This is a genomic window from Pseudomonas sp. FH1, from assembly GCF_000510895.2.
Lineage (GTDB): Bacteria > Pseudomonadota > Gammaproteobacteria > Pseudomonadales > Pseudomonadaceae > Aquipseudomonas > Aquipseudomonas azotoformans_A.
On sequence record NZ_AOHM01000002.1, the window covers coordinates 1 to 54,803 of the forward strand.

The 54,803-nt window shown below is 60.9% G+C and carries 59 protein-coding genes (1 of these 59 running past the window's edge); 27 read left to right on the plus strand and 32 right to left on the minus strand.

Annotated features, from left to right (window positions below; genetic code table 11):
• Positions 1-43: 43 nt before the first annotated feature.
• Positions 44-964, minus strand: a complete 921-nt coding sequence (locus H096_RS00575) for a hypothetical protein (protein ID WP_033896255.1) — start codon at positions 962-964, stop codon at positions 44-46.
• Between the two features lie 376 nt (positions 965-1,340).
• Here H096_RS00575 and H096_RS00580 point away from each other — a divergent pair, with 376 nt between their 5' ends.
• Complete coding sequence (locus tag H096_RS00580; protein ID WP_033896256.1) at positions 1,341-1,688, plus strand: barstar family protein; 348 nt, start codon at positions 1,341-1,343, stop codon at positions 1,686-1,688.
• 143 nt (positions 1,689-1,831) lie between these two features.
• Here the strand turns inward: H096_RS00580 and H096_RS00585 are convergent, their stop codons facing one another.
• From H096_RS00585 to H096_RS00595, 3 genes are all read right to left on the minus strand, one after another.
• On the minus strand, positions 1,832-2,143 hold the full coding sequence (locus tag H096_RS00585) for a hypothetical protein (protein WP_033896257.1): 312 nt from the start codon (positions 2,141-2,143) through the stop codon (positions 1,832-1,834).
• Between the two features lie 239 nt (positions 2,144-2,382).
• A complete protein-coding gene (locus tag H096_RS34160) occupies positions 2,383-2,943 on the minus strand; it encodes a hypothetical protein (RefSeq protein ID WP_191982985.1) in 561 nt (186 codons plus the stop codon).
• A gap of 107 nt (positions 2,944-3,050) precedes the next feature.
• Positions 3,051-4,100: an MBL fold metallo-hydrolase gene (locus H096_RS00595; RefSeq protein ID WP_033896258.1), complete on the minus strand. Its 1,050-nt coding sequence runs from the start codon at positions 4,098-4,100 to the stop codon at positions 3,051-3,053.
• Between the two features lie 123 nt (positions 4,101-4,223).
• Between H096_RS00595 and H096_RS00600 the strand changes: the two genes are divergently transcribed.
• The 4 genes from H096_RS00600 to H096_RS00615 all read left to right on the plus strand — a co-directional run bounded on the left by H096_RS00600 (position 4,224) and on the right by H096_RS00615 (position 8,278).
• On the plus strand, positions 4,224-4,850 hold the full coding sequence (locus H096_RS00600) for a TetR/AcrR family transcriptional regulator (RefSeq protein ID WP_033896259.1): 627 nt from the start codon (positions 4,224-4,226) through the stop codon (positions 4,848-4,850).
• A gap of 192 nt (positions 4,851-5,042) precedes the next feature.
• Positions 5,043-6,101 carry a diguanylate cyclase gene (locus H096_RS00605; protein ID WP_033896260.1) on the plus strand — a complete coding sequence of 353 codons (1,059 nt, stop codon included), beginning with the start codon at positions 5,043-5,045 and terminating at the stop codon, positions 6,099-6,101.
• 262 nt (positions 6,102-6,363) lie between these two features.
• Complete coding sequence (locus H096_RS00610; protein WP_033896261.1) at positions 6,364-7,683, plus strand: PAS domain-containing methyl-accepting chemotaxis protein; 1,320 nt, start codon at positions 6,364-6,366, stop codon at positions 7,681-7,683.
• 76 nt (positions 7,684-7,759) lie between these two features.
• Positions 7,760-8,278 carry a DUF1003 domain-containing protein gene (locus tag H096_RS00615; RefSeq protein ID WP_033896262.1) on the plus strand — a complete coding sequence of 173 codons (519 nt, stop codon included), beginning with the start codon at positions 7,760-7,762 and terminating at the stop codon, positions 8,276-8,278.
• Here H096_RS00615 and H096_RS00620 read toward each other — a convergent pair.
• Positions 8,275-9,153, minus strand: coding sequence for a LysR family transcriptional regulator (locus tag H096_RS00620; protein WP_033896263.1), 879 nt, complete (start codon positions 9,151-9,153; stop codon positions 8,275-8,277). The two genes, H096_RS00615 and H096_RS00620, sit on opposite strands and share 4 nt — an antisense overlap.
• 80 nt (positions 9,154-9,233) lie before the next feature.
• On the opposite strand from H096_RS00620, the gene H096_RS00625 reads away from it, so the two are divergent.
• Together H096_RS00625 and H096_RS00630 are read left to right on the plus strand one after the other, a co-directional pair.
• Complete coding sequence (locus H096_RS00625; RefSeq protein ID WP_191982986.1) at positions 9,234-9,935, plus strand: CTP synthase; 702 nt, start codon at positions 9,234-9,236, stop codon at positions 9,933-9,935.
• Positions 9,932-10,255 (plus strand): antibiotic biosynthesis monooxygenase, encoded by a 324-nt coding sequence (locus H096_RS00630; RefSeq protein WP_033896265.1) that lies wholly within the window; start codon positions 9,932-9,934, stop codon positions 10,253-10,255. Before H096_RS00625 ends, H096_RS00630 begins: the two co-directional genes overlap by 4 nt.
• Positions 10,256-10,312: 57 nt before the next feature.
• On the opposite strand, the gene H096_RS00635 is transcribed toward H096_RS00630, so the two are convergent.
• Positions 10,313-10,636, minus strand: coding sequence for a DUF2025 family protein (locus H096_RS00635; RefSeq protein ID WP_033896266.1), 324 nt, complete (start codon positions 10,634-10,636; stop codon positions 10,313-10,315).
• Positions 10,637-10,868: 232 nt separating this feature from the next.
• Between H096_RS00635 and H096_RS00640 the strand changes: the two genes are divergently transcribed.
• Positions 10,869-11,996 carry a glycerophosphodiester phosphodiesterase family protein gene (locus H096_RS00640; RefSeq protein ID WP_033896267.1) on the plus strand — a complete coding sequence of 376 codons (1,128 nt, stop codon included), beginning with the start codon at positions 10,869-10,871 and terminating at the stop codon, positions 11,994-11,996.
• Positions 11,997-12,650 (plus strand): AraC family transcriptional regulator, encoded by a 654-nt coding sequence (locus tag H096_RS00645; protein ID WP_033896268.1) that lies wholly within the window; start codon positions 11,997-11,999, stop codon positions 12,648-12,650.
• On the opposite strand, the gene H096_RS00650 is transcribed toward H096_RS00645, so the two are convergent.
• Positions 12,642-13,505 (minus strand): sterol desaturase family protein, encoded by an 864-nt coding sequence (locus H096_RS00650; protein ID WP_033896269.1) that lies wholly within the window; start codon positions 13,503-13,505, stop codon positions 12,642-12,644. The genes H096_RS00645 and H096_RS00650 overlap by 9 nt on opposite strands.
• A gap of 152 nt (positions 13,506-13,657) precedes the next feature.
• Between H096_RS00650 and H096_RS00655 the strand changes: the two genes are divergently transcribed.
• Positions 13,658-13,963: a PepSY domain-containing protein gene (locus tag H096_RS00655; RefSeq protein WP_033896270.1), complete on the plus strand. Its 306-nt coding sequence runs from the start codon at positions 13,658-13,660 to the stop codon at positions 13,961-13,963.
• A gap of 183 nt (positions 13,964-14,146) precedes the next feature.
• Complete coding sequence (locus H096_RS00660) at positions 14,147-15,319, plus strand: GAF domain-containing sensor histidine kinase (protein WP_033896271.1); 1,173 nt, start codon at positions 14,147-14,149, stop codon at positions 15,317-15,319.
• Here the strand turns inward: H096_RS00660 and H096_RS00665 are convergent, their stop codons facing one another.
• Complete coding sequence (locus H096_RS00665; RefSeq protein ID WP_033896272.1) at positions 15,320-16,948, minus strand: methyl-accepting chemotaxis protein; 1,629 nt, start codon at positions 16,946-16,948, stop codon at positions 15,320-15,322.
• A gap of 263 nt (positions 16,949-17,211) precedes the next feature.
• On the opposite strand from H096_RS00665, the gene H096_RS00670 reads away from it, so the two are divergent.
• Together H096_RS00670 and H096_RS00675 are read left to right on the plus strand one after the other, a co-directional pair.
• Positions 17,212-18,234 carry a transporter gene (locus tag H096_RS00670; RefSeq protein WP_016978332.1) on the plus strand — a complete coding sequence of 341 codons (1,023 nt, stop codon included), beginning with the start codon at positions 17,212-17,214 and terminating at the stop codon, positions 18,232-18,234.
• A gap of 101 nt (positions 18,235-18,335) precedes the next feature.
• Positions 18,336-19,952, plus strand: coding sequence for an inorganic phosphate transporter (locus tag H096_RS00675; protein ID WP_033896273.1), 1,617 nt, complete (start codon positions 18,336-18,338; stop codon positions 19,950-19,952).
• A gap of 49 nt (positions 19,953-20,001) precedes the next feature.
• Here the strand turns inward: H096_RS00675 and H096_RS00680 are convergent, their stop codons facing one another.
• The 3 genes from H096_RS00680 to H096_RS00690 are packed head-to-tail and all read right to left on the minus strand — an operon-like array spanning position 20,002 to position 22,667.
• Positions 20,002-20,976, minus strand: coding sequence for a biotin-dependent carboxyltransferase family protein (locus tag H096_RS00680; RefSeq protein ID WP_033896274.1), 975 nt, complete (start codon positions 20,974-20,976; stop codon positions 20,002-20,004).
• Positions 20,973-21,851 carry an allophanate hydrolase subunit 1 gene (locus tag H096_RS00685; RefSeq protein WP_033896275.1) on the minus strand — a complete coding sequence of 293 codons (879 nt, stop codon included), beginning with the start codon at positions 21,849-21,851 and terminating at the stop codon, positions 20,973-20,975. The genes H096_RS00680 and H096_RS00685 overlap by 4 nt, the downstream gene beginning before the upstream one ends.
• A 57-nt stretch (positions 21,852-21,908) precedes the next feature.
• Entirely contained in the window at positions 21,909-22,667 is a 759-nt protein-coding gene (locus tag H096_RS00690) for a 5-oxoprolinase subunit PxpA (protein WP_033896276.1), read from the minus strand.
• 120 nt (positions 22,668-22,787) lie between these two features.
• Between H096_RS00690 and H096_RS00695 the strand changes: the two genes are divergently transcribed.
• Positions 22,788-23,705, plus strand: a complete 918-nt coding sequence (locus H096_RS00695; RefSeq protein WP_016978327.1) for a LysR family transcriptional regulator — start codon at positions 22,788-22,790, stop codon at positions 23,703-23,705.
• On the opposite strand, the gene H096_RS00700 is transcribed toward H096_RS00695, so the two are convergent.
• A complete protein-coding gene (locus tag H096_RS00700; protein ID WP_033896277.1) occupies positions 23,702-24,598 on the minus strand; it encodes a LysR family transcriptional regulator in 897 nt (298 codons plus the stop codon). The two genes, H096_RS00695 and H096_RS00700, sit on opposite strands and share 4 nt — an antisense overlap.
• 106 nt (positions 24,599-24,704) lie before the next feature.
• Here H096_RS00700 and H096_RS00705 point away from each other — a divergent pair, with 106 nt between their 5' ends.
• Positions 24,705-25,463 carry an SDR family oxidoreductase gene (locus H096_RS00705; RefSeq protein ID WP_033896278.1) on the plus strand — a complete coding sequence of 253 codons (759 nt, stop codon included), beginning with the start codon at positions 24,705-24,707 and terminating at the stop codon, positions 25,461-25,463.
• A gap of 50 nt (positions 25,464-25,513) precedes the next feature.
• The gene (locus H096_RS00710) at positions 25,514-26,419 is read left to right on the plus strand and encodes a LysR family transcriptional regulator (RefSeq protein ID WP_033896279.1); all 906 of its coding nucleotides are present in this window, start codon (positions 25,514-25,516) and stop codon (positions 26,417-26,419) included.
• Here H096_RS00710 and H096_RS00715 read toward each other — a convergent pair.
• Positions 26,406-26,846 carry a multidrug/biocide efflux PACE transporter gene (locus H096_RS00715; protein ID WP_033896280.1) on the minus strand — a complete coding sequence of 147 codons (441 nt, stop codon included), beginning with the start codon at positions 26,844-26,846 and terminating at the stop codon, positions 26,406-26,408. The genes H096_RS00710 and H096_RS00715 overlap by 14 nt on opposite strands.
• Positions 26,847-26,934: 88 nt before the next feature.
• On the opposite strand from H096_RS00715, the gene H096_RS00720 reads away from it, so the two are divergent.
• Positions 26,935-27,789: a LysR family transcriptional regulator gene (locus H096_RS00720; RefSeq protein ID WP_033896281.1), complete on the plus strand. Its 855-nt coding sequence runs from the start codon at positions 26,935-26,937 to the stop codon at positions 27,787-27,789.
• Between the two features lie 10 nt (positions 27,790-27,799).
• Here the strand turns inward: H096_RS00720 and H096_RS00725 are convergent, their stop codons facing one another.
• A complete protein-coding gene (locus H096_RS00725) occupies positions 27,800-28,642 on the minus strand; it encodes a LysR family transcriptional regulator (protein WP_033896282.1) in 843 nt (280 codons plus the stop codon).
• 111 nt (positions 28,643-28,753) lie between these two features.
• Here H096_RS00725 and H096_RS00730 point away from each other — a divergent pair, with 111 nt between their 5' ends.
• A complete protein-coding gene (locus tag H096_RS00730; RefSeq protein ID WP_033896283.1) occupies positions 28,754-29,479 on the plus strand; it encodes an SDR family oxidoreductase in 726 nt (241 codons plus the stop codon).
• A 1-nt stretch (position 29,480) separates the two neighbouring features.
• Here H096_RS00730 and H096_RS00735 read toward each other — a convergent pair whose 3' ends face one another.
• From H096_RS00735 to H096_RS00750, 4 genes are read right to left on the minus strand one after another with little or no spacing between them, the layout of a single operon-like run.
• A complete protein-coding gene (locus H096_RS00735; protein ID WP_033896284.1) occupies positions 29,481-30,689 on the minus strand; it encodes an RNA polymerase sigma factor in 1,209 nt (402 codons plus the stop codon).
• Positions 30,686-31,165: an SRPBCC family protein gene (locus tag H096_RS00740; RefSeq protein ID WP_033896285.1), complete on the minus strand. Its 480-nt coding sequence runs from the start codon at positions 31,163-31,165 to the stop codon at positions 30,686-30,688. The genes H096_RS00735 and H096_RS00740 overlap by 4 nt, the downstream gene beginning before the upstream one ends.
• A 34-nt stretch (positions 31,166-31,199) precedes the next feature.
• The gene (locus H096_RS00745; protein ID WP_033896286.1) at positions 31,200-31,544 is read right to left on the minus strand and encodes a YciI family protein; all 345 of its coding nucleotides are present in this window, start codon (positions 31,542-31,544) and stop codon (positions 31,200-31,202) included.
• Positions 31,545-31,586: 42 nt separating this feature from the next.
• Positions 31,587-32,006: a nuclear transport factor 2 family protein gene (locus tag H096_RS00750; RefSeq protein WP_033896287.1), complete on the minus strand. Its 420-nt coding sequence runs from the start codon at positions 32,004-32,006 to the stop codon at positions 31,587-31,589.
• A 148-nt stretch (positions 32,007-32,154) separates the two neighbouring features.
• Between H096_RS00750 and H096_RS00755 the strand changes: the two genes are divergently transcribed.
• Positions 32,155-32,655: a GNAT family N-acetyltransferase gene (locus H096_RS00755; RefSeq protein ID WP_033896288.1), complete on the plus strand. Its 501-nt coding sequence runs from the start codon at positions 32,155-32,157 to the stop codon at positions 32,653-32,655.
• 60 nt (positions 32,656-32,715) lie between these two features.
• On the opposite strand, the gene H096_RS00760 is transcribed toward H096_RS00755, so the two are convergent.
• On the minus strand, positions 32,716-33,198 hold the full coding sequence (locus tag H096_RS00760) for a GyrI-like domain-containing protein (protein ID WP_033896289.1): 483 nt from the start codon (positions 33,196-33,198) through the stop codon (positions 32,716-32,718).
• Between the two features lie 195 nt (positions 33,199-33,393).
• Here H096_RS00760 and alaC point away from each other — a divergent pair, with 195 nt between their 5' ends.
• Positions 33,394-34,611 carry an alanine transaminase gene (gene alaC / locus H096_RS00765; protein ID WP_033896290.1) on the plus strand — a complete coding sequence of 406 codons (1,218 nt, stop codon included), beginning with the start codon at positions 33,394-33,396 and terminating at the stop codon, positions 34,609-34,611.
• 45 nt (positions 34,612-34,656) lie between these two features.
• Here alaC and H096_RS00770 read toward each other — a convergent pair whose 3' ends face one another.
• The gene (locus tag H096_RS00770; protein ID WP_033896291.1) at positions 34,657-36,009 is read right to left on the minus strand and encodes a GntP family permease; all 1,353 of its coding nucleotides are present in this window, start codon (positions 36,007-36,009) and stop codon (positions 34,657-34,659) included.
• An 84-nt stretch (positions 36,010-36,093) separates the two neighbouring features.
• Complete coding sequence (locus H096_RS00775; protein ID WP_033896292.1) at positions 36,094-36,627, minus strand: gluconokinase; 534 nt, start codon at positions 36,625-36,627, stop codon at positions 36,094-36,096.
• Positions 36,628-36,839: 212 nt separating this feature from the next.
• On the opposite strand from H096_RS00775, the gene H096_RS00780 reads away from it, so the two are divergent.
• The 6 genes from H096_RS00780 to H096_RS00805 all read left to right on the plus strand — a co-directional run bounded on the left by H096_RS00780 (position 36,840) and on the right by H096_RS00805 (position 42,051).
• Positions 36,840-37,871 carry a LacI family DNA-binding transcriptional regulator gene (locus H096_RS00780; RefSeq protein ID WP_162240104.1) on the plus strand — a complete coding sequence of 344 codons (1,032 nt, stop codon included), beginning with the start codon at positions 36,840-36,842 and terminating at the stop codon, positions 37,869-37,871.
• A gap of 154 nt (positions 37,872-38,025) precedes the next feature.
• Positions 38,026-38,451 carry a DUF6252 family protein gene (locus H096_RS00785; RefSeq protein ID WP_033896294.1) on the plus strand — a complete coding sequence of 142 codons (426 nt, stop codon included), beginning with the start codon at positions 38,026-38,028 and terminating at the stop codon, positions 38,449-38,451.
• 141 nt (positions 38,452-38,592) lie between these two features.
• Positions 38,593-39,225, plus strand: coding sequence for a glutathione S-transferase (locus H096_RS00790; protein WP_033896295.1), 633 nt, complete (start codon positions 38,593-38,595; stop codon positions 39,223-39,225).
• 15 nt (positions 39,226-39,240) lie between these two features.
• Positions 39,241-39,978, plus strand: a complete 738-nt coding sequence (locus H096_RS00795) for an NAD(P)-dependent oxidoreductase (protein WP_033896296.1) — start codon at positions 39,241-39,243, stop codon at positions 39,976-39,978.
• 8 nt (positions 39,979-39,986) lie between these two features.
• Positions 39,987-41,396, plus strand: a complete 1,410-nt coding sequence (locus H096_RS00800; protein WP_033896297.1) for an MFS transporter — start codon at positions 39,987-39,989, stop codon at positions 41,394-41,396.
• Between the two features lie 133 nt (positions 41,397-41,529).
• The gene (locus H096_RS00805) at positions 41,530-42,051 is read left to right on the plus strand and encodes a hypothetical protein (RefSeq protein WP_033896298.1); all 522 of its coding nucleotides are present in this window, start codon (positions 41,530-41,532) and stop codon (positions 42,049-42,051) included.
• A 126-nt stretch (positions 42,052-42,177) separates the two neighbouring features.
• Here the strand turns inward: H096_RS00805 and H096_RS00810 are convergent, their stop codons facing one another.
• Positions 42,178-43,497, minus strand: a complete 1,320-nt coding sequence (locus H096_RS00810) for a PAS domain-containing methyl-accepting chemotaxis protein (RefSeq protein ID WP_033896299.1) — start codon at positions 43,495-43,497, stop codon at positions 42,178-42,180.
• 167 nt (positions 43,498-43,664) lie between these two features.
• Positions 43,665-44,534, minus strand: a complete 870-nt coding sequence (locus H096_RS00815; protein WP_033896300.1) for a LysR family transcriptional regulator — start codon at positions 44,532-44,534, stop codon at positions 43,665-43,667.
• Positions 44,535-44,630: 96 nt separating this feature from the next.
• On the opposite strand from H096_RS00815, the gene gstA reads away from it, so the two are divergent.
• Positions 44,631-45,233, plus strand: coding sequence for a glutathione transferase GstA (gstA, locus tag H096_RS00820; protein WP_033896301.1), 603 nt, complete (start codon positions 44,631-44,633; stop codon positions 45,231-45,233).
• Here the strand turns inward: gstA and H096_RS00825 are convergent.
• The 9 genes from H096_RS00825 to H096_RS00865 all read right to left on the minus strand — a co-directional run.
• Positions 45,173-46,603: an aromatic amino acid lyase gene (locus H096_RS00825; RefSeq protein WP_033896302.1), complete on the minus strand. Its 1,431-nt coding sequence runs from the start codon at positions 46,601-46,603 to the stop codon at positions 45,173-45,175. The two genes, gstA and H096_RS00825, sit on opposite strands and share 61 nt — an antisense overlap.
• Positions 46,600-47,604, minus strand: a complete 1,005-nt coding sequence (locus H096_RS00830) for an ornithine cyclodeaminase family protein (protein ID WP_033896303.1) — start codon at positions 47,602-47,604, stop codon at positions 46,600-46,602. Before H096_RS00830 ends, H096_RS00825 begins: the two co-directional genes overlap by 4 nt.
• 2 nt (positions 47,605-47,606) lie before the next feature.
• Positions 47,607-48,533 carry an aliphatic sulfonate ABC transporter substrate-binding protein gene (locus H096_RS00835; RefSeq protein ID WP_033896304.1) on the minus strand — a complete coding sequence of 309 codons (927 nt, stop codon included), beginning with the start codon at positions 48,531-48,533 and terminating at the stop codon, positions 47,607-47,609.
• Positions 48,533-49,546, minus strand: coding sequence for an ABC transporter substrate-binding protein (locus tag H096_RS00840; RefSeq protein ID WP_033896305.1), 1,014 nt, complete (start codon positions 49,544-49,546; stop codon positions 48,533-48,535). Before H096_RS00840 ends, H096_RS00835 begins: the two co-directional genes overlap by 1 nt.
• A 31-nt stretch (positions 49,547-49,577) precedes the next feature.
• Positions 49,578-52,214, minus strand: coding sequence for a TonB-dependent receptor (locus H096_RS00845; protein ID WP_033896306.1), 2,637 nt, complete (start codon positions 52,212-52,214; stop codon positions 49,578-49,580).
• Positions 52,215-52,329: 115 nt separating this feature from the next.
• On the minus strand, positions 52,330-53,274 hold the full coding sequence (locus H096_RS00850; protein WP_033896307.1) for a FecR domain-containing protein: 945 nt from the start codon (positions 53,272-53,274) through the stop codon (positions 52,330-52,332).
• On the minus strand, positions 53,271-53,780 hold the full coding sequence (locus H096_RS00855; protein ID WP_033896308.1) for a sigma-70 family RNA polymerase sigma factor: 510 nt from the start codon (positions 53,778-53,780) through the stop codon (positions 53,271-53,273). Before H096_RS00855 ends, H096_RS00850 begins: the two co-directional genes overlap by 4 nt.
• A gap of 108 nt (positions 53,781-53,888) precedes the next feature.
• Positions 53,889-54,680: a PhnD/SsuA/transferrin family substrate-binding protein gene (locus tag H096_RS00860; protein ID WP_033896309.1), complete on the minus strand. Its 792-nt coding sequence runs from the start codon at positions 54,678-54,680 to the stop codon at positions 53,889-53,891.
• Between the two features lie 9 nt (positions 54,681-54,689).
• Positions 54,690-54,803: the final stretch of a fatty acid desaturase gene (locus H096_RS00865; protein WP_033896310.1), read on the minus strand. The gene runs 816 nt beyond the window's last position; the window shows 114 of its 930 coding nt (coding positions 817-930); its start codon lies beyond the right edge, outside the window; it ends in the stop codon at positions 54,690-54,692.

The following is a 54,803-nucleotide window of genomic DNA, read 5'->3' on the forward strand; positions in this document are numbered from 1 at the left end:
CCTCATTTTAAGGCTTGGAGGTGTCTACGAAACTAGGGGCGATTCAAAGCGTAACTAATCGATCACATAAAAAATCGGCTACTTTCGCGTACCAGTCTGCTTTGAGAGGTTCAATGGTGTCGGATGTAAATTCGGTGCCGCCTTCATGGAAAATCTCACAGCGGTATCTAAACATATCGTCGATTACTCCCTTCCAGCTCTCCGCATGCGGATTAGAAGAGGCGGCCAGAAACTCTCTCAAGTTTTCATTTTCGTTTATTTTTTTTGAGTAGTACTTACTAGGCGCCCCAACGAGGATTGAAAAGCGCTTGCCTGCGCCGGGACCATCCTTTTCTCCTGGAGGCAGCATTGATTCCAACCCAATCCATGAGAAAGCAAACCTGTGCGAAATATTGGCTGTCTGCTGCGACTCCCTATCCCAAGACATACACTTACTTAAGGCTTTACCAAGAGGTGTAAGTTTTCCCAGAATATGATCGTGAAGGAATTTGTCCCAGTAGCTCGTACCTGGATCCCACCGTAGGCCAGGGCCCATGGCCGTGTTACGGTTTTTTATTGCTGTCCACTTACCTTTTTCAAAAATCGCACCAATAGCAATCCCATCTCTTCGATGCCAATTAATAAGTCGTGCTCGCGCCATAGCGATCTTCTTATTAAAGACAGAGAGCGCCAGGTCGGCGACCATCAAACCTACTTTTATACCGTAATCCGTGACGTCTTTCATCGGGATTAACAGTACTTTCATATAGCCTAAAGTCAGCGGGATATGATCAGTAACTCCAAACTGCTGAAAAGATTCTTCGACTGCCGTAAAAAGCTGAGAGGTGCCGGAATTTGATTCCTTTTGATCTTGGATTAGGTACATGTCAGGGCCTAGTCCAAGGCCAATGGGTGGTATGGAGAGCACACCTGTGACAGCAAATGCAACCCATTTTTCGGACCTGTTTATGTCAATTGCTAGCATGTGCCGATCTTCCTTGGTGTTAAGGATTATTGCCTCCAATTTACTCATAGCGTATCCGCTTCGCTAGATCTGTCGCGCTAAGCCCAAGCATTAGCTCATCCCCCTCAGGCACCGGACGCACTCCTTAAACATTCAAGACTTGTAGCTATACGTGGCGGGGGAAGGATTGAAGCATGGCTTGACCGTCCGCTAGGGATCGGAAACAGTCGGTCATGAGCGTCCGCTTCTGGCCGAAAGCGGTCGTCCTTGAGCTGCAGCTTTCGGCCAAAAGCGGCCACTGCAATGTCGTTTGTAGCGGATTGAGGCCTGGATTGCGCAAATATGCATCCAGCAATTGACTTCATCTTGCGAGACCGCCATACCTGTTTTTTCCAACATGGCGAAGGTTGATCTGACGATGGTGCAAGTGGATGCAAACCTGATTTCCGACTGGCAAACATTCCACAGTGTTTTCGCAGAAAAATTCGGATTCCCTGGCTTTTACGGTCGCAATATGGATGCCTGGGTTGATTGTCTTTCATACCTCGATGACCCCAGCGCAGGAATGTCGTCTATCCACGTTCAAAGCGGACAAACGCTTTCATTAGTCATCGACAATGCCCAGAGCTTCAAGCGCCGCTGTCCTGAACAATTTGAAGCGCTTGTGGAATGTGCAGCTTTTGTAAACTGGCGAATCGTGGTTGCTGGCGGCACGCCACTCCTGGCACTTGCTTTCAATGTTTAAATGCTCGCTCACGTCAATCGATCAACGATTGCGATCGGGCGAAAATTGACCGTCAGGACAGGCTAGTATTGGCCATTTTCAGCGGGTCACGACCGGCAGAAAAAGACCCGGAGCTGCCTCTCAGAGCGCTAAAACTGAGATTGTCACTCGTCAAACAGAGTCCAACCATGGCAAATGCCGTCAAAGTCTTTTGCCGTAAAAAATAATACAAGTTCCTCTGGGTCAAATTTTGTGTACAGCCAGTGCCCAGAAACAGGGCCTCTCGTTATCACGTATTCCAAGCGGTACTTTTGAACAACTGCAGAACTGAGAGAAGCTGAATTCAACTCAAATCTGTCACCTTGATTGAGCGCCCATAGCTTTCCAACAAGGCTATCATCAAGAACCACCTCTTCAGCTGTCTCCATCAGATGCCGTGTATGCAGTTTTTTTTGAAGCCTAACGCTTCTGGCCATGGATCAAGCTACCTATAAACAGTCCGAAGGTCGGCATAATAATACTGGAACGCGGAGATGACCGCTTTGTAGCTACTTCAGCCGATTCCGACAGGCAGCTTCTGGCCGATTTCTGCCCTTCGTGAACGGCAGCTTCGGGTTGATTTACACCGGTCAGGCTCGGCCAGCGGACTGGTCAAATCCGATGCAAACGACTGGTCAAGTCGAATGCAAATGGGTGGTCAAGTCCATGCAATTACTTAGCTGTCGGAAACCAGCGCGTCCAGGCGGAATGCGCGCACCAGCTCGTCGATTTCGTTGCGCGAATGCAGGGTGTGGTTGGCCCGGTGCGCAGGCACCGGTACCAGCTCGGTTCCAGACCGGCGCAAGACATCCAAGGCTCTCAGGAAAGAGGGGTGGTGCTCGATCTGCTCATGTTGGCTACCCTCCACAAGCCGCTCGGCAAACCCCACGCGTCTGCCGCCAAGCGCGTGATCCGCCGTGAAGGTCGTGTTGTTTTCCACCAGGGGGACTTCCACCATCACCGGCCCAGAAGGATCAACTCCACTCAAGGCAATCAGTGACAGCGACGGGTCCCGCGAGGGTTTCAGGGGAAGACTTGGCGCGTCATATCCAGGAATCGGGACGCTTCGCCCAGGGTTGTCACGAGCCAGCGGCTCGACACCAAAAGCGATACCTCGCGGATTCACTTGCTCGTTGAGCGTAGTCGCCAGGCCAGACGCTTCAGCGAGCACTGAAGCAGGTTGGCCCGTCGGGCAAGCAAGACCCGCCTGCCAATATTTCTGACACTTACTCTCCATAAAAACCGTCCCCGAAAAATGACTTTCCGGGGATCATCGCACCGTTGACTGGCGTCTGTCGCAGCTCTGAAACAGCTTGAAAACTCCTTTTTCCGACGCCTCTTCCTTCAGCTGACGAGGCGTTCCTCTACACCTTGATTTTCCACCTCTAGCCACCACGCATACCCGCGCTCAGGCTGGTTCAAACTGAACGCCTGGCCCATCTGCGGTGTGGTGATAAACACGTTGCGCTCCCAGGCCAGGGCCATGATGCGGTCGAACGGTTCGTGCCAGGCATGGAACGCCAGGTCGAAGGTGCCGTTGTGAATCGGCAGCAACCAGCGGCCTTTGAGATCGATATGCGCTTGCAGGGTTTGCTCAGGTTGCATGTGCACGTGCGGCCAATCGACGTTGTAAGCACCTGTTTCCATGAGCGTCAGGTCAAACGGACCATACTGTTCGCCGATGCGTTTGAAACCGTCGAAGTAACCGGTATCACCGCTGAAAAAAATCCGCCGCGCCCCATCGATCATCACCCAGGAACACCACAAGGTCTGGTTGGCATCAAACAGGCCGCGCCCGGAAAAATGCTGCGCTGGCGTGGCAACAAACCGAATGCCATCCACCTCAGTGCCCTGCCACCAATCCAGCTGGCGCACTTTGCTGGCGTCCACGCCCCATTTCACCAGAATGTCCCCGACGCCCAGCGGCGCGAGAAAATAGCGGGTCTTGTCGGCCAATTGGACGACAGCCTTACGGTCAAGATGGTCGTAGTGGTTGTGGGAAAGAATCACTGCCTCTAGCGGCGGCAGCTCTTCAAGGCTGATCGGCGGCTGGTGGAAACGCTTGGGGCCGGCCCAACTGAACGGCGACGCACGCTCGGCGAACACCGGATCGGTCACCCAGAATTTGCCGCGCATTTTCAGTAAGACGGTGGAATGCCCAAGGCGGAACACGCTGTGATCAGGCGCCGCCAGCAACTGCTCGCGGGTCAGCGGCTGCACCGGAATCTGCCCCACCGGCCGCGTGCTGCGCGGCTTGTTGAACAGCATGTTCCAGAAAATACGCAAGGTTTTGCCGAAGCCGCCCTGCTGTACGGGCGCCTCGTTGCTGAAGTGCCCCAGGTCTTGCTTGGGCGCTGCCGGCGAAGAATCGACACGGGACGAAATCGTGGCCATTTACAGGTGACTCCTACAGACCGCTCTTGAATTACACTGCACAGTGTAGTTTCAAGATTGCAACAAAATACACAGCAAGTAAACTACCGAGTGTAACTTTCCTTGACGAACCGAGCGCCCTCCATGACTGCCCCTCAACGCCTCACCGACCGTAAACGCGAAGCCATCGTGGCCGCGGCCATCGCTGAATTTCGCGAGAACGGTTTCGAGGTCACCAGCATGGACAAAATCGCCGCCACCGCCGGCGTTTCCAAGCGCACGGTGTACAACCACTTCCCTAGCAAGGAAGAGTTGTTCGCTGAAATTCTTCATCAACTCTGGGCCAGCAGCGTTGCCCAACTCGACGTCAGCTACGCCAGCGACCGCCCGCTGCGCGAGCAATTGCGCGGCTTGTTGGAAGCCAAGATGAAGATGATGGCGGATGCCAATTTCCTCGACCTGGCCCGCGTCGCCATCGCCGCCACCATCCATTCGCCGGAGCGCGCGCAAGACATGGTCACCCGCCTGAGCAAGCGCGAAGAAGGTTTTACTCAATGGGTACGCGCTGCCCAGGAAGATGGCCGGCTCAACTGCAGCGACCCGGCCTTTGCCGCCCACCAGATTCAGAGCCTACTCAAGGCGTTTGCCTTCTGGCCGCAGATTACCCTGGGGCAGCCGGTCCTGGACGCCGCCAGTCAGGCCAGTGTTATCGAGTCGGCCATCGACCTGTTCCTGGCCGGCTACGAAGTCAGCCAATCCCGCCAACCGTAAAAACCTGTTGTGTGAACGACATTCCTGGTCGTTTTTGACATATTCGCACGCCGTCCTACACAAATGGCTTGGAAGGACACTGATTATTCCCACGCGAATAACTGACAATATTCACAACTATTATCCGATCAACGGTTCGACCCGCTGACGCACCTTGCCGCACCTGCAGAAAAAGAACGGCTCCAGGAAATTATGGAAAACAGACGAGGCAAAGGGCTTTCATTTGCCAGACGTATCTACAAGCCAAGGATTATCGGCTTGGGCATCGGCTGCATCAGTGTCACAGGCGCACTTTATCCGCTCGCAATGCCGGGCTGGGTCTGGGTATTCCTGCTGTTCAACGGTTTCGCCTGGGCGCATGTGGCCTACCAACTCTCGGTGCGCTCGCAATTCCCCTATCAGACCGAGCAACGCAACCTGTTGTACGACTCATTGTTCGGCGGGTTCTGGGCCGCCGCCACGCAGTTCACTCCACTGACAACCGTTACCATCCTTTCCATGATGACCATGAACAACGTGGCAGCGGGTGGCAAGCGGCTGTTCCTGCGCGGGCTGCTGGCGCAAGTGGCCGGTATCGGGGTGGCGTGCGCGCTTTTCGGCATCCGGTTCAACCCCAACGTCAGCCTCACCCAGGTCTACACCTGCCTGCCGATGCTGACGCTCTACCCCATGGCCATCGGCACGGTCTGCTACCAGTTGGCGATTAAGTTGTCGGAACACAAACGCGCACTCAGTGCCCTCAGCCGAACCGACAGCCTCACCGGCCTGCTAAACCACGGCTCATGGAAAGACTTGCTGCACCTTAAATTTCATAAGTGCCAACAGCAGCAAAGCCATGCCACCATCGCGTTGATCGATATCGATCACTTCAAGCAGATCAACGACACCCACGGCCACATCGTCGGCGACGCCGTTCTGCGTCAACTGAGCCTGGAACTGCGACGCAACCTGCGTGAAAACGACCTGGCCGGGCGTTACGGGGGCGATGAGTTCTGCGTGATTCTTCCGCAAGTTCCGCTGGAAGAGGCGGCACAGGTGATGGAACGCATGCGCGAGACCTTCAGCAATTACCGCAACCCGCAGATCCCTGAGTTGCGCGTGAGCCTGAGCATCGGCCTGGCTGATTTCCAACCCTTCTTTACCGACGCCGCCATGTGGCTGAATGCGGCGGACCGGGCGCTGTATGCCGCCAAGGACACCGGACGCAACCGGGTCAACATCAGCGAAGCAGTGATCGCTCATTCCGCCTGAGGTTGTCCTACGACTCCTCGTCTGAATCTTCCTGCCTGTACGCAAGGAGAAAGCATAATGCCACCACTTGTCGGCTACCCAAAAAAGGTCCTGCCCCTGAGGCGAACTTCTTGCCAGGCTGATCACTCTGAACCCGTTGTTCCACCCCCGCTGTCGGCACAAGGAAGCTGACAATGAGCAAGTCAACCGTATAGCGAATGCCTTACGGGGGCAGGCGCATACCCAAGGAAATCCAGAAGCTTGCTTGCCCGAGCACCCGAACATGCTATTCAACGCCCATAAAAAAACCATCAATGCCCTGCAACACACCGTCGCCCAACAGGCCAGCCTGCTGGATGCCATCGAGCGGTCCATGGCGGTGATCGAATTCGACCTGTCCGGCACTGTGCTGCGGGCCAATGACAACTTCCTCCAGACCATGGGCTATCGCGCCGAGCAGATCGAGGGCCAGCCCCATCGTATGTTCTGCACCCCCGCATTCGCCCGCAGCGCCGAGTACAATCAGTTGTGGTCGAACCTGCGTAATGGCCAGTTCCAGTCCGGCACCTTTGAACGGGTGGCGGGCGATGGCCAGTCGGTTTGGCTGGAGGCCAGCTACAACCCGGTACGTGACGAAGCAGGTCAAGTCACCAAAGTGGTGAAGTACGCCATGGACGTCACGCCGCGCCTGCAGGCTGAAAGCGAAGCTAATGCCAAACTGGCCGCTATCGGCCGCGCCATGGCGGTGATCGAGTTCAACCTCGACGGCACCATCATCACGGCCAACACCAATTTCCTGCAGCGCATGGGTTACACCCTGGCGCAGATCCAGGGCCAGCATCACCGCATGTTCTGCAGCGCGGCCGTGGCCAGCAGCTCGACCTACAGCGACTTCTGGAAGCGCCTGAATCAAGGCGAAATGTTCAGCGGCCAGTTCGAACGGGTGGATAAGAACGGCCAGGCCGTGTGGCTCGAAGCCAACTACAACCCGGTGTACGACGCCGGCGGGCGCCTGTGCAAAGTGGTCAAGTTCGCCTCCGACGTGACTGCCATGGTGCAGCAACATACCGCCGACGCCGCCAGCGCGGCCCAGGCGTACCACATCTCCCTGAGCACTCGGGACATCGCCGAAAAAGGCGCCGAAGTGATCCAACAAACCGCCAGCGGCATGCGCGACATTGCGGCAGACATCGACGGTTCCTCACAGCTGATCGCCAAGCTGGGCGAGCGCTCGCAGCAGATCACCGCCATCGTCAACACCATTCGCGGCATCGCCGACCAGACCAACTTGCTGGCGCTCAACGCCGCCATCGAGGCGGCGCGGGCTGGCGAGCAAGGTCGCGGGTTTGCCGTGGTAGCCGATGAAGTGCGGCAACTGGCTGCGCGCACCAGCGGCTCCACGGCGGAAATCTCCAGCATGATCGCGATGATCCAGGACGAAACCCGCCAGGCCATCCACAGCATGGACGGCACCCGCGACCGCGCCGCCCTGGGTGTGGAGCTAGCTAACCAAGCCGGTACCGTCATCGTGCAGATCCGCGAAGGCACCAGCGAGGCCGTGCAAGCGGTGAGTGCATTCGCCAATGAGCGCGGTGGCAACTGACCCGATCTTCATACGGAGCGCTGGGGGCTCGGTCTATAGTGCTTGCTTGTCTTCAAGCAAACGATCCGAGCCCGCCATGACCCCAGAAAAGACCGAAACCGCTCCCGTCGACCACCTGCGTTTCCACCGCCCTCATGCCCACCTGGCACCGACCTTCGGCAACGACACCTTTGCGCTCAAGGCCGAAGCGTTCGCCCGATTCTTCGGCACGCCCACCTTCCTCGGCGCGCAAACCGCCATCGTGGTGTTGTGGGTGGTGCTGAACATGACCGGCGTCACGCACTTCGACGTGTACCCGTTTATCCTGCTCAACCTGGCGTTCAGCCTGCAATCGGCCTATGCCGCGCCGCTGATCCTGCTGGCCCAGACCCGCCAGGCGGCTCGCGACAAAGCGCAGTCAGATGCCGACGCGCAACACCGTGAAGCCCTGGCCATAGCCAACACCGAGCGTCAGGCCCAGGCCGCGCAAACCACCAAACAGTTGCTGGAACTGCTCGAACAAAACACCCGGCTGACGGAAATGACCAAGCAGCTGACAGAACACATCGAAAGCCTGACTAGCGAAATGCACGAGCACTTTGTGCGAAAAACCTAAGGTAACCGCAGGTGTCGCCCCAGCTCGTCAAACAGCGTCACCACCGAGCGGAGCGCTCGACAATCGGGGCGTGTGAGCAACCATAACGCCGTGTCGTGCCCCGCCAATGCGGGGCCCAGCGGTTGCAGGCCGTTGCCCAATAGAAAGTCCGGCAACGCCGCCACTCCCAACCCCGCGCGTACCAGTTCGGTGACCGACAACATGCTGTTGCAGCGATAGCTGGGGCGCACGCCCGGCAGTTGCTCGCGGCGCCAGACGACGGTGGGGTGATCGGGCAGGAAGTCATCCGGGGCAATCCAGGGCAGGTCTGCCAGCTCGCGGCCTTCGTGCAGTTGGGCGAAACCCGGACTGGCGCACACCTGATACGCCACATTGCCCAGGCGCCGGCCCACCAGATGCTCCGGCGGCGTGCGGGTCAGGCGCAGCGCGATATCCGCGTCGCGGCGGCTGAGGTTGGCGAAATCATTCGACGTACTCAGTTCCAGGGTCAACGCTGGGTACTGCGGCATGAACTGCGCCAGGGCCGGTAACAGCAAGCCTTGCAGCACCGAGTCAGTACAGGTCAGGCGCACCGTGCCGCTGATCACTTCACCGCCCTGCTCCACACCAATGCGCGCGGCCTCCAGCGCCTGCTCGGCGCGTTCCGCCTGCTGCGCCAGATGGCTTGCCAGGCTGGTGGGCAGGTAGCCGGCGCGGCTTTTTTCGAACAACGTCTGACCCAGCGCCGCCTCCAGGCGCCGCACCGCACGGAACACCGTGGACACGTCCACCCGCAACAACGCGGCCGCCCGTGCGAGTGTGCCGCCGCGTACCAGGGCGAGGATCAGCGAGAGGTCCGGGTAGTCGATTGAATAGTGCGTGACTGCATTGAGCATGTGCTAAAACGCCAATATTGATTGCGTGAACGCCAATCTATAGTGCGCCCCAGGACACCACAAGCCATGGGATGTACACGATGAAAACCACGCCTCTGCACCTCGCTCTGATCGGCGATTACAACCCCGATGTCATCGCCCACCAGGCCATCCCTGTGGCGCTGCAACAGGCGGCCGAGACCCTCGACCTGAACGTTCATGTGCAGTGGCTCGATACCGATAACCTGCCCCAATCACTGCATGACTTCGACGGTTTCTGGTGCGTCCCCGCCAGCCCTTACCGCGACACTGAAGGCGCAATGCGGGCGATCCGGTTTGCCCGCGAGCAACGCCGACCTTTCCTCGGCACCTGCGGCGGTTTTCAGCATGCCGTGCTGGAATACGCACGCAATGTCCTGGGCTGGAAGGATGCCGAACATGGCGAACTCGCGCCACACGCCAAGCGCGCCGTGATCGCACCGCTGAGCTGCGCCCTGGTGGAAGCCACCGACACCGTGCGCCTGGCGCCCTACACCCGGATCGCCGAGGCTTACGGAACGCTGGATGTACAAGAAGGTTATCGCTGCCGTTACGGCGTGAACCCCGAGTTCCTCGATGCCTTGCTCGAAGGCGACCTGATCCCCAGCGGCCATGATTCGGCCGGCGACCTGCGCGCTGTGGAACTGCTCGACCACCCGTTCTTCGTCGCCACCCTGTTCCAGCCCGAACGTGCCGCGCTGGCAGGCAATACCCCGCCCTTGGCGATGGCCCTGCTCAAGGCTTGCCAGGCGGTGTCCGCATGATCGCCCGCACACCTTCGCCGCCCTACTACGCGGTGATCTTCAGCTCACTGCGCACCGAAGGCGATCAAGGCTACGGCCAGGCGGCCAGCCGCATGCTGGAACTGGCGCGTGAACAACAGGGGTTCCTCGGCGTGGAGTCCGCACGGGAAGACGGCCTTGGCATTACTGTGTCGTACTGGGAGAGCGAGGCGGCCATCCTGGCCTGGAAGCAGCAGGCCGAACACCGCGCGGTGCGCGAGCAGGGGCGCGCCAGCTGGTACTCGGCCTTCCAGACCCGGGTGTGTAAAGTCGAACGAGCCTACGCCTTCGAAAGCAAATAAACCCAGTGGTGATCGGACTTGTTGTCGCGTCCTGTGGCGAGCGGGCTTGCCACAGGGTTAGCTCACCAGACTGCGCAACGCACTGATCTGCGGTATCTCCACCCGGCGCATATACACCCGCAACGGCTCGGTGATGTTGATGCGGTCGTCGATGTTCTGGTCCAGCAGCAATTGGATGCGCTCGCGGGACAGGGTCATGGTCTGCTCCGGGGCCGGCAGCCAGACGAATTCGGCGGTGGGGATGATGCCGTCATCGGCCACGTCCATGCCGAAGGCGTCTTCGCTGAAACGCACGATGTACTGGCCGGTCTTGCGGTTGAGGCCAACAAACCCGTGGAGTTGGTCGGCAGCCTGGCAGATAAGTTCGGAAGTGATGCGCATGGTAAACCTCACTGAAAAGTCCAACAGGGACTGGAAAGATGGTTTACACGCGTGGCGGAAAGTACCGCCCTCTAACGGGGCAGCTTCGGGCAAGAATACTGCAATGCCTGGCAAAAAATCCGAGAAAATTGAAGCCTGCGCACGTTAATGTCGGTTTGGTGATAGCGCCTTTCGCAATCAATTGTTAAAAAGGAGGCCTTCTCAAAGCTACCTCCACGAAAGGACTTCGCATATGCCTGTCACGTTTACCAAGAGCGCCCTGCTGCTCGCCCTGATGCTCGGCCTTGGCCAGGCACATGCGCAAGACCCGATCAGCCCGGCTGAATTGGCAACCAATGAAGGCATTCCGTACCCGGCCGTGATCGCCCACCGTGGCGCCTCCTTTGATGCTCCGGAATCCACCGCCGCCGCCTACAAGATCGCCCGCGACCTGGGTGCCGACTACCTGGAAATGGACCTGCAGCGCAGCAAGGACGGCGTGCTGTTCGCCCTGCACGACAACAACCTGCAGCGCACCACCGACGTGGCCACCAAGTTCCCGGATCGCAAGGACGCTCCGGCCAACGAGTTCACCTGGAAAGAGCTGCAAACCCTCGACGCCGGCAGCTGGTTCAACGCCGCCTACCCGGACCGTGCGCGCCCAGGTTTCGTCGGCCTGAAAATCCAGAGCCTGGACGACATCATCAAGATCGCCGAAGGCAACCCGCAGCACAAACCCGGCCTGTACATCGAAACCAAGGAGCCCAAGCAATTCCCAGGCATCGAAGCCGACCTGAAGAACAAGCTGCTCGACAAAGGCTGGCTGAGCTCCGCCGGTTCCAAGCTGGGCAAGAGCAACACCGGCGTCGGCCAGGGCAAAGGGCGCGTGGTGCTGCAAACCTTCGAAGTGGCCAGCCTGAAAGAGCTGCAGAAAGAAATGCCGAACACCCCGAAAATCCTGCTGCTGTGGGTGGGTGAAGGCAGCATCGAGCCGAAGAACAAGCAGACGTTCGCGGAGTCCGGCGAAACCACCAAGGCCGCCTACTACGCCAAGCAAGAGCCGAAAGACGCGGCCGAGTTCGAAAAGTGGGTCGACGAAGCCAAGAGCCTCGGCGCCATCGGCACCGGTCCCTCGGCTGAGCTGACCCACCACGGCGACCAGAGCTATTCGGACCTGGTTAAACCGGAGATGAACAAGCTGACCCACGACAAGGGCCTGCTGGTGCACGTCTACACCGTCGACGAGCCGGTGGACTTCGACAAAGTGATGAAGGCCGGCGTCGATGGCATCTTCACCAACCGCGCCGCCGAACTGCTGAAGTTCTACAAGCGCTGGCCGTCGTCCAGCGTGCAAGACCTGCTGAACGACTATAAGTACTGAGTGAAGGCCGAATGGTCAGGCCGCCTGTGGTTGGGTCGTGACTACGGCCTGATCCTAGGCGAGCTGGGGCGCACCGCGCCCCATGCGCACTACGCCGACCAACTGATGTGCTCCAAAGGCGCACCGATCACGGTCAGCCTCGATGGCCAGGTCACCACGGCCCATCGCCTGTTCATCCCGTCGCGACAGACCCACGCCATTCTTGAAACTCAAGGTGAGGTCTCGGTGCTGTACGCCGAACCGGCCGTGTTTGATATCGCCCCTTTGCTGCACCAGGACCTATCCCTGGAGGCATTGCGCCAACTCCCCCGACGCAGCCTGGATGATCCGCGCCTGGAGCGCGCCCTCGCCGCACTGGATCAACAGCTCAACGGCAAAGTGTCAGCCCAGGCCCTGGCCCAGGCCGCACACCTGTCATTGAGCCAACTGGAGCGACTGTTCGCCCACCAACTCGGTTTACCCGTGCGTCGTCTGGTGCTGTGGCGACGATTGCGCATCGCCCTGCAGTTGGCGCTTGCCGGAGGCACTCTGACCGAAGCGGCTCACGGTGCGGGTTTTGCCGATTCGGCGCATTTTTCGCGGACCATGAAGCAGCTGTTTGGCGTCACGGCAGCAGCCTCATTGCGCCAGCTGGATGTTCAACTGTTAACGTAAATCGTCCGGCAGTGACGGTTCCTTGCTCAAGCGAACCGGCCTGAAGGGATCACGCAACTGTGCCCCATAACCCACCGGGAAATCCGGTCGCCTGCCAATCCCCAGATCCCCCGGCCCCATGCGATAGCGTTCGCGGTAATACGCCGTGCCCAGCAGCCAATCCCACAGGTTGAAGAACAGACCGAAATTCACATCCCCGGCGCGGCCATATTTCATGTGGTGAAACCGATGCACCGGCGCCCAGGCGAACACCCAGCGCAACGGCCCCAGGCGCATGTCCACATTGGAATGCTGCAACAGCAGTTGCAGGGCAATGGCCAACGCCAGCAACTGCGCCACGTCCAGGGGAATCCCCAGCAGGATCAACGGCAGCAACCCGGCCGTGGCTTCCAGCATCTGGTGCAGCGGATGCTTCATCAGCCCGTTGAAACCATACAACCGCTGCACGCTGTGATGCACCGCATGCAGTCGCCACAGCGGCCGGATGCGATGGCTGGCATAATGCATCAAGGTGATACCGGCATCGGCCAGCACGATGGCCATCAGCAGTTGTTCCCACAACGGCCAGCCACGCGGCCAAATGCCTTCGAACGCAAACAGCGCCGTGAGCCCCGGCAGGATCAACAAACCCAGCGCATTCAGGCTTTCGTTGACCAGGGCGTGCAACGTATCGCGCCGACGATCGCCCAGGCTGCGATTCCAACGCGGTTCATAGGGCAACCAGTGTTCTGTCAGGAATGACACCGCGACCGCAATCACGAACAACACAATCAAGCTATCCGGCCGCCAAAGCGCGTAACCGAGAAACCCTAGCAGGAATGCAGGGGCGTAGAGCCAACTCACGAATCGTTTCATGCCGAGTCTCCTTTAAGTGAGTCTCCAGCATGAAATTCCGTGCGCGTGGCGGATTGAACAAACTGCGCAACCGCTTGAAATAATTAAGGGTGAATTAAGTTGCGCTGGATAACCTGATCCCACTTAAACAGCTCACCAGAAGGACACACACCATGAAAACCCTGACCGCTTTGTTCGCCGCTACTGCTCTGACCCTGACCGCTGGCCTGGCCCAGGCCGATGTTCGCCCCGACCAGATTCCAAGCCTGTTGCAGTCCGGTGCGGTGAAGCCTTTCGAGCAGCTCAACAAAGACGCCCTGGCCAAACACCCCGGCGCCGTGATCAACGACACCGAGCTGGACAACGAAGCCGGCCGCCTGGTCTACGAAGTCGACCTGACCGACACCACCGGCAAAAAGTGGGACGTGAAGCTCGATGCCAAAACCAGCGAAGTGCTGGAAAACAAACTCGACACTTGAGTTCGCCTACTCAAAAAACCGCGCCACCTCAGGGTGGCGCGGTTTTTTTGTGCGCGCTCGTCGGCAAGCTGTAGGAAATGCACCTTGGAGACGAATGAAATTACCCCCACACAGTACAAGGCCGTTAGACTCTTAAATTACAGCCAAGGCATAACGCCATTGCACCCGAACAGGGACCGTTACATGGGGCTAAAAGCCGCCGACATCGCCACTATCGGGCGTATCAGCGCCGTACCGGCCATGCTCAAGGTGATCAGTGACATGACCGGCCTGCGGTTTGCCGCTGTTGCTCGCGTGACGGAAGACACCTGGACGGCCTGCGCGGTGCTCGACAGCCTGGGTTTCGGCCTGGGTGTGGGAGGCGAGCTGGACCTGACCACCACGATCTGCCACGAAATCCGCGGTTCACACGTGTCCGTGGTAATCGACAAAGCCAGCGAAGACCCGCTTTACCACGACCACCACACGCCACGTATCTATCAGTTTGAAAGCTACATTTCCGTGCCGGTGTTCCGCACCGATGGGCGCTTCTTCGGCACCATCTGCGCGCTGGACCCCAACCCCGCGTCACTGCGCAGCAGCACCATCCAATCGACTATGGAGTCGTTTGCACGCGTGCTGTCGCTGCAGATCGAAGCTGAAGAAAGCCAGCAACAAACCGAAGCCGATTTGCAGGAAGAACGTGGCACCGCCGAATTGCGTGAACAATTCATCGCGGTGCTCGGGCACGACTTGCGTAACCCGTTGTTCGCCATAAACTTTGGCGCTGAGCGACTGCTGCGCAAACACCCCGACCCCGCCTCGGACAAGATCGTGCGGCATATCCTCACCAGCGGTCGGCGAGCGGCGCAACTGGTGGAAGACGTGCTGGATTTCGCACGCGGGCGCATGGGCAGCGGCATTCCCTTGAGCATGGGTGATTGCCAGGGCTTGCAGGCTGCGTTGCAACATGTGGTGTCGGAGGTGCAGAGCGTTCATCCACAACGCGAAATTGTTGCGCATATCGGCGAACTTCAAGGGCTCAAAGGTGACCGGGAGCGACTGGCGCAACTGCTCTCCAACCTGGTCGCCAACGCCATTCACCACGGCAGTCACGATGGCCCGGTTGAAGTCACGGCAAGGGTCGAGCAGTCGCAGTTCACGCTGACGGTGAAAAACCCGGGGCAGATCAGCGCACAAGCCCTGCCGCGATTATTCCAGCCCTACGCGCGGCCGGTTACCGATGCGCCCCAAGCCGGGCTCGGCCTGGGGTTGTACATCGTCAAGCAGATTGCCGATGCCCACGGTGGTGAGCTGAGCGTGTCCACCACCGAGCAGCACGGCACCGTGTTCACGTTCAGCTTGCCGACCGCTTGATCAGGCGCCAAGGCGCGCCGTCACCTCATTCAACTCACCTGACAGCCCACGTAGGTTGTGACTTGCCGCTTCGGTACGCTTGACGTTATCGAGGTTGGCCGTGGCCACGGTGGTGATCTGCGTGATGTTGCGCGAGATGTCCTCAGCCACCGAGGTCTGCTCTTCGGCCGCCGTGGCGATCTGACGATTCATGTCGCGGATCGCCTCCACTGCCTGGGTGATGTGCGCGAGCATGGCGCCGGCCAGTGTGACCTTCTCCACGCTCTCATCACTGCACGACTGGCCACTCACGATGGCTTCAGCCGCATCCACCGCGCCGGTCTGCACCGCTTCGATAATCCCATTGATCTCGATGATCGACGCCGCCGTGCGTTGCGCCAGGCTGCGCACTTCATCGGCCACCACCGCAAAACCCCGGCCGGCTTCACCCGCGCGTGCGGCTTCAATCGCAGCGTTGAGCGCCAGCAGGTTGGTCTGTTCGGCAATGCCGCGAATCACTTCCAGCACCTTGCCGATGCGCACGCTGTCGTTTTCGAGACGGCGGATGATGGTGCCGGTGTTAAGGATCTCGTTGCGCATCTGGCCGATGGTGGCAATGGTGACTTTCATCACTTCACCGCCTTCGCGGGCTGAGTGATCGGCCTCGTCCGCCGCGCGTGACGCACTGGCGGCGTGGCGCGCGACTTCCTGGGCGGTGGCCGACATTTCCGTCATGGCCGTGGCCACTTGGTCGGTACGGTTGAATTGATCGTTGGTGCCCGTCGCCATCTGCCCGGCGATGGCATTCAACTCGCCGCTGGCGCTGACCAGGTCGGTAGCACTGCGCTGCAAACGGCTGAAGGTTTCGGCCAGGAAGTCACGCAAGGTATTCGCGGCAGCGGCCAGGTGGCCCAGCTCATCCTGACGACGGCTGGCAACACGCTCGGCAAAGCGACCATGACTCAGTTGCGTCACGTAGTCGATCAAACCACGGATCGGCAGGATCAGGTTGCGGTTGATCAGCCACAGGCTGAACAGTCCGATCAACACACCGGACAACAACATGATCGCCAGCCCCACCAGCACGGTGCGTTCGGCATAGGCGCTGATGGCCTTGGATTGCTGGCTGCCTTGTTCGCGCAGGTCGCCGACCAATGCACTCATCTGCTCACTGGCGGCGCGATCCACACCTTTTACCGCGGTGTCGCCGGCCGTTGCATCGCCACCTGCGGCCACATAGGCATCGCGGCCCTTCTGGTAAGCCACGCCGAGTTGCTGGTGTTCCTGACGCAGGGTTTCAATGCGTCGGCTCAGGCTCGGGTCGCTGCTGGTCTGGGCGACCAACCGGGTGAGGATGCCTTGAACATCGCGCTGGCGGTCCTGGAACTGGCCCCAGTATTTCTCCATGTCCTGGGGCTGTTTGCCGCGCAGCAGGACGTTTTTCCATTCTTGCACCTGCACCTTGAATTGCAGGTTGGCCTCGTCAATCAGCTGTGAAGTCAGCAGCGGCCCATCGATCAAGCTGCGATAGCTCTGCACCCCGTTGGACAAAAAGTTGAAACAGGCCAGGGCGATCAACAGCATCGCCAACAGGCTGCCACCGAGCAGCGACAGGATTTGTGCTCTCAAGGAGGTTCGCAAAACATTCATCGGGGAAAAGCCTCGATACAAGGAATTGGTGCATGCACGCCTAACGTCCTTGTCATCAAAAGGCACCGCCCATCCACAGCGGTTCTTGATGCCCTGAATCGGCCGAATTAGAGCCTTCTTGAACGGTTCCTGACAGACGGTCAAATAAATGTCATCGCAACGAAATAAATTCAAAACCGTCACAAAACTGTCAAATCCCCTTGCAATGATTCGCGCATGCGAACCTGTGAAATCTCCTACAGGCGCTTTTTCTGCGAGCCCTCATGAACCACAGCATCGATCACAGCCACCAGGACTCCGACCTGTTTGGCTTGCTCTACGGTTTTCGTTTTCGCCCAGGGGAAAAGGGTGAGCAGATAGATTCGGCGGCGGCGCTCCAGGCGTTGCGCCAACCGGGCGACCCGGAGGAGTTTTTGTGGCTGCACCTGAACCTCGCCCACGCCGCGTGCGAGCGTTGGATGCAGGCCCACCTGGACCTGCCGGAAGAATTCTTCGAAGCCCTGCATGAAGGCTCGCGCTCCACGCGCATCGAACACGTCGACTCGGCCTTGCTGGCGGTGGTCAACGACGTGGTGTTCAACTTCAGCAGCATGGTCTCGTCGGATATTTCCACGCTGTGGGTCTGCGCCCGCAGCCGCCTGTTGATCAGCGCGCGCCTGCAACCCTTGCACTCGGTGGACAAGCTGCGCTCATCGGTGAAGGCAGGCGAAAGCTTTCGCTCGCCGCTGGCCTTGCTCGTGCATTTGCTGCGCGACCAGGGTGAAGTACTGACCCAGATCGTGCGCAAGACCAGCATCAGCGTCGACCATATCGAAGACCAGTTGCTGTCCTCACGTCTGTCCACCAACCGTGCCGAACTGGGCGCCGCACGCCGGGTGCTGGTGCGCCTGCAACGCCTGCTGGCGCTGGAACCGGGCTCGCTGCTGCGCCTGCTCAACCGCCCGCCGCAATGGCTGCAAAAGGAAGACGTAAAGGAATTGCGCAAATCCACCGAAGAGTTTGCGCTGATCATCAATGACCTGATGGCCCTGGGCGAACGCATCAAGTTGTTGCAGGAGGAAATCGCCGCCAACCTCAACGAGCAAAGCAACCGCACGCTGTTCACCCTCACGGTGGTGACGGTACTGGCGCTGCCGATCAACATCATCGCCGGTTTTTTCGGCATGAACGTGGGCGGCGTGCCGCTTTCACAGGACCCGGAAGGCTTCTGGATATTGGTGGCATTGGTCGCAACCTTTACCCTGATCGCCGGGCGCTGGGCGTTCAGGAAGCGCAAGGATTACTGACCAGCGGCCGGTTCAATCACCTAAACACTGATATATGGCAGCATCTCTGTAACATCTTGCAATGATCATGAACGACATCCTCCCAACATGGATGCTCCGGCATGGCCACCCCTTCCCTGACTGCCTCCACCCACGCCTCACCTGCAGACCCCAAACCCAGGCTGGACAAGAAACCCGGCCTGGTGACGGTGATCATCTTCTTCGCCGTGCTCGCCATGGGCCTATTGTTCACCGCCTACAGCCTGATGCATGACATGCACGAAATGGGCGCCCAACTCACCACCTGGACGCCCTTTTTGCTGCTCGGCGTGGCGCTGTTGATCGCCCTGGGCTTCGAGTTCGTCAACGGTTTCCACGACACCGCCAACGCCGTGGCGACAGTGATCTACACCAATTCGCTGCCGCCGCATTTTGCGGTGGTGTGGTCGGGCTTTTTCAACTTCCTTGGCGTGCTGCTTTCCAGCGGTGCGGTGGCGTTCGGCATCATTGCGTTGCTGCCGGTGGAGTTGATTCTGCAGGTGGGTTCTTCCGCCGGTTTCGCGATGATCTTTGCCCTGTTGATCGCCGCGATCCTGTGGAACCTCGGCACCTGGTGGCTGGGTTTGCCGGCGTCGTCGTCCCACACGTTGATCGGCTCGATCATCGGCGTCGGCGTGGCGAATGCCTTGATGCACGGGCGTGACGGCACCAGCGGCGTGGACTGGAGCCAGGCGATCAAGATCGGTTACGCCTTGCTGCTGTCGCCGCTGATCGGCTTTGCCTTTGCGGCGATGCTGTTGCTGGCCCTGCGCGCGTTCGTCAAGAATCGCGCGCTGTACAAGGCACCCAAAGGCGACACCCCGCCACCGTGGTGGATTCGCGGCCTGCTGATCGCCACGTGCACCGGCGTGTCTTTCGCTCACGGTTCCAACGACGGGCAGAAAGGCATGGGCCTGATCATGCTGATCCTGGTGGGCACCTTGCCGATGGCCTACGCGCTGAACCGCACCATGCCCGCCGAGCAGTCGTTGCAGTTTGCGGCGGTGGCCGAAGTGACCCAGGTCGCCCTGGTGAAAAGTGCGCCGCAAGCACTGGCCGGCGACCCGCGCCCGATCCTCTCGACCTACGTGCGCACCAAGGAAGCCACGCCGGAACTGGTCCCCGCCCTCGCCGCCCTCGCCGGGCAAATCGGTGATGAAGTCAAAGGCTACGGCTCCCTGGCCAAAGTGCCCGCCGAAGCCGTAGGCAACGTGCGCAACGACATGTACCTGACCAGCGAAACCATCCGCCTGATGGACAAGGGCAAGGTCGGCAATTTCGACGCGGATACCCAGGGCAAGCTGCAACTGTTCAAGCAACAGATCGACAGCTCCACACGCTTCATTCCACTGTGGGTGAAGATCGCCGTGGCCATCGCCCTCGGCCTGGGCACTATGGTGGGCTGGAAGCGCATCGTGGTCACCGTCGGCGAGAAGATCGGCAAGACGAACCTGACCTACGCCCAGGGCGCTTCGGCGGAAATGGTGGCGATGCTGACCATCGGCGCGGCGGACATGTATGGGTTGCCGGTGTCGACCACCCACGTGTTGTCGTCCGGTGTCGCGGGGACGATGGTGGCGAATGGCGGTGGGTTGCAGATGCGCACGATCCGTAATCTGGCGATGGCGTGGGTGCTGACGTTGCCGGCTGCGATTCTGCTGTCGGGCAGCCTGTACTGGCTGTTCACCAAACTGTTCTGACACAACACCGAGCAAAATGTGGGAGCTGGATTGCCAGCTCCCACACTTTTTAGCCGGCGAACAACCCCGACATCATCTTCAACCGCTTCTTGTACACCCGCCGCGCCTCCAACGCCTCTTCCAGCGTCACCGCCACAAACCCCGCCCGCTGGTTCGGCTGCATCTGCCCGATCAGGTCCAGGTCGGCGCTGATCACCGTGCCTATCATCGCGTAGCCTCCGCCCGACACTGCATCCCGGTGCAACACTATAGGTTCCAATCCTGCCGGCACCTGGATCGAACCAATCGGGTAGCAACTGTCGACGATATTCGACGGATCCGACCCCGCGCCAAACGGCTGCTCCCGTGGCTGGAAGCTCAACGCACTGCCGCCCTTGAAGCGATAACCGATGCGGTCGGCTTCGGAACCCACGGTCCAGGGTTCGGCAAAGAAGCTGCTCTTGGCGGCATCAGTGAGGCGCTCGTAATACAGCCCCGGCACCACACGCAGGGTCACGTCGCCGCCCACTGATCGGCGCAGTGCCATCGGCAGACTGTTGCCCGCCCGGCCCGTGCCACTGGCTGTACCGATGGGCAATTCATCGCCTTCCTGCAAGCGCCGCCCGCTAAATCCGCCAAGCGCGCCGAGGGTATAAGTCGAGCGGCTGCCGAGCACCAACGGCACGTCAATGCCACCGGCCACCGCAAGATAAGTCCTCGCGCCCGCCTTGGGAAATTCAAAGCGCAACACCTGCCCGGCGCGCACCTGGAACGCGGTGTCCTGGTGCACCACTTCACCGTCCAGGCGCGGCGACATCAAGGCGCCGCTGAGGGCTACCAGCGCGTCTTGCTGGAACTCCAGATCGGGGCCGATCAATGTGCATTCCAGGCCCGCCGCGCCGACTGGATTGCCGACCAGGTGGTTGGCCGCACTCAACGCGTATTGATCCAATGCACCCGACGGCGGGATGCCCAGGTGGTAATAGCCTTCGCGGCCAAGGTCCTGCACAGAGGTGGCGAGGCCGGGTTTGAGGACCTTGATCATGCCAGCGCCTCCTGCAGGGATTTCGGATAACCGATGGGGTCGGCGAGAAAAGCATCGAGGGAAAATTCCACAGGGCGGATGCGCAGGTCGAAACGTCCTGCGTCGACTTCGGCAACGGCCAGGTCATAGGCGTCCCGATCAATGGGCTTGAACTGCACAATATCGCCAGGACGGAAGAACGCCATGTGTTCCTTGAGGTAGGCCAGTTGCTGCGCCGGGTCGTAGATCGGCGCCGGGGTCACGCCGAACATCTGGTAACCGCCGGCACCGCGTACCGAGTAGATGCAACCAAAACAGCCGCCATGGCCAAGAGTCAGTTTGGGCGTGTCGGTGCGTGGCCGCAGGTACTTGGGCACCTGCAACTGCCGTTCGCGCTCGACCATCTGGAACATGAACGGCAGGCCCGCCACGAACCCGACCATCGACACAAACCACGGCGCCCCACTGTGAGCGGCAATGAACGCCTCCACATCGGCCAGCCCGTTGATGCGCGCAGCGTACTCCAGGTCCGTACCGCTGGGGTCTTGATGGCGGTCGCGAAAACGCATCAGGGTCTCAAAGGTCCACGGGTCGTTGTACAGCACCGGGATTTCGATGATGCGTGTGTGCAAGGTGCGCTCAGCCACGGCCTGGGCTTCGGCGGTCTGCACCGCATCAAGCAGAACGTGGGGTGCGATGCGGTCGGGGTCGAAGCGGATCTGGAACGACGCATTGGCCAGGCACACATCCAGCACGCCTTCCAACGCCAGGCGCTCCACGGCGCGGGTCACGGCCATGCCTTTGAAAAAGGCCTCCAGGGACATGCTGTCGCTGACCTCGGCAAACAGGTGTTCATCACCGCCGAAGCTGTAGCGGATGGGGGATGTTTCAGCCATGTCTGTTCCTCTTGGAATCATTGTAGAAAGGCAGGCGAAAAAATTGAGGGATCGTTTTTATTGGGGTGTTTTGACGGTGATGCCCGCTCGGTCCAGCGCTTCGCGGGTCGCCTCTACCAGCTCAAGGGCACCGGGGGTGTCGCTGTGCAGGCAGATGGAATCAAATTCTATAAACAGGTCTTCGCCTTCCACGGTTCGCACCAGCCCGGTCTGACAAGCCCGCAGGACACGCGCTGCCACCGTCGCAGGATCCAGCGCTCGCACAGTGCGGGTAAACACGATGGAGCCGGTCAGATCGTACTCACGGTCGGCATAAAACTCCCGCACCACCGGCTGCCCCAACTCCTTGGCCACGCGCCAGATCACCGAGTTGGGCATGCAGTACAACAACAGCGTCGGTTCGATGATTTGCAGGTTCTGCACCAGCAGCCGCGCCGCTTCTTCATCACGGGCCAGGTGCATGTACAGCGCGCCATGGGGCTTGATGTGTTGCAGGGTCACGCCTTGGGCGCGGGCGATTTCCCGCAGGGCGCCGAGCTGATAGAGCATATCGTCCACCAGTTCCTGGGCCGGTGCGTTGATGTGGCGACGGCCAAAACCGACCAGGTCCCGAAAGCCCGGATGCGCGCCGATGGCCACGCCCAGTTGCTTGGCGCGCTCGACAGTGCGGCGCATGGTGCCGGGGTCGCCGGCATGGAAGCCGGTGGCGATATTGGCCGAGCTGATGTAGGCCATCAGCTCCGCGTCGACGCCATCCCCGATGGTCCAGGGGCCAAAGCCTTCGCCCATGTCTGAGTTGAAATCCACTGCCTGCATCAAAGTCGCTCCGCCTAAGTGATGGACGAAAAGTAGGCTGCGGCTTGACCCCTTGGGAAGATCTATTATCAGATGGCCCATCTTCTGAAAATCAGATAGCCCTATGTTTTGGAGAGGCCGATGTCCCTCACCTTGCGCCAAATTCGTTATTTCGTCGCCACCGCCGAAATCGGCCAGATTTCCCAGGCGGCCATCCACCTGAACATCTCGCAATCGGCGGTGACCACGGCGATCAAGGAGCTGGAGGCTATGCTCGGCGTGCAGCTGTTCGTGCGATCGGCCCAGGGCATGAACCTGACCGACGCCGGGCGGCACTTTCTCAACCGTGCCTACGTGATCCTGCGCAGTGTCGATGACGCGCTGAACAGCCCGTTGCCCGACTACCGCGCCCGTGGCGTGCTGCGCTTGGCGGCCAGTTACACGGTGCTCGGTTACTTCCTGCCGCACCACTTGCAACGCCTGGAACACTGGCACCCGGACGTGACCATCGAAGTCTTCGAACAGGAACGCCAGGCCATCGAACAGGGTCTGCTCGACGGCCAGTTCGACATGGCGGTGGTACTCACTGCCAACCTGACCCACCCGGATATCGTCTCGGAAATCCTGTTCAACTCAGAGCGCCGCCTGTGGCTGCCCAGCCATCATCCCTTGTGCGAACGTGGCGCCGTGAGCCTGGCGGATGTGGCCCAGGAGCCGTATATCCTGCTCACGGTTGACGAGGCTGAACACAGCGCCATGCGCTATTGGGAACAGGCCGGGCAGACGCCCAAGGTGCGCCTGCGCACCAGTTCGGTGGAGGCAGTGCGCAGCATGGTCGCCAACGGCAGCGGAGTGGCGATCCTGTCGGACCTGGTGCACCGGCCCTGGTCCCTGGAAGGCAAACGCATCGAAACGCTCACCGTCACCGATCCAGTGACGCCGATGAGCGTGGGCCTGGCCTGGCACCGCGAGCGCGCGTTTACCCCGGCAATGCAGGCGGTGCGCGATTATTTCCACGACGCGTTCCTGGCGCCGCAGCAGTTGTCGGCACGGCGCTAGAGGTGGGCTTGCAAGGTCGCCGCTAACCAGTCCATGAACACTCGCACCCGCAACGGCAAATGCCGCTGGCCGGCGTAGAGCAATGACACGTCCAGCGGCGGCGCCGGGTAATCCGGCAGCACCGCCACCAGTTCGCCATTGGCCAACAAGGTGCGAATCCCCAGCAGCGGCACCTGGGTAATGCCAAAGCCGCCCAGGCACGCCGCCTGGTAGGCATCGGTGCTGTTGACGGTGACACGCCCGGCCATCGGCACCCGCTGCACTTTGCCGCCCGCCTGATATTCGAAGCCGGACGAACGCGCGCCCAACGGCCGTACGTAATGCACCAATTGATGATCCGCCAAGTCCGCCAGCGTCTGCGGCACGCCATAGCGTTGCAGGTAGGCCGGGCTCGCGCAGTTGACCATCGACATGCTGCACACCCGGCGTGCCACCACGGTTTGATCGGGCTGGGCGCCCACCCGCAACACGCAGTCGAAGCCTTCGGCGATCAGGTCCACCTGGCGGTCCGAGCTGCTGATTTCCATCTGGATCAGCGGATGGCGCTCCATGAACAGCGGCAAGTGCGGCAGGATCATGCCGCGCGCCATCACGTTGGGCATGTCCACGCGAATCCGGCCGGTCAGTTGCGCCTCATCCTGGCGAAACAACCCCTCCAACTCTTCCATGTGCGCCAGCAAATCCTTGCTGCGCTCATACAGCACACGGCCATCCTGGGTCGCCTGCACCTTGCGCGTGGTGCGTTGCAGCAAACGCGCGCCGAGCAATTCCTCCAGCGCCTGCACGTGCTCCGACACGGTAGAACGCGGCAGGCCCAGGCTCTCGCCGGCCTGGGTGAAACTCGACAGTTCGGTGACGCGCACAAAGGTGCGCAGCAGCTCAAGCTTGTTCATGGGATTGTTCGCCTTATCCGGCCAGTGATTCCGGTATAGCGCTGTTTATCACGTTATGGGCGAATAAATACACTCGCTGCCACTGATCACCTGAGAGGACCGCACCATGACCCGTAAAATCGCACTCATCACCGGCGCCAGCCGTGGCCTGGGCAAAAGCGCCGCGTTGCACCTGGCGGCACAGGGCGTTGACATCATCGGCACCTACCACAGTGCGGCAGCTGAAGCCCAAGCGGTGGTCGAGCAGGTTCAGGCCCTGGGTGGCCGCGCCGCCATGCTGCAACTGGATGTGAGCCAGAGTGGCAGCTTCGATGGTTTTGTCGGTGAAGTCGGCCGCTTGCTCAAGAATGTATTCGCACAGGATCACTTCAACTTTCTGATCAACAACGCCGGCATCGGCGCCCACGCCAGTTTTGCCGAGACCACCGAAGCCCAGTTCGACCAACTGGTGGCGATCCACTTCAAGGCACCGTTTTTCCTCACGCAAAAACTGCTGCCGCTGATCCGCGATGGCGGGCGCATCATCAATATCTCCAGCGGCCTGGCACGGTTCAGTCTGCCGGGGTATGCGGCCTATGCCTCGATGAAAGGCGCCGTGGAAGTGCTGTCGCGCTACCAAGCCAAGGAACTGGGCCCGCGCGGGATCACCGTGAACACCCTGGCTCCCGGCGCGATTGCCACCGATTTCAGCGGCGGCGCGGTGCGCGACAACCCGGATGTGAATGCAATGGTGGCCAACAACACGGCCCTGGGGCGCGCCGGTTTGCCGGACGACATCGGCGGGGCGATTTCCACGCTGCTGGCCGATGGCAGCAACTGGATCACCGGCCAGCGCATCGAGGCCTCGGGCGGCATGTTTCTCTGAACATTCTGCGCTAGCATCCATGCCTTCAGATCACTGACAGGCAATCACCGATGAGTTTTGATCCAGGTTTGGCCGGCGGCATGGGCGTATTGGCGGCCGTGGTCGACAGCGGCAGTTTCGCCCGCGCCGCCGATAGCCTGGACATGACCCCGTCGGGGGTCAGCCGGGCGATTTCCCGCCTGGAAAAACGCCTGGGCATCCGCCTGTTCGATCGCACCACCCGTTCAGTGCAATTGACCGACGAGGGGCGACGTTTCTACCAGGAAATCGCCCCACTGCTGGCCGGCCTCGAAGACGCCGCCAACGCCGCTGCCGACAGTGCATTGACCGTGCGCGGGCGCCTGCGGGTGAACATCGACCCGTACTTCTCGCGGCTGGTGTTAGGCCCGGTACTCGGCGACTTCATGCGCCTTTATCCGCACCTGCAACTGGACCTGCACACCCGCGACCAACTCGGTGACCTGGTGGCCGACGGGTTCGACCTGGCGATTCGCTTCGGCATCCCGCAATCCTCCTCGTTGATCGCCCGCAAGCTCATGGAAGTGCGCGTGCTGACCCTGGCCTCCCCGGCCTACCTTGAGCAGTACGGTCGCCCCACTGTCCCGCAAGACTTGGAAACCGGGCACATGTGCCTGGACTTTCGCGACTCGCAAACCGGTCGTCCGTTTGCCTGGGAATTCCACCGTCCCGGCGAAAAACTGATCGTGCGCACCAATGGTCGCCTGGTGGTCAACGATGCCAGCACCTTGTACAGCGTGTGCGAACACGGGCACGCGGTGGCGCAGATGCTCGACCTCGGGCTGGCGCCGGCGCTGAAGGCCGGCGAGTTGGTGGAGTTGTTTGCGGATTGGCCGGACGAGCGTTTTCCGTTGTACGCGTACTACCCGTCGCGGCATTTGCCCGCCGCCAAGGTGCGGGCGTTCCTGGATTTTGTCGCCGGGCTCAAGCTTGGCTAGGCAGGCGCTGCTGTACGATTTTTTCCCGGATCACGTCATACCCCCAGTGATACACGTAGGTGTACGGCAGGAAGAACAGCAGCACGCCGATATCGAGCATAAACGCCTGCATCAGGCTGATGTTGAGCCACGCCGCAATCAACGGCACCGCGACGATGATCAGTCCGCCTTCGAACATCAGCGCATGCAACACCCGCGTCCAACCGCCACCCGAGAGTTGCAGGCGCACCTTGAGGCGGTCGAACAGGCTGTTGAAAATGATATTCCAGGTCAGCGCCAACAGGCTCAAGCCCAGGGTCACCGCGCCCATTTCCAGGGCCGGCCGCCCGGTGATCCAGACCAGCAGCGGTGTACAGATCAACAACGCCAGGCCTTCAAACCCCAGGGCTTGGCAAACACGTTCAGTAATCGACTTGGTGGGGTGCATGACCCTTCTCCGTGAGTGACGATGGTTGCCATGATTACCCTTTGAATCGATACTTCATAACTAATAACCATCGATCAAGGCGATAGTCATGGCCTCCCACGAAGTGCTGCAAGCGTTTGTCCAGGCCGCGACCCAAGGCTCCTTTTCTGCCGCAGCGCGCAAGCTGGGCAAGAGCCAGTCCACTGTCAGTGCGGCAGTGGCGAGCCTGGAGATTGACCTGGATGTGGTGCTGTTCGACCGCAGCAGCCGCAAGCCGACACTGACCCCCGCCGGGCACGTGCTGCTGCAACGCGCCGAGCAGGTGCTGGAGGCCAACAGTCGTCTGGAGTTGGCGGCGAGCCAGTTGGCCCAGGGGTTGGAGCCGAAGGTGACGATCGCCATGTCAGACACCTACCAGTCGGAACGTTTTGAGCTTGCGCTCAAGGCGTTCGAACAACGCTACCCGGACCTTGAGCTGGAATGGCTGATCGCCGAGTGCGAAGACCTGATCGCCCTGGTGCAGAGCGGCCGCGCACAGATTGCCTTGATCGAAGCCCAGGCGGTTTACCCGCCCGACCTGACCCGCTCGCCCGTCGCCGAACGCACGGAAATCGCGCTGTTCGTCGCACCCGACCACCCATTGACCCGCGTCGAAAACATCGACCCGCAAGCCTTGCAGCAACACCGTGAACTGCGCCTGGCGAGCATCATCAGCCCCAACGAAACGCGCCCCTCGGGCCGTGTGTGGTCGGCGCCGAGTTTTCTGATGCTGATGGAGATGGCGCAACTCGGCTTTGGCTGGGCAGAGCTACCGCGTTGGTTGGTGGAGCGCTTTGGCAATGCCGGGCTGGTTGAACTCAACGTCCGGGGTTGGCCCCGCTCGGTGGCGGTGGATGCGCTGTGGTCGCGGCAGCACCCACCGGGGCCGGCTGGCAGCTGGATGATGAGCCAGATGCTCGAATAATCCGCAAGGGTTATGCGGCCGACAATTGCGGCGGGCGGTTGTTCTGGAAGTATTCGTGCAAGGCACGCAACGCAGGCAGCTCCAGGGCTTGCGCGGCGAAACACAGTCCGACCCGACGCGTGGGTGCCGGCAAATGCCATTCACGAATCACCACACCGGCCCGCTCAACCGCCAGCGACAGCGGCAACATCGCCACGCCCACACCAGCCGCCACCATATGCAACGCCTGGGTCAGCGAACCGGCGTGCCCGGCCACCGCTTGTGGCGAGCGACCGTACAAGGCCATCAAGCGTTGGTGGGAATCGTGTTGTGGGCAGGTGATCCAGTCTTCAATCGGCGTCCAGGCCTGTTCCTTGCCCGATTGCGCCATGGGGTGCGCGGCAGGCAACACCATCACGTAGGACTCTTCCCAAAGTGGCAGGAACAATTCGTCCTCACAGCACATTTCCTCCACGGCCAGGCGTCCTTCGCCTTCGCAGCCTTCCTGCAAAGTCAGCAACAAGCCCGGCAGGCCTTGGTGCGCCATGCGCAAGAAGGTTTCGATCTGGCTGTCGGCAATATCGCCTTCCACACCCAGTTCCAGAGCGATGCGATTTTCGCGTCCGCGAAACAAGCGGCTCAACGCCTCGGCTTCGGCCACCATGCGTCGCGCCTGAGGGTACAGCACACGCGCCTCGGCACTCACTTCCACACCCCGTGGCTGACGCACAAACAACGCCACGCCCAGCTCGTCTTCCAACTGCTTGATCGTCACCGACAACGTCGGCTGGCTGATAAACAACCGCTGGGCTGCCGCAGTGATATTGCGCTCTTCAAAGACTGCAAGAAATGCCTTGAGGTGACGAACATCCATAGCTTAATCCGATGACTGACAGAGAAATAAGGCATTTTTCAGCCTTGGCGACGGTAAATATACTGCGCCCACGATCCCGTTATCGATTTTTATTATCTCAGGAGTTCATGCATGAGCAAGCCATTGATCATCATCACCGGCGCCAGCTCCGGTATCGGCGAAGCCACCGCCCGCCTGTTGTCGGCCGCCGGCCACCCGTTGTTGCTGCTGGCGCGTCGCATTGATCGCCTTAACGACCTGGGCCTGCCGAACACCTTGAACCGTGGCGTCGACATCACCGACCGCGCCGCCCTGGTCGCCGCCGTGCAAGAAGCCGAAGCCCAGTTCGGCCCGGCCGATGCGCTGATCAACAATGCCGGCGTCATGCTGCTGGGCGCGGTCAGCGAGCAAGACCCGACGCAGTGGGAACAGATGCTGGATGTGAACGTAAAAGGCCTGCTCAACGGCATCCACGCCGTGGCCGGCAGCATGGTTGCACGCCAAGGCGGCACCATCATCAACGTCAGCTCGGTGGCGGGCCGCAAGACCTTCCCGAATCACGTGGCATACGTCGGCACCAAATTTGCCGTGCATGGGATTTCGGAAAACCTGCGCGAAGAATTGTCGCCCAGCAACGTACGCGTCATCACCATTGCCCCAGGTGCGGTGGAAACCGAATTGCTCAGCCATACCACCGATGAAGCGATCAAGACCGGCTATCAGGCGTGGAAACAGGGCATGGGCGGCACCGTGCTCAGCGCCGATGACGTGGCCTCGGCGATCGCCTATGCCTACCAGCAGCCGCAGCATGTGTGCATTCGCGAAATCGTATTGGCCGCCACCCGCCAGCAGCCTTGATTCAGAGTTCGGCCAAACGCTTGTCGATAAACCTGCGTTCGGGTGCTTGCTGGGTCAAGGCCAGCGCCCGTTCGTAGGCGACTCGTGCCTCTTCGACACGGCCCAATTGCCGGTAAAACTCCCCGCACGCCGAGTGCGCCAGGTGGTAATCCAGCAACTCGCCACGCGCCAGAATCCCTTCTATCTGCTGCAATCCCGCCAAGGGCCCATCGCGCATGGCGAGTGCCACGGCGCGGTTCAGTTCGATCACGGCTGACGGCATCATCCTGAGTAACACATCATAGAGCCCGACGATCTGCGGCCAGTCGGTTTCACCCGCACTGGGCGCTTCGGCGTGCACCGCCGCAATTGCGGCTTGCAGGCAATACGGACCAAAGCGCCGTGCGCTCAATGCGTGCTCCACCAGTGCACAGCCTTCACCGATCATGGACATATCCCACAGCGAGCGGTCCTGTTCATCCAGCAGCACCAACTCTCCACTGGCCGAGGTGCGTGCCGGGCGACGGGATTCGTGCAGCAGCATCAACGCCAGCAGGCCCATGACTTCCGGTTCGGGCAGCAATTCCATCAACAATCGGCCTAGCCGAATGGCCTCACGGGTCAGATCTTCGCGGGTCAGGTCCGCCCCCATGGACGCCGAATAGCCCTCGTTGAACACCAGGTAAATCACCCGCAACACGCTCTCGAGGCGCTCGGGCAATTCGTCGCGGGATGGCACCTGGTAAGGGATCTTCGCCTCGCGGATCTTGCCCTTGGCCCGCACGATGCGCTGGGCAATGGTGGCCGGCGTGGCCAGGTACGCCCGGGCAATTTCTTCGGTGGTAAGGTCGCAGATCTCGCGCAAGGTCAACGCCGCCTGGGCATCGGCCGCCAACGCGGGATGGCAGCAGGTGAAGATCAGGCGCAGGCGGTCATCTTCCACGTCTTCATCGCTCCAGTCAGCGGCTTCCAGTGTATCGGCCTGCGCCTGCAACAACGGGGTGAAACGCGCCTGGCGGCGCAGACGGTCGATGGCCTTGAAGCGCCCGGTCGACACCAGCCAGGCGCGGGGATTGTCCGGCACTCCGTCTAGCGGCCAACGCTGCACCGCCACGAAAAACGCTTCGTGCAGGGCTTCTTCGGCCAGGTCGAAATCGCCCAGCAAGCGAATAAGCGTCGCGAGGACCCGGCGTGATTCGCCGCGGTAAATGGCCTCGACCGACAGGGTCAATCGCGCATGCCCTCGGTCACCAGGGTGACCAGTCGATCCAGGCTCTGGCCCCAGCCGTCATGAAAGCCCATGGCTTCGTGGGCCTGCTTGTCTTCGGCACTCCAGTGCATGGCGCGGGCGGTGTAAAGCGTCTTGTTGCCCTCGATTTCCTGCAACGTCACTTCGGCGGTCATGAACGGCTTGCCAGACGGAATCCAGCCCGGCGTGAAGGCATCGGTAAACACCAACCGCCGTGGCGCGACGATTTCCAGAAACACACCCTGGGTCGGGTATTCGGCGCCGTCCGGTGCGCGCATCAAGGTGCGAAACAGGCCACCAACCCACAGGTTCATTTCGCACTCGGGGGTGGTCATGCCATGGGGCCCCCACCATTGCTGGAGCAAGGCGGGTTCGGTCCAGGCACGGAACACACGGCTGCGCGGTGCATCGATCACGCGGCTGATGGACAATTCAAACTCGGCAGGTTGCGTAGACATGGGGTAAACCTCTTGAGTCTTAGGGTTGTTGTATTCAGAGATTCAATTCACGCACAGGGCGCACTTCCACACTGCCGACCCGGGCGGCCGGAATGCCACCGGCCACCTGGATCGCCTCATTCAAATCACGGGCCTCGATCAGGTAGAACCCAGCGAGCTGCTCCTTGGTCTCGGCGAACGGCCCGTCGGTGACCGACAACTTGCCATTGCGCATGCGCACAGTGGTGGCGGTGGTCACCGACTCCAGCGGCTCGGCGGCCAGCATGCGGCCGCTGGCCTGAACCGACTGTGCGTAGGCGAAGCACTCCGGGTCTGCCGGGCTGTCCGGCGAGGTGTGCAGCACCTGTTCGTTGCTGTAGATCAGGCAGAGGTATTTCATGGGTTTCTCCGTTTTCGGACGACTGACTATAGATCGCGCGGGTCAAGGTTTCAGGTCGAACAGACCAGCGCCGGTTTCCATGTCGAACGGCGCGGACCAGTGTTCATGCACCACTTTCCATTGACCATCGATGCGCTGGTAGCCGGCGCTGACCCGCATCCAGCAGGTCTTGAGCACGCCGTCCGGGCCGGTGCCGCCGCAGTGGGCCAACCAGTGGGCGAAAGCGCTGTCTGCTCCGGCAACGATATGCAGCTCATGAAAGTCGAAAACGCCGGGGCCAGGGCAGAATTCCATGCAGGCCTGCCAATGCGCCTGGTACGCCGCCTTGCCTTTGAATTGCAGGGCGCCAACGGCGTCGAACGCGACGATATTGTCGGCGTAAAAGCTGACAATCTTCTCGACATCCTTGGCGGTGACCGCTTGTTTCCATTGGTCGATCAGGGTGTTGATGGCCGTGCTCATGGCGATACTCCTCGGGGTAGAAAACATCACGGAAGACACCCTTAGTCGAATGGCCCACCGGCCAATCGACAACTCCTTAAAAATAATTTCGCCCCCAGCAAACCCGCTAGAATCCACGCCTCTTTGTAGGATTTCGGATACGCACCCGATGGAAACCCGCCTCGCCCTGTATGAAACGCTGAGCCTTGCGCAGAAACAGCAACTCGACACCCTGCAAGTGCACCCCGAGCAACTGGCGTATTCCGGCGATATCTACTGTGCGCTGAACAGCCTGCTGGTCAATCCCCATCCTGACGCCATCAAAGGCTTCGCCCTGCTCGCCGACGAAACGCCCGTGGCCTTCCTGCTGCTCAAACGCCCGCCTTGCCTGCCCCACTGGGCGGATGAGCACAGCGCGACCTTGCATGCGTTGCAGGTGGATCGGCATCAGCAAGGGCGTGGCTTCGGCAAAGCCTGCCTGCAGGCGCTGCCCGCAGCGGCGTTGCAGGCGTGGCCGCAGATTCAGGGGCTGGAGTTGTCGGTGGACGCGGATAATGGGGCAGCGATGGGGCTGTATCTGGGGGCTGGGTGGGTGGATGGCGGAGAGGCGTATAAGGGGCGGATTGGGTATGAGCGCAGGTTGAGGTGGGTGTTTAACCCGGCCCCTTGATGTCACGTAAACATGACCTTCAGACGTCAATGTCCTGTTTACGTGACATCGCCTACGGCTTCAGCCTCTTTCGCCCACCGGCAACCAGATCTCCACCGTCCCGGTGCCCTTGCGCGCATCAAAATCCGCGCTGTAGCGCTCGAAATCCGCGCCCATCACCTTGTAGCCCGAGTGCGGCAGCCATTCGAACATGATCCGCTCATAGGTTTGCTCAAGCGCCTGCACCGGCCCGTAATGGGGGAACACGGCGTAGTTGAGCGGGGGGATTTCGATGACTTCGAAGTTGCCTGGCACATCGGCTTTGGTCGGGACTTCGACACCGGCCATGTAGTCGAACTCGCCGTGCTTGGGGTTGTGGCAAACGCCATAGGTCACACCGCCCACACGCTTCTTGATGTCCTTGATGCAGGTGTCGAACAACTCCCACAGTTTGGGGATATCCCCCACGGTGGCCTTCGAATAACGCCCTTGCACCCCGGCGATCACCAGGGCTTTACCCGCTTCCATGCGTGGCTCTAACGGTTGTTTTGTCTGCTGATCCATACGAACAGTCTCCTTCTTATGAGGGAACAAACCCGCATTGAGTATAGGGGCATATCCGCATTGGGCTCCATGCAGAAAATTTTCCTGCGCATCTGGACAACCGGCCATCATCGACCGTATTGTCTGCCCCGCAGGCCACCGCAGTGGCCGACGTCGCTCGGACGGTTCCGGGCGCTTACGTACTTCGAGGCAACAATGGCAGACCAAGGTTCGCCGCGCCGCTTTGCGCGCATAGATCGACTCCCCCCTTACGTTTTCAACATCACGGCTGAGCTGAAGATGGCTGCGCGTCGGCGCGGCGAAGACATCATCGACTTGAGCATGGGCAACCCTGACGGCGCCACGCCGCCGCACATTGTCGAAAAACTCGTGCAAGTGGCCCAGCGTGAAGACACCCACGGTTATTCCACGTCCAAAGGCATTCCGCGCCTGCGCCGGGCGATTTCGCGCTGGTACAAGGATCGCTATGCAGTGGACATCGACCCCGAGTCGGAAGCCATCGTGACCATCGGTTCCAAGGAAGGCCTGGCGCACTTGATGCTGGCTACCCTTGACCAGGGCGATACCGTACTGGTGCCCAACCCGAGCTACCCGATCCACATCTACGGTGCGGTGATCGCCGGCGCCCAGGTGCGTTCGGTGCCGCTGGTGCCGGGCGTGGACTTCTTCGCGGAGCTGGAACGGGCGATTCGCGGCTCGATCCCCAAGCCGAAGATGATGATCCTCGGCTTTCCGTCCAACCCCACCGCGCAGTGCGTGGAACTGGACTTCTTCGAACGTGTGATCGCCCTGGCCAAGCAATACGACGTGCTGGTGATCCACGACCTGGCCTACGCCGACATCGTCTACGACGGCTGGAAAGCCCCGTCGATCATGCAAGTGCCCGGTGCCAAGGACATTGCGGTGGAGTTTTTCACCCTGTCCAAGAGCTACAACATGGCGGGCTGGCGCATCGGTTTCATGGTGGGCAACCCGGAACTGGTCAACGCCCTGGCGCGCATCAAGAGTTACCACGACTACGGCACCTTCACCCCGCTGCAAGTCGCCGCCATTGCAGCATTGGAAGGCGATCAGCAGTGCGTGAAGGACATCGCCGAGCAGTACCGCCAACGCCGCAATGTGCTGGTCAAGGGCCTGCATGAGCTGGGCTGGATGGTGGAAAATCCGAAGGCGTCGATGTACGTGTGGGCGAAGATTCCCGAGCAATATGCCGCCATGGGTTCGCTGGAATTTGCCAAGAAGCTGCTGCTGGAGGCCAAGGTGTGTGTGTCGCCGGGGATTGGCTTTGGCGAGTATGGCGATGATCACGTGCGCTTTGCGCTGATTGAGAACCAGGACCGGATCCGCCAGGCGGTGCGGGGGATTCGCGGGATGTTCAGGGCGGATGGGCTGGTGAAGAAGACCAGCGAATAACGAAAAAAGGGAGCCCAGCGGCTCCCTTTTTTGTTTGCGCGGCGGTCAGACCACCAGCGACAACAGCATGATGAATATCAACGCCACGACGGACAGAATCGTCTCCATTGCCGTCCACGTCTTGAACGTCTCGGCTACCGTCATATTGAAGTACTGCTTCACCAGCCAGAACCCCGCATCGTTGACGTGAGACAGGATCAACGAACCCGCGCCCGTCGCCAACACCAGCAGCTCACGGTTAACCCCCGGAATCATCCCCACCACCGGCACCACAATGCCTGCGCCGGTAATGGTCGCCACCGTGGCCGAACCGGTTGCCACGCGAATCACCGCCGCCACCAGCCACGCCAGCAGGATCGGGTTGATCTGCGCGTTCACCGCCATATGGCCGATCACGTCGCCCACACCACTGGTCACCAGCATCTGCTTGAAGCCACCGCCGGCACCGATGATCAGGATGATCGCAGCGGTCGGCGCCAGGCTGGCGTCGAGCAGTTTGAGGATCTGTTTGGAGTGAATGCCCTGGCGATGGCCAAAGGTGTACAGCGACAGCAGCAACGCCAGCAACAGGGCGGAGATCGGGTGACCGATCATGTCCATCCAGTTGCGCACGATATGGCCGTCCGGCAAACCGATGTCAGCGAAGGTTTTGAGCAGCATCAGGAACACCGGCAGCAGCACAGTAATCAGGGTGATGCTGAAGCTCGGCAGGTTTTTGTGTTCCGACTCGCGGGCCAGTTGATCGACCAGTTCCTGGGACGGGTTGCCCGGAATGTACTTGGCGATAAACGTACCGAAGATCGGACCGGCGATGATGGCAGTCGGCAGCGCGACGATCAGGCCGTAGAGGATAGTCTTGCCGATGTCCGCGCCAAACACGCCAATCGCCAGCAACGGGCCCGGGTGCGGTGGCACCAGACCGTGTACCGCCGAGAGGCCGGCCAGCAGCGGGATGCCAATCTTGATCAGCGACACGCCGGTACGCCGCGCGACGATAAACACCAGCGGGATCAGCAGCACAAAGCCGATCTCGAAGAACAGCGGGATGCCCACCAGGAACGCGGCGAACATCATGGCCCACTGGACCTTCTCTTTGCCGAAGGCGCGGATCAGGGTCCGGGCGATCTGATCGGCACCGCCGGATTCGGCCATCATCTTGCCGAGCATCGTGCCCAGCGCGAGGATGATGCCGACAAAGCCGAGCACACCGCCAAAACCGTCCTGGAACGCCTTGATGATCTTGTCCACGGGCATGCCCGAGGTCAGGCCGAGGAAGCCGGCCGCGATGATCAGCGCAATGAACGGGTGCACCTTGAACTTGGTGATCAGAACGATCAACCCAATGATTGTGACCACTGCATCAAGCAGCAGGTAGGACTCGTGGGACATGCCAAACATGGGGGGGCTCTCCTGTTTGTTGTTGTTATTAAAGCGGGTGTTGAATTTCCTGCCGGGGATAGCGCTATCTTTTCCGGCAAAAAATTAATGAGTAGGTTCAAAGCCGTGTTGCAGCCACCAGGCGTTGGTCTGCTCGGCCAGTTCCTCGACGCTGTCTTCACTGGCGTTGAGGGCCAGGGTCAGCGGTTCGCCTTTGGGCGATTCAAGGGTGGCGAACTGGCTGTCGATAAGGCTGGCCGGCATGAAATGCCCAGGGCGATGGGACACGCGGTCGGCGGCCACGGCGCGGGTCAGCTCCAAAAAGACGAACCCCAGGCCCGGCGCGGCTTCGCGCAGGTGGTCGCGGTATTTCTTTTTCAGGGCGGAACAGGTGAGCACGGGATGCTCGCCTGCCTTGAGCGAACGGCGCAGTTCATCGCAGAGGATGTCGAGCCAGCCGGCGCGGTCGTCGTCGTTGAGGGGGTGGCCGGCGCTCATCTTTTCGATGTTGGCGGCAGGGTGAAAGCTGTCGCCTTCAATGGCGGTGGCACCGTTCAGGCGGCACAGGGCCTCGCTGACGCTGGACTTGCCACAGCCGGAAACACCCATGATGACCAGGGCGGTAACAGGTTGACTCATGAAACACCTCAGGACGCAGATAGCGCTACCTTTGCACGCTGTAAGGCTAGTGCAAAAACAGGCTTTTCCCGCGCCGTCTTGTCATTTTTATGGAGTGACGCGTGCATCCGCTCCAATCATTTGAACCGGATCAGGCAACCCAAAGTTCAAGAATTTGCAGCCTTTTGGAGACAGCGCTACCTTAGTGCCTCGATTTTTGTTTGGCAAGCCGCCTGATGACCTCCAAGAACGATAAAAAATTGCGCACCACGGGTCGCCCGACCCTTAACGAAGTCGCCCGCCTGGCCGGCGTCAGCCCGATTACCGCCTCCCGCGCCCTGCGCGGTATCAGCACCGTGGCCACCGAACTGGTGGAAAAAGTGCAGCAGGCCGCCGCCGAACTCAATTATGTGGTCAACCCCGCCGCCCGCGCCCTGGCCTCGGCCCAGAGCCATTCGGTGGTGGTGTTGGTGCCATCGTTGTCCAACCTGCTGTTTATCGAAACCCTCGAAGCCATCCACCAGGTGCTGCGGCCCAAGGGCTTTGAAGTGCTGATCGGCAACTCCCACTATTCCCGCGATGAAGAAGAAAACCTGCTGCGCAACTACATGGCCTACCAGCCACGGGGTTTGCTGCTGACCGGGTTTGATCGCACCGAAAGCGCCCGACGGATGGTCGAGGCCAGCAATGTGCCCTGCGTCTATATGATGGATTTGGACCCGAACGCCGGGGTGAACTGCGTAGGGTTCTCGCAATTGAGCGCGGGCGAAACGGCGGCGGCGCATCTGTTGTCCCGTGGTTACAAACGCTTGGCTTACATCGGCGCGCAGTTGGACCAACGCACGTTGCTGCGCGGCGAAGGGTTCCGCCGAGCGCTGCAACAAGCCGGCTTGTACGACCCGGCGCTGGAATTGCTGACGCCGCGCCCCTCCTCCGTGGGCCTGGGCGGCGAACTCTTCCTGCAACTGCTGGCCGCCCATCCCGACGTGGACGCCATCTTCTTCGGCAACGACGACCTGGCCCAGGGCGCCTTGCTGGAAGCCCTGCGCCATGGCATCAAGGTGCCGGAACGTGTGGCCGTGCTGGGTTTCAACGACCTGCCCGCCTCGTCCTTCATGGTGCCGCGCCTGAGCAGCATCAGCACCCCGCGTGAAGCGATTGGGCGGCGTGCGGCGGAGCACCTGTTGACGATCATGGCAGGTAACAAGATCGCCAAACCGGTGGTAGACATGGGGTTTGAGTTGCAGGTGCGGGAGAGTACGTAAGAGGGTTGTTGATTACTTTCTGAGCCAAAAAACAACAGATCCGCCTCTTCATAACTGTCAACTCTGACAGTAGGCAAGTGCAGGCTTTCTCCTTATAAGAGAATAGCCGGCGATGATCGCCTGACGCTAGAATATCACTGAAGAGGATATTGCAATGTACTCGAAGAATTCCAATAAAACGCTATTCGCCAAAGGTGTTATCGGATGCAACACATCCGTAGTCTCCCCCCCATTCACCTCTCATTCCGTAGATCTTCAAGAAGCGAGCGCTACCCAATTTGTGATCGTCGGTAGAGACCAAGCAAGCAACCGCGTGATCTTTATCTACATTGACAAAAATACCCCCCCAGGGACTTACAACATTGGGCGAGACGAAAAGGTGTTCGCTTTTTATTACCACCGTTACGAAGACTTTGGATGGAGCTACTATGCCGACAGCGGGACTTTCAATCTAAACAGTGTTGATTTTGACAACATACAAGTTGATGGAGAATTTCATTTCAACGCGCCTGGCATGAGCGGTGAGCCGGAAATGAAAGTAACAAACGGCGTAGTTAAACTCACCGGCCCTTCACGTTGAAGTAGTACGTTTTTTAATCTTTTTACCGGCAAGAACCCTTCGACCGTCAGAAGCGTTCTTGCCGCCAACGCCTGACAACAACCTCGCCCCCACCCCATGTCCCTGCTAAATTGAGTCCCTTGTCACCGCCAGGGAAGCACCATGGGACACTCACTGAAAATCTTGGGTCGCACGTCCTCCATCAACGTGCGCAAAGTGCTCTGGACCTGTCAGGAACTGGGCATCGACTATCAGCGTGAAGACTGGGGCATCGGCTTCAAGCCCACCCAGTCCGCCGACTTCCTCGCCTTGAACCCCAACGCCCAGGTGCCGGTGCTGATCGATGACCACGGCGTGTTGTGGGAATCCAATACCATCTGCCGTTACCTGGTCAGCCTCTACCAACGCCACGACCTGCTCCCCGCCGAGCCCGCGCCACGGGCCCGGGTCGAGCAATGGATGGACTGGCAAGCCACCGAACTCAACCCGTCCTGGGGCTACGCGTTCCATGCGTTGGTGCGCCAGAACCCGGACTACCAGGACCCGCAGCGCATCCAGGCCGGCGTGCAGGCCTGGAACGACAAGATGGGCTTGCTGGAACAACAGTTGCTCAAGACCGGCGCCTACGTGACCGGCGATGAATTCACCCTGGCCGACATCCTCGTCGGCCTCTCGGTACACCGCTGGCGCAACGCGCCGCTGGAGCATCCGCCCTACCCCGCGGTGGAAGCGTATTACCAGCGCCTCAGCCAGCGCCCCGGCTTCAAAACCTTTGCCCTCGACGGCCATAACTAAAACAAGGACTGCACCGTGAAAGGACTCAACGTACTGCTCACCGGCGCCTGCGGCAGAATCGGCAAGACGTTTTTCGACGCATCCAAAGACCGTTACCGCTTTACCCTCACCGACCGCATCGCGCCGGATTTCGACTTGGGCGAGCACCGCTTCGTGCACGCCGATCTCAGCGACAAATCCAGCCTGGCGGCCTTGCTCGACGGCATCGACGTGATCGTGCACCTGTCGGGCATCCCCCACGCCAGCGCGTCGTTCGATGAATTGCTGCCCAATAACATCCTCGCCACCACCTACCTGTTCGAAGCGGCCGTGACTGCCGGGGTAAAGCGCCTGGTATTCGCCAGCAGCGCGCAAACCATCGAGGGCTACCCGGTAGACCGCCAGATCACGCCCGGCATGCCGGTGATGCCCGCCAACCTGTACGGCGTGAGTAAATGCTACGGCGAGGCGCTGTGTGGCTACTACGCCGCGAAAACCCCGCTGTCGACCATTGCCCTGCGCATCGGCGCCTTCGAATTCCCCGAAACCCACGACCTCAACAACGCCCGCGACCTCAGCGCCTGGCTCAGCCCGCGTGACGCGGTGCAGTTGCTGCAACGCTCGGTGGAAGCCGAGGGCGTGAAGCACCTGATCGCCCATGGCATTTCCAATAACCGCTTCAAGCGCCTGGACCTGAGCGAAACCACGCGGGTGCTGGGTTACCATCCCCAGGATGATGCGTTTCAGACATTCGAGATTCCGATCACTTATTGAGTTTCCCCATGCCCGCACTCTCTAGCACCGACGGCATCGATCCGATCCGCGCCGCCCATATCAGCGCACGCATCGACCGCCTGCCTGCCGTCGCCACGGTCTGGCGCCTGGTGGCGTTGCTGTCCATCGGCGGCTTTTTCGAGCTGTACGACCTGTTCCAGACCGCCTACATCAGCCCCGGCCTGATCAGTGACGGAATCTTCCACACCGGCAGCGAAGGCGTATTCGGTTTCTCGGACCAGGCCGCCTTTGCCTCGGCAACCTTCCTCGGCCTGTTCCTCGGCGCCAGCCTGCTCAGCCCCATCGCCGACCGTTTCGGACGGCGGGCGATCTTCACCTTTGCGTTGATCTGGTACACCGTCGCCACGGTATTGATGGGCATCCAGACCTCCGCCGTGGGCATCATCTGCATGCGCTTCCTGGTCGGCATTGGCCTGGGCATTGAGCTGGTGACCATCGACGCCTACCTCTCGGAACTGGTGCCCAAGCGCATGCGCAGCTCGGCGTTTGCCTTTGCGTTTTTTATCCAGTTCCTGTCCGTGCCGGCGGTGGCGTTGATGTCGTGGTGGCTGGTGCCACAGGCGCCGTTCGGCGTATCCGGCTGGCGTTGGGTGGTGTTGTCGAGCGCCGTGTTTGCGCTGTTTATCTGGCAACTGCGCAAGCGCTTACCAGAGTCGCCGCGTTGGCTTGCACAAAAAGGACGTTTCGAAGAAGCCGGTGTGATCATGGACAACCTTGAAGCGCGCTGTCAGAAAGATCACGGCAAACCACTGGATGAGCCCGAGCCCGAAGCCGTCAGCGTGCAGGGTGATGGCCGCTTTGCCGATATCTGGCAACCACCATACCGCCGTCGCGCCTTGATGCTGATCGTGTTCCATGTGTTCCAGGCCATCGGCTTCTTCGGTTTTGGTAACTGGCTGCCTGCGTTGCTGTCGGGCCAGGGCGTCAGCGTGACCCACAGCCTGCTCTACGCCTTCATCATCACCCTCGCCTACCCGCTGGGGCCGTTGCTGTTCGTGAAGGTGGCCAACCGCTTTGAAAACAAATGGCAGATCGTCGGCTCGGCGTTGGGCGCGATGGTCTTCGGCAGCCTGTTCGCCCTGCAAACCACGGCGGTGGGGCTGGTGATCTGTGGGGTGATGATCACCTTCTGCAACGCTTGGCTGAGCTTCAGTTATCACTCGTACCAAAGTGAATTGTTCCCCACCAACATCCGCGCACGGGCGGTAGGCTTCTGTTACTCGTTCAGCCGTTTGTCCACAGTGTTCAGCAGCTTGTTGATCGGTTTTATCCTCGAACACCTGGGCACACCGGGGGTGTTGGCATTCATTGCCAGCAGCATGTTGATCGTGATGATCACCATCAGTTGGTTCGGGCCGCGTACGCGGAACCTGGCGTTGGAAAATATCGCCCACTGACGGCAACGGTTGGCCGCCTGCGGGACAACTTTTGCCGCAGCGGCCAAGCGATCCCCAATAGAATCGGGCACTTCACACCCGGCACGCTATTTGCTCCACCTGTGGCACCGAACATTTCCCCAGGTGACCGATCATGCTGGTTAACAACAACACCTTAGCCGTGTCGACCGTTCAACAACTCAAACGGCCCGACATGGACCCCGCCAACGCCGCTGCCAGCGCGCTGTACAGCGGTGCCCTGCAAGCCGCGCAACAAAGCGTGACCGTGCCGGCCGCGCAGAAGGAACTGGACAAGGCCAACGACCGCATTGACGAGGCCTTCGCCAAGACCCGCGTGCAGTTGCAGACTTCCACAGAGGCCGTCACTGCCTCCACCGCGACGCCCGAAGTGCCAAAGACCGGTGCGACCGCCAGCACCGCACGCTCTGAGTTCACTGACTACATGAGCAAATCCCCGGCCGAGCGCATCCGTGAGCAGTTGCTCAAGGAACAGGGTTTGACTGAGGCGGACGTGCAGAACATGTCCCAGGAAAAGCAGGATGCGATTTCCAAGCAAGTGGCCGAACGCCTGAAGCAACAGCAAGAGCAGCAGGTAGCGGCAAAGACCGTTGACCCGCAAGCGCAGGCAGTGAAAGAGACCCTGGCGGCGATCTAAGCCGCACTTGTGTGGGAGCTGGCTTGCCTGCGATACGGATCACTCGGTGTTTCTGATGTACCGAGGTGATGCTTCCGCAGACAAGCCAGCTCCCACAGTGATCGGGTTATCAAGCTGACAATGCGTTTATTGCAGCTGCAACGTCGAATTGAACTGCCCGATCGCATCCACCACATGCCGTGACCCTTCCTGAATCTCCAGGATCACCTGCCCCGCTTCATTCGCCAATTCCACCCCCAAGCCCGTGCGGCTCAAGCTCGATTGCATGCTCGATACCGCGCTCAGAGACAAGTCGTGATTCTTGCGCACCACATCGACGATTTCCACCGTCGCCTGGCTGGTTCGCGCCGCCAAGCTGCGCACCTCGTCCGCCACCACCGCAAAGCCGCGCCCATGCTCACCGGCCCGTGCCGCTTCGATCGCGGCGTTGAGCGCGAGCATATTGGTCTGCTCGGCAATGCTGCGGATGGTCTGCACGATGGCGCCGATGATGTCCGATTGTTTGCTGACAGCATCGATGCTCTGCGCCGCCTGGTTCAGGTCGTGGGAAATTTCCTCGATGATCTGCACGGTTTGCTGCACCACTTCCGAGCCCTTGCGGGCGCAGGCGTCATTTTGCACCGAGGTGGCGTGGGCCGAGTCGGCGGCGGTGCGCAGGGTGGTGACCTGGTCAGTGATGTCGCTGGCGAACTTCACCACTTTGTACAGGCGCCCATTGGTGTCGAAGATCGGGTTGTAGGACGCCTCCAGGAACAGGGTCTTGCCGTACTTGTTTTTGCGCTCGAAGCGGTGCGAGTGGTATTCGCCACGATTGAGCGATGCCCAGAACGCCTTGTAGGCCGGCGACTCCACTTCGTTGCGGTGGCAGAACAGGCTGTGGTGCTGGCCGACGATTTCATCCAGGGAGTACTGCACGGTCTTCAGGAAGTTTTCGTTGGCGTTGATGATCTGGCCCTGCGGGGTGAACTCGATCACCGCCATGGAACGGCCAATAGCATCGATCAGGCTCTGGTTTTCATGTTCGTGATGGACCCGCGCCGTGATATCCGACGCGACTTTGATCACGCTTTGAACGTGATTGTCCTTGTCCAGCACCGGCATGTAGCTGGCTTCCAGCCAGACTTCCTGGCCATGCTTGTTCAGGCGCATGAAGGTGCCACTAAGGGCCTCGCCCCGCGCCAGGTCGCGCCATAGCTTAGCGTAGGCGTCGGTATGGGTGTAGGGCTCGTCGCAAAAGAGCCGGTGATGTTTACCGCGTATTTCCTCGGCGCTGTAGCCCATGGTTTTGCAGAAGTTGTCGTTGGCGTCGAGGATCACGCCACTGGGGTCGAACTCGATCATGGCCATGGAACGGCTGATGGCGGCCAGTTTGGCGTTGGATTCGGTGAGGGCGCAGGAGAAACGTTCGATTTGTTGCAGGTCGGATTTGTGATGGCGGTTGAACATGGTCAGATCACCCTAGATTCCCGGCGCCTGGAAGGCGCATTCCATTCATTTGTTGGATATTGCTGGCACACCTTCATGGGGAAATAACCATCCAAATCGCTTTATATGCCAAGCGTCATCAACGGTTCTGGGTGAGCATAGACAGGGCTTGGCGCTATGCAAGGCCACTAGTCAGCCAGCATTTTTAACAATGCGAGGGCGGCGGCTGACGGTGGGCGGTCCGGCGAGCCGACCAAGGCAAATTCGCGGTGCAGCGGCACATCCAACGCCATCACGCGCAGCCCCTTGCGCTGGGACGGCAAGGCCATTTCCGGCACCAGTGTGACGCCGACGCCCTCACGCACCAGGCTGAAGGCACTGTTCCATTCACGCACCTCAACGCGAATATCGCGCAGGGTCAGGCCTGCCGCGGCGCCCAGGCTGCGGGCATTGGCGGTGCAGCCACCGGTAGCCAGCACGAAAGGCTCCTCAAGCAATTCCTCAAGCGACACCGTGGCATCCGCCGGGCGTTGCGCCAGCGCATGCGCCACTGGCAGCACGGCCATCCATAAGTCACGGCCCAGCACCGTCGCGTTGCGCTCGGGCGTGGGGTTGAGCACCACGCCTAAATCGATAAGGCCAGTGTCGAGCAGGGTGAGCACTTCGTTGTCAGTGACATCCAGGGTGGTGACCTCGATACCGGGATAGAGCTGCGCAAAACGCTGCAATGCGGGTGTCAGAAACGTCGCCAGCACCATGGGGAAACTGGCGATGCGAATCGTCCCACGCAGCATCGGCCTGGCTTCGTCCACAGTGCTACGAATCGCCTGCAAGGCCCCAAGCATCACCCGTGCCTGCTCGATCACACTCAAGCCCAGGGCGGTGGGCAGGGTTTTGCGCGGTTCACGGGTAAACAACTGCGCACCCAGCGTCGCCTCCATACCGGCCATGGCCTGGCTGGCGGCGGATTGGGTCATGCCCACGCGCTCGGCGGCGGCGGTGATGCTGCCGTGATCGGCCACGGCCACCAGCAAGCGCCAGTGCATCAGGTTCATCATGGCAGTAGCTGTCCTTATGGCGGGGGTCTGAACGTTTAATTTTACGCACGGTGCCACGCCCGCGAGACTGGCGCAAATTCAACGGAGCTGCCCCAGATGAAACTGTATTTCTTCCCCCACGCCTGTTCCCTCGCCCCGCATATCGTGCTGCGCGAATTGGCGCTGCCGTTCGACCTGGTCCTGGTGGATAACCAAGCCAAGACCACCGCCGACGGCGACGACTTCCTGCAGATCAACCCCAAGGGCTACGTTGCTGCGCTGAAACTGGACAACGGCCAGGTGCTGACCGAAGCCAGCGCGATCCTGCAATACCTGGCCGACCTGAAACCCACCGCAGACCTGGCGCCGGCCACTGGCAGCTGGGAACGCGTGCGTCTGCAGGAATGGCTGAACTTCATCGCCACCGAGATTCATGGCGGCTTGGCGGTGTTCTTCAACGGCGCGATCCAGGGCGAGGTGAAGGCCTCATTCCAGGCCACCCTGTTCAAGCGCTTCGCGGTGCTGGTGCAGACGCTGGAGCGCCAGGATTACCTGTTGGGTGCGCGATACTCGGTGGCGGATGCCTACCTGTTCGTGGTGCTGCGTTGGGCGGCGTTTCATGCGATTGATTTGGGTGAGTGGCCGGCGCTGGCGGCGTTTCAGCAGCGGGTGGGTGAGCGACCGGCGGTGATTGCGGCGTTGGCCGCCGAAAAGCCATGAGTCGAGATGAAGGCACTCAACGCCAGCACATCCACCGAACCCGAGCGATCCTGGTCCAGGTGGACCACCTGGCTACGCACGGTTTCATAGATCTGCCGAGCGCCTTCACCTAAACGTAGCTCGCCGCGCAAGTCCACCGCCTGCGCGGCAACGATCAGTTCAATACTGGCCAGCCACAACACCCGCTCGGTCAAGCGACGGGTCTTGTCGACCACGGCCAAAGCCTGGCCCGCATAGTCTTCTACACGGTCCGCCACCGGCACGCTAACCGCCGGCAGCGGATTGGCCAGGTGCCCGATTTCCGCGACCAACGCCGAACTGGTGCGCTGCAAGGCGGCCATACCGACATGACCGGGTTGAGTGATGAGGAAGCGCGGCAGATCACTCGAAGCCGGCGATAGCAATTTGGCAATCCGCTCGGCGCTGCATGCGGCTACTCGATTGAGCGCCAGGCCCAACCCTTCAGCGGCCAGCGCCAAGTGGGTGCTGTCGAAATTCGCCGTGGCTAACACAAGCGCCTCTTCGCTGATCAACGCCGGGTTATCCGCACCGCTGCGCAATTCCAGTTCTACCAGCTCATGCAGCTGTTGCAACGCCTGTTGCGCCGCACCCTGGACCACCGTGGCACAGCGGAAGCTCAAGGGGTCCTGCAGACGACGCGGGCTGTCCGCCAGCTCACCGCCCGCCAGCAACTGCAATAACGCCGCCGACTGCTCGGTTTGCCCCGGTGCCGGCCGCAGGCGCGAAGCCCATGGCTGGAACGGACTCAGGTTGGCCCGATAGCCCTCGCACGATAACGCCAGCGCCGCCAGCACCGCTGCCAACACTTGCTGTGCCTCGGCGACCAGCAATGCGCCGAGCCCGACACTGGCGGCATTCGCCGAGACCAGCGCTAATCCATCCTTGCCGGTCAAAGGCACCGAGAGCGCCAGGCTCAAGTGGGCCAATGGCGCCAGGTCGCTCTCGCCCAACGAGCCGAGCAACGGCACCTCCGGTTCGGCACCCGAGTTAAGTAAATCCAGCAACGCCTGCGCTGCTTGCGCTGAAATACCCGAACGTCCCTGGGCCAATCCGGCCAGGCGCGCGGCGGTGATGGCGCGCAGCTCCTGACGATTGGCCAAGCGTCCGACACCCACCGCGCGCCCCAACGGAATACTCGCCTGCACGGGGGCTACGGGCGTGTCCACCGCAGCACCGAGGCCGGTGTTTACGCCATAAATTGGCGTGCCTTCAGCCGCCAGTTTCACCAACAACTGGTGGCCTTCATCGATGCGCTGACGGGCCTTCACAGAGAAATCCGCCGGCACATCCTGCCGGGCAATCGCCAGCAAATCTGCCAGGGCTAAACCTTGGGGATCGAAGTGAATCATGCCCAGCGCAGCCGCTGGCCAATCCCCAGACGCTTGGCTTTTTCCAACAGTGCATGGCCCAGCGCGATGTCACTGAGGCTGAGGCCACGGTGCCAGAACAGGATGGTTTCCTCAGCGGTTTCCCGGCCGGTTTTCAAGCCGGCCACGATCTGGCCCAGTTCGGCATGCAGGGTTTCGGCACTGAGTTTGCCAGCGTCGACATGCGCGCGTAGCGCGCCAAAAAGCCCGCCTTTGCACTGGCCCCAATCATCCACGACCAACTTGCTCATGATGTCGGTCAGCGACAATTCCACCGCGCTCATGGTGCCGTAGGGCACCACAAAGGCGCCGGGTTTGATCCACTCGGTGCGCAACAAGGGCTCGGGCTGGTCCAGGCGCGACGCCTCGACCACGATGTCGGCGCCACGCACGGTGGACTCCCAATCGTCGGTGACGATCACGGGTTTTCCCAGGTCCTTGCGCAGGCGCTCAGCGAAGGCTTCGCGGCTTTCGCTGCGGCGTGAGTGCACGCGGATTTCGTCGAAGTCGAACAGGTGATCCAGCAAGCGCACGTTCCAATACGCCGTGCCACGCGCGCCAATGTGCGCCAGCACTTTGCTGTCGGGCCGGGCCAAGTATCTGGCGCCGATGGCCGTGATAGCACCGGTGCGCATATCGGTGATCGCCGAGGCATCCAGGATCGCCTTGGGAATCCCGGTGGCCGGGTCCAGCAGGTTGAGGATGGCCAATTCCGAGGGCAAACCCTTGCGGTAGTTGTCGACAAAATCCCCCACAACTTTGACGCCCGCATAGCCAATATCGCCGCCGAGTACACCGCGCAATACGTTGAAGTGGCCGTTGATCTCACCGCCGGGAATCAGGTGGGTACGCGGCTCGATCACCGCCTCGCCACGGCCCTGGATCGCCAGGCTGGCTTCGATGGCGGTGAGGATCTCGTCGTTGGTAAGGCCTAGTTCGTCGATGTCCAGGCCGTTGAGAAAGTCGATGTAGATCGGTTGCATGGTCATGGCGCCTTGAATACCGCTTGCTGCACATCGACCTTTTTCGGGATCAGGCCGTTGGCAAAAAACAGGTCGGCGGTGCGTTGTTGGTTGCCGACGTCAACCGCTTCCAACGGGCGAATCGGCGCGGGCGAGCGGTGTTCGAAGTAGCTTTTGACCACCGCCGGTTGCAGGCCCAGGGTCTTGGCCATCAGTGCGATGCTGTCTTCGGGCTGGTCGAGGGACAGGCGCTGCGCCTTGGCCAGGGTCTGGATGATCGCGCCAATGGATTGCGGATATTGCTTGGCAAATGGGCTGCTCACCACGAAGAAACTGCCCGCTGGATTGAGGCCCTGGCCGTCGCCCAACACGCGGGCGGAACCCTCGACCACGGCCGCGGAGTAGTACGGGTCCCACACCACCCACGCGTCGACTTTGCCTTGCTCGAACGCAGCGCGGCCATCGGACGGCGACAGGTACACCACGTTCACGTCCTTCCATTGCAAACCGGCGCGCAGCAGGCTTTTCAGGAACAGGTTGTGGGCGCTGGAGCCCTTGAGCAGCGCCACGCGCTTACCCTTGAGTTCGGCCACGCTCTGCACGCTGCTGGCTTTGGGCACCAACACTGCTTCGGTCTTGCCCTCGTTGGGTTCGACGGCGAAATACTGCAAATCGATGCCTGCGGCCTGGGCGAAGATCGGTGGGATGTCACCGATATTGCCGATGTCCAGGCTGCCGCCGTTCAGCGCCTCGATCAGCGGCGGGCCGCCGAGGAACTCGATCCACTGCACCTGGGTACCGGGCAACGCGTCCTCGAAGAGTTTGTGCTCACGGGCCAGCACCATGCTCACAGAGCTTTTCTGGTAGCCGATGCGCAACGTGGCCGGTTCGGCCGCCAGCACCTGAGCGGCAACCAGTGAAAGTACCGCAGCAGCGAATATTTTAAGCATCAGAGCGCCCCCTTCAGCTTGGCCGCCACATCGGCTGGCACCCATTGTTGCCAGACGTCTGGATGGTCTTTGAGGAAGGCTTCAGCCACTTGGCGGGGCGGCGTGCGTTTCTCGCTCATTTCCCCGAGGATGCCGTTAAGCAGGTCAATCGGCAGGTCGACCTTTTCAAACACGCTCACCAGTTGCGGGTACTGCGCCTTGAACGGTGCCGACACACCAATCGCCAGGCGCGCCGGCATCGAGCGGGTGCCAATGGGGTTGGGGTTTTTCGCGTCGGACAGGGTCTTCCAGGCTTCGGCGTTGAACGGCGGCTCTTCCAGCTTGACCAGCTTGAACCGCCCCAACAGCGGCGTCGGCGACCAGTAGTAGAACAACACGGGTTTACCACGACGGATCGACGACGCCACTTCGGCATCCAGCGCCGCGCCAGAGCCGGTGCGGAAGTTGACGAAGCTGTCGGTGAGTTTGTAGGCCTTGAGTTTCTGGCTGTTGACGATCTCCGAGGTCCAGCCGGTTGGGCTGTTGAGGAAGCGCCCACGGCTCGGGTATTCGGGGTCGCGGAACACGTCCTTGTAGCGCGGCAGGTCGGCCACCGACTTCAAGTCCGGCGCCAGGGGCTTGATACCGCGCGCGGCATCGCCCTTGATCACGAACTCCGGCACCCACCAGCCTTCGGTGGCGCCTTTGACCGTGTCACCGAGGCCGAACACCTTGCCTTCGTTTTCCGCCTTGACCCACGCCGGACTGCGCCCGGCCCACTCTTCACCGATCACCTGGATATCGTCCTTGGCCAGGGCGGCTTCCAGGCTCACGGTGCTGCCGGGCAAGGTGTCGGTCGGCAGGCCGTAGCCTTTCTCGACGATCAGGCGCAGCACTTCGGTGATCAGGCTGCCGCTTTCCCAGGTGATATCACCGAAGTGAATGGGTTTGACGGCTTCGGCGGCGTGGGCGGCTGGGGTCAGCAGGCTCAGGGCCAGCAGACCACCGCCCAGGAGTTTTTTCAGATGCTTCATCGGCAACCTCATAGTTGTGCGGTGATGTTCGTTAAAAGTCATAACTGAGCCGCGTGTAGTAAAACGCCCCTTCCGGCGCCGACGGCGACAAGTAGCTGTACTGCTGGCCCGGGGTCTGGCGCAGGCGGGTGTTGAAGTCGTCGGGCTTGCTGTCGAACAGGTTGTTGGCGCCGACTGACAAGCGCAGTTGTTTAGTGAAGGCGTAGTTCACGTCCAGGTCGGTGTTCCACTGTGCGCCGAAGGTCTGGTCGTACTGGGCGTTGGCTTCGCTGGCGGCGTATTTGCGGTATTCGCCGTAGCGGGTTTCGCTGAGGGCGATGGTCCATGCGCCGATGCGGTGGGTCGCACCGAGTACCAGCTTGTCTTCGGGGTAGCCGTGTTCCAGGAAGCCACGGGCTTCGCGGGTGAGGATGTCGAAGCCGTTGGGGTTTTCGTGGACCTTCTCAATCGTGGTGCGCGCCTTGGTGTAGCCGGCCGACAGGCTCAACGCGCCGTACTGCGCCAGGTCCAGGTTGTACTTGCCGACGATGTCGACGCCACGGGTGCGGGTATTGGCCGCGTTGGTCATGAACTGCGCCCAGGTGTACTGGCCAAACCCGGCTTGCTGCAGGATCTGTTCGGCACGTGGCCCGGAAATACCGCCGCTGTAGAGCAGGCGATCACGAATCGAGATCTGGTAGGCGTCGATGGTCAATGAAGCGTTTTCAATCGGGCGCAACACCAAGCCCAGGGAATAGTTGGTGGACTTCTCGGGCTTGAGCGGCTCGGCACCCAAGGCACGGGCGGCCGGGTTGTCGGCGGGCAACATGCGCGTCAGCACCGGGTTGCCGTTGATGTCGACGTTGGTGGTGGTGGTCCACGACGTGCCGATCTGGCCCAGGGTCGGCGCACGGAAGGAGTTGTTCACCGTGGCACGCAAGCCCACCTGCGGCGTGAAGTCATACCGCGCCGAGAGCTTGCCGGTGGTGGCCGAACCGAAGTCCGAGTAGTGCTCGGTACGTCCGGCCAGGCCGACCTGGAATTTGTCGGTGAGCTGGTGCTCAAGGCCAAAGTAAACGCCGCCGACATCCCGCTTGTAGGTGCCGGCGTCGTCTGGTGTGAGACCGGAGGCTTGCACCGCGCCGACCTGCACACCGTTGATGCCGCCAAAGGAGTAGGACTCGTAGTCGCCCTCCTCCAGACGATACTGCTCATGGCGGTAGGCAATGCCTGCCGAGACGGTCAGCGGATGGCTCGACCAGTTGACGTCCAGGTCCTTGGCGTAATCCAGGCCAAGGTTGGTCTGCTCGTTGACCAGTGTCGCCACGTCAAACTTGGTCGGGCTGTTCAGGCCGTAGCTCGGGTTGACGGTGTTGAAGGCCAGTTCATCGTGCTTGTCGCGACCGTAGGTGGCGCTGAGGTCAAAGCGGCCAAGCGTGTCGTCTTCATAGCGGGTGCCGACGGTGAGTGCGCCGTCTTCATAGCGGTAGCGGTATTTGGGAATGGTGCCGTTGGGGTAAATGCCCGGCACGTTATTCGGATTATTCGCCAGCAACGGCGGCGTGTTGTTTACCGATTTGTCCTGGCCAAAGGTGGCGAAACTGTAGAGGCGCCATTGGTCGCTCAGGCCGACTTCGGCGTTGGCCGCCAGGTTGAATTTATCGCGCCCGGCACCGCCCCAGCGCGGGTCTTGCAACTGGCCGTCGGCGACGTATTGGTCGCCAATGTCGGTGGGTTTGTTGTTGAGGGTGTTGAAGCTCAGGGTGAGAAAGCCATCCCCCGGCAACCCCAGGCCGTACCAACCGTCAGTGGTTTTGCTGAAGCCGTCGCCCTGGGCGTACTTGCCCAGTTGGGTGTTGACCTGGCCACCGCTGTCACGCTCCTTGAGCACGATGTTGACCACGCCCGCCACCGCATCCGAGCCGTATTGCGCCGAGGCGCCATCGCGCAGCACTTCGACGTGGTCGATGCTGCTGATGGGGATCATGTCCAGGTCCACCGGCTGCGCGCCAATGAACGGCACGCCACCGGAGATGTTAACCACCGCCGAGGCATGACGGCGCTTGCCGTTGATCAGCACCAGCGTCTGGTCCGGCGCCAGGCCACGCAGGGACGCGCCCTTGGGGTTCTGGCCACGGGTGGCGCTCTGGTTCTGCGGAAAGTTGAACGACGGCAGCAGTTGGAACAGCGCCTGGTTGAGGCTGGTGGCGCCGGTCTGCTTGAGTTCTTCGGCGTTGATCACATCCACCGGCGCGGCGCTGGTCAGGGCAGTGGCGTCGCTGCGCCGGGTGCCGATGGCGACCACGCGGTCCAGGGTCGGCGCTTGCGCTGCACGGGTTTGCGCGTTGACGTTGCTGGTGGCGTTTTTGCTCGCGCCTTCCTTGATGATGAACGCGCCGTCCGGGCTCACCTGGACTTGCAGGCCGGTGCCCTTGAGCGCAGCGTCTACGGCCTGTTGCGCCGACAGAGAACCGTCCACGCTGGCCGAGGAATAGTTACCCAACTGCGGCGTAAACGAGATCACCTGGCCGCTTTGGCGGCTGATGTTCAGCAGCACTTCATCCAGCGGGCCTGGTGCGATGTGATAGACCTGGCGCACCTCTTCGGCACTCGCGGCAAACGACAACAACAGGCTGGCCAACGGCACCAGGGCAAAGGTTCGAAGCGGCACACGGTTGAACTGATTCACTTTGGCTCCCCCCAAGGAAACTCGACGGCGCTGCTCCCCGCAGCGCTTACGGGAGTGATGTGGGACGGCGGGGGCAAAACTTGCAGATCGTTTGGTTATGTCGATAGAACCGAGGTCACGCAGCATTGACGGTCACCCAAAAACCGCTGCGGCGGGTGATTTGGATCGGCAAGGTGCGCGCCAGGGTGTCGAGGATTTGCTGGGGGTTGTCCAACCGGTACAAGCCACTGACGCGCAGGCCCGCCACAGCGGGGTCCAGGCGCAGCACGCCATTGTGATAGGGCCGCAGTGCGTCAATGACTTCGGCCAGTGGCCGGTCGCGCACTTGCAGGAAGCCATCGACCCAGGCCGTGGCCCCGGAGGAACTGGCCTGCACCGGGCCGAATCCGGCGCGGTCGTAATGCACTTCATGGCCGGCGGCGAGTTGCAGGCGTTCGCCGTGCTGGCCGTCAATTTCCAGTGCGCCGTTGAGGGCAACCACCTGGCCCTGCCCTTGCCGTTCACGCACCAGGAAACGGTTGCCGTAGGCGCGCAGACGCGCCTGGTCGGTCTGGATCAAAAACGGTCGGATGCGGTCGCTGGCGACCTTGGCCAGCAACTCGCCCTCGCGCAGGCGTATCAGCCGGCGTTGCGGATCAAACTGGATATCAGCCGCGCTCTGCGCGTTGAGCAGCAATTCGCTGCCATCGTCCAACGCGACGGTGCGGCGCTCGCCGGTACCGGTGCGGATATCCGCCGTGAGTTCAGTCAATGGCAAGCCCAGCGGCTTGGCCAGCAAGGCCGCGCCAACTGCCACACCAGCACCGGCCAGCGCGACCTGCAACACATGCCGTCGACTGGACGGTGCCTCCAGCGCCTGCTGCAACACCTTGCCACTCACCCCTTGCGCCTGGGGAACCTGGAACACGCCCAAGCGGGTTTCCAACTGTCGGCACAGGGCGTCATGACGCGGGTCGGCGGCGCGCCATTGTTCATAGCGCTGCCAGTCGCCCGTCGAAGCTTGGCCGGAGCGCAACAGCACGTACCAGCGCGTGGCGCTGTCGATCAGTTCGTCGCTCATTCCAGGCACAGCCGCAGGCAGCGGTTGAAGGCGCGGGTCATGTAGTCACTGACCGAGCGCTGGGAAATCCCCAGTTCGCTGGCGATTTCCGGGTAGGTCAGGCCATTGAGTTGCGAGAGCAAAAAGGTCGCCTTGACCTTGGCCGGCAAGCCGTCGAGTAACTGGTCGATGGCTTGCAGGGCTTCGAGCATTTGCGCCAGCTCTTCGGGAGAGGGCGCGGTGGAGGTTTCGTCGTTATCGAGTGCGTCGAGGTAGGCCCGTTCCAGATCACGCCGGCGCCACAGTTGATACATCAGCCGCTGGGCGATGGTGGTGAGCAGCGCACGTGGCTGGCGAATGGGCATCACCCCCGGCGCACTCAGCAGCTGGACGAAGGTGTCGGCGGCGATGTCTTCGGCGTGGGCGCGGGAATCGAGGTGGCGGTGCAAACGGCTGCACAGCCAGTCGTAATGACTGCGGAACAATCCGCCCACGTAATCGCTGTGAGAAGTGTCGGCGCCGGACATAGTGGCTCCATCTGAGTAGGTTGCGCGTTATGTCCGGTGTTCCGGTGGAGCGATCCTAGCAAGGCTGCTTATTCTTTAATAATATTTAAAAGGTATTTTTATATAACCTTATTGAAGCACTGGGTAGCCCGCGCTGGCGGCTTGTTGCTCGTAGCCCAACAGCACTTGGTAGTCGTCTTCACTGGCGGGCAGTACGGCCTGCAGGCCCAGCGTCTCGGCCATCTGCGGTAAATCCTGCAGTGCCTGGTTCATGGCCTGACGGATCTGAATCACCTGCTCATCGCTCAAGCCCACTGGACCGATATAGGGCAAGGTCGGGCTCGGTGCGCTGCGCGTGACGATGCGCAGTCCCGCCACGTCCTGCGGCGCAAAACGGGCGAGGTAGTCGTAGGTGACACTGTCGATGGCCGCCAGGTCGGCGCGGTCTTCGCGCAGCCAACGCAGGCTCTCGCGGTGGGCGCCGCTGATGGCGACGTTGGCGAAGAAGCGCCCGTCGCGTTGCAAGGGGGCCAGGCGTTCGCGCAGCAGGTTCATGCCGCTGTTGGAATCGTGGCCGTTGATCACGCCACGGCTGTTGTAGAAGTCCGCCAGGGTGTGACGTGGGTTGTCATCGCGAGTCAGCAACAGGCTGCAATGCTCGCCTTGGCTGCTATGGGGCGACTCGTAGCACGGTCGGCCAATGACACGGACCTGGCCGCGCAGCTGGGTCATCAGCGGATAACCGCAGGTCTGGGTCAGGAGCAATTCAGGCGCAAGCCACAGACCGTGCAGGTCAAGGTGATCGGCATTGCGCCGCCCCAGGTTCAGGTGGTCGAGGATGCGCGCAAGCCACTGCTGGTTGGCCTGCTCGATCGGCTCGGGCGCGACATACATCAGCAGCTCGGCGTAGTGGTCACTCATGGTCATCTCTCACGCAAAAGGGTGCCGGGGGCTGTCGATGGCCTTGAGGCCGTGGCGGCTGATCAACTGGCCGTAGCCTTGCACCAGGAAACCGCCGCTGCGCGCCACCCATTGCTCACGTCG

Excerpts from the sequence above, each read along its gene's own strand:
- alaC (WP_033896290.1), top strand. The coding sequence starts at position 33,394 with ATGGCAGACCAAGGTTCGCCGCGCCGCTTTGCGCGCATAGATCGACTC.
- H096_RS00635 (WP_033896266.1), bottom strand. The coding sequence starts at position 10,636 with ATGCGCATCACTTCCGAACTTATCTGCCAGGCTGCCGACCAACTCCAC.
- H096_RS00595 (WP_033896258.1), bottom strand. The coding sequence starts at position 4,100 with ATGGCCACGATTTCGTCCCGTGTCGATTCTTCGCCGGCAGCGCCCAAG.
- H096_RS00575 (WP_033896255.1), bottom strand. The coding sequence starts at position 964 with ATGCTAGCAATTGACATAAACAGGTCCGAAAAATGGGTTGCATTTGCT.
- H096_RS00680 (WP_033896274.1), bottom strand. The coding sequence starts at position 20,976 with ATGATCAAGGTCCTCAAACCCGGCCTCGCCACCTCTGTGCAGGACCTT.
- H096_RS00655 (WP_033896270.1), top strand. The coding sequence starts at position 13,658 with ATGAAAACCCTGACCGCTTTGTTCGCCGCTACTGCTCTGACCCTGACC.
- H096_RS00620 (WP_033896263.1), bottom strand. The coding sequence starts at position 9,153 with ATGCTCAATGCAGTCACGCACTATTCAATCGACTACCCGGACCTCTCG.
- H096_RS00675 (WP_033896273.1), top strand. The coding sequence starts at position 18,336 with ATGGCCACCCCTTCCCTGACTGCCTCCACCCACGCCTCACCTGCAGAC.
- H096_RS00705 (WP_033896278.1), top strand. The coding sequence starts at position 24,705 with ATGACCCGTAAAATCGCACTCATCACCGGCGCCAGCCGTGGCCTGGGC.
- H096_RS00815 (WP_033896300.1), bottom strand. The coding sequence starts at position 44,534 with ATGATGAACCTGATGCACTGGCGCTTGCTGGTGGCCGTGGCCGATCAC.
- H096_RS00805 (WP_033896298.1), top strand. The coding sequence starts at position 41,530 with ATGCTGGTTAACAACAACACCTTAGCCGTGTCGACCGTTCAACAACTC.
- H096_RS00615 (WP_033896262.1), top strand. The coding sequence starts at position 7,760 with ATGACCCCAGAAAAGACCGAAACCGCTCCCGTCGACCACCTGCGTTTC.
- H096_RS00700 (WP_033896277.1), bottom strand. The coding sequence starts at position 24,598 with ATGAACAAGCTTGAGCTGCTGCGCACCTTTGTGCGCGTCACCGAACTG.
- H096_RS00855 (WP_033896308.1), bottom strand. The coding sequence starts at position 53,780 with ATGTCCGGCGCCGACACTTCTCACAGCGATTACGTGGGCGGATTGTTC.
- H096_RS00800 (WP_033896297.1), top strand. The coding sequence starts at position 39,987 with ATGCCCGCACTCTCTAGCACCGACGGCATCGATCCGATCCGCGCCGCC.
- H096_RS00725 (WP_033896282.1), bottom strand. The coding sequence starts at position 28,642 with ATGGATGTTCGTCACCTCAAGGCATTTCTTGCAGTCTTTGAAGAGCGC.
- H096_RS00690 (WP_033896276.1), bottom strand. The coding sequence starts at position 22,667 with ATGCAGGCAGTGGATTTCAACTCAGACATGGGCGAAGGCTTTGGCCCC.
- H096_RS00850 (WP_033896307.1), bottom strand. The coding sequence starts at position 53,274 with ATGAGCGACGAACTGATCGACAGCGCCACGCGCTGGTACGTGCTGTTG.
- H096_RS00630 (WP_033896265.1), top strand. The coding sequence starts at position 9,932 with ATGATCGCCCGCACACCTTCGCCGCCCTACTACGCGGTGATCTTCAGC.
- H096_RS00810 (WP_033896299.1), bottom strand. The coding sequence starts at position 43,497 with ATGTTCAACCGCCATCACAAATCCGACCTGCAACAAATCGAACGTTTC.
- H096_RS00625 (WP_191982986.1), top strand. The coding sequence starts at position 9,234 with ATGAAAACCACGCCTCTGCACCTCGCTCTGATCGGCGATTACAACCCC.
- H096_RS00860 (WP_033896309.1), bottom strand. The coding sequence starts at position 54,680 with ATGAGTGACCACTACGCCGAGCTGCTGATGTATGTCGCGCCCGAGCCG.
- H096_RS00750 (WP_033896287.1), bottom strand. The coding sequence starts at position 32,006 with ATGAGCACGGCCATCAACACCCTGATCGACCAATGGAAACAAGCGGTC.
- gstA (WP_033896301.1), top strand. The coding sequence starts at position 44,631 with ATGAAACTGTATTTCTTCCCCCACGCCTGTTCCCTCGCCCCGCATATC.
- H096_RS00650 (WP_033896269.1), bottom strand. The coding sequence starts at position 13,505 with ATGAAACGATTCGTGAGTTGGCTCTACGCCCCTGCATTCCTGCTAGGG.
- H096_RS00825 (WP_033896302.1), bottom strand. The coding sequence starts at position 46,603 with ATGATTCACTTCGATCCCCAAGGTTTAGCCCTGGCAGATTTGCTGGCG.
- H096_RS00835 (WP_033896304.1), bottom strand. The coding sequence starts at position 48,533 with ATGCTTAAAATATTCGCTGCTGCGGTACTTTCACTGGTTGCCGCTCAG.
- H096_RS00600 (WP_033896259.1), top strand. The coding sequence starts at position 4,224 with ATGACTGCCCCTCAACGCCTCACCGACCGTAAACGCGAAGCCATCGTG.
- H096_RS00605 (WP_033896260.1), top strand. The coding sequence starts at position 5,043 with ATGGAAAACAGACGAGGCAAAGGGCTTTCATTTGCCAGACGTATCTAC.
- H096_RS00715 (WP_033896280.1), bottom strand. The coding sequence starts at position 26,846 with ATGCACCCCACCAAGTCGATTACTGAACGTGTTTGCCAAGCCCTGGGG.
- H096_RS00830 (WP_033896303.1), bottom strand. The coding sequence starts at position 47,604 with ATGCAACCGATCTACATCGACTTTCTCAACGGCCTGGACATCGACGAA.
- H096_RS00640 (WP_033896267.1), top strand. The coding sequence starts at position 10,869 with ATGCCTGTCACGTTTACCAAGAGCGCCCTGCTGCTCGCCCTGATGCTC.
- H096_RS00745 (WP_033896286.1), bottom strand. The coding sequence starts at position 31,544 with ATGAAATACCTCTGCCTGATCTACAGCAACGAACAGGTGCTGCACACC.
- H096_RS00775 (WP_033896292.1), bottom strand. The coding sequence starts at position 36,627 with ATGAGTCAACCTGTTACCGCCCTGGTCATCATGGGTGTTTCCGGCTGT.
- H096_RS00785 (WP_033896294.1), top strand. The coding sequence starts at position 38,026 with ATGTACTCGAAGAATTCCAATAAAACGCTATTCGCCAAAGGTGTTATC.
- H096_RS00790 (WP_033896295.1), top strand. The coding sequence starts at position 38,593 with ATGGGACACTCACTGAAAATCTTGGGTCGCACGTCCTCCATCAACGTG.
- H096_RS00755 (WP_033896288.1), top strand. The coding sequence starts at position 32,155 with ATGGAAACCCGCCTCGCCCTGTATGAAACGCTGAGCCTTGCGCAGAAA.
- H096_RS00840 (WP_033896305.1), bottom strand. The coding sequence starts at position 49,546 with ATGAAGCATCTGAAAAAACTCCTGGGCGGTGGTCTGCTGGCCCTGAGC.
- H096_RS00760 (WP_033896289.1), bottom strand. The coding sequence starts at position 33,198 with ATGGATCAGCAGACAAAACAACCGTTAGAGCCACGCATGGAAGCGGGT.
- H096_RS00710 (WP_033896279.1), top strand. The coding sequence starts at position 25,514 with ATGAGTTTTGATCCAGGTTTGGCCGGCGGCATGGGCGTATTGGCGGCC.
- H096_RS00580 (WP_033896256.1), top strand. The coding sequence starts at position 1,341 with ATGGCGAAGGTTGATCTGACGATGGTGCAAGTGGATGCAAACCTGATT.
- H096_RS00740 (WP_033896285.1), bottom strand. The coding sequence starts at position 31,165 with ATGTCTACGCAACCTGCCGAGTTTGAATTGTCCATCAGCCGCGTGATC.
- H096_RS00720 (WP_033896281.1), top strand. The coding sequence starts at position 26,935 with ATGGCCTCCCACGAAGTGCTGCAAGCGTTTGTCCAGGCCGCGACCCAA.
- H096_RS00730 (WP_033896283.1), top strand. The coding sequence starts at position 28,754 with ATGAGCAAGCCATTGATCATCATCACCGGCGCCAGCTCCGGTATCGGC.
- H096_RS00770 (WP_033896291.1), bottom strand. The coding sequence starts at position 36,009 with ATGTTTGGCATGTCCCACGAGTCCTACCTGCTGCTTGATGCAGTGGTC.
- H096_RS00670 (WP_016978332.1), top strand. The coding sequence starts at position 17,212 with ATGAACCACAGCATCGATCACAGCCACCAGGACTCCGACCTGTTTGGC.
- H096_RS34160 (WP_191982985.1), bottom strand. The coding sequence starts at position 2,943 with ATGGAGAGTAAGTGTCAGAAATATTGGCAGGCGGGTCTTGCTTGCCCG.
- H096_RS00585 (WP_033896257.1), bottom strand. The coding sequence starts at position 2,143 with ATGGCCAGAAGCGTTAGGCTTCAAAAAAAACTGCATACACGGCATCTG.
- H096_RS00665 (WP_033896272.1), bottom strand. The coding sequence starts at position 16,948 with ATGAATGTTTTGCGAACCTCCTTGAGAGCACAAATCCTGTCGCTGCTC.
- H096_RS00695 (WP_016978327.1), top strand. The coding sequence starts at position 22,788 with ATGTCCCTCACCTTGCGCCAAATTCGTTATTTCGTCGCCACCGCCGAA.
- H096_RS00660 (WP_033896271.1), top strand. The coding sequence starts at position 14,147 with ATGGGGCTAAAAGCCGCCGACATCGCCACTATCGGGCGTATCAGCGCC.
- H096_RS00685 (WP_033896275.1), bottom strand. The coding sequence starts at position 21,851 with ATGGCTGAAACATCCCCCATCCGCTACAGCTTCGGCGGTGATGAACAC.
- H096_RS00610 (WP_033896261.1), top strand. The coding sequence starts at position 6,364 with ATGCTATTCAACGCCCATAAAAAAACCATCAATGCCCTGCAACACACC.